The 55737-nt window shown below is 45.5% G+C and carries 73 protein-coding genes (1 of these 73 cut by a window edge); 63 read left to right on the top strand and 10 right to left on the bottom strand.

Annotated elements, in window-relative coordinates:
- Window positions 1-59: 59 nt before the first annotated feature.
- Window positions 60-1361: a dihydrolipoamide acetyltransferase family protein gene (locus tag MHI37_RS18565; RefSeq protein ID WP_076336523.1), complete on the top strand. Its 1302-nt coding sequence runs from the start codon at window positions 60-62 to the stop codon at window positions 1359-1361.
- 17 nt (window positions 1362-1378) lie between these two features.
- The gene (gene lipB / locus MHI37_RS18560; RefSeq protein ID WP_076336522.1) at window positions 1379-2086 is read left to right on the top strand and encodes a lipoyl(octanoyl) transferase LipB; all 708 of its coding nucleotides are present in this window, start codon (window positions 1379-1381) and stop codon (window positions 2084-2086) included.
- On the opposite strand, the gene prli42 is transcribed toward lipB, so the two are convergent.
- Window positions 2072-2173, bottom strand: coding sequence for a stressosome-associated protein Prli42 (prli42, locus tag MHI37_RS18555; protein WP_179090193.1), 102 nt, complete (start codon window positions 2171-2173; stop codon window positions 2072-2074). The genes lipB and prli42 overlap by 15 nt on opposite strands.
- A 96-nt stretch (window positions 2174-2269) precedes the next feature.
- On the opposite strand from prli42, the gene MHI37_RS18550 reads away from it, so the two are divergent.
- Complete coding sequence (locus MHI37_RS18550) at window positions 2270-3403, top strand: M20/M25/M40 family metallo-hydrolase (protein ID WP_076336521.1); 1134 nt, start codon at window positions 2270-2272, stop codon at window positions 3401-3403.
- 117 nt (window positions 3404-3520) lie between these two features.
- On the opposite strand, the gene mciZ is transcribed toward MHI37_RS18550, so the two are convergent.
- Window positions 3521-3685 carry a Z-ring formation inhibitor MciZ gene (mciZ, locus tag MHI37_RS18545; RefSeq protein WP_144023660.1) on the bottom strand — a complete coding sequence of 55 codons (165 nt, stop codon included), beginning with the start codon at window positions 3683-3685 and terminating at the stop codon, window positions 3521-3523.
- A gap of 56 nt (window positions 3686-3741) precedes the next feature.
- On the opposite strand from mciZ, the gene MHI37_RS18540 reads away from it, so the two are divergent.
- The 3 genes from MHI37_RS18540 (at window position 3742) to MHI37_RS18530 (ending at window position 6850) form a co-directional block, all read left to right on the top strand.
- A complete protein-coding gene (locus MHI37_RS18540; RefSeq protein ID WP_076336520.1) occupies window positions 3742-4338 on the top strand; it encodes an NUDIX hydrolase in 597 nt (198 codons plus the stop codon).
- Between the two features lie 1324 nt (window positions 4339-5662).
- On the top strand, window positions 5663-6283 hold the full coding sequence (gene spoIIM / locus MHI37_RS18535; RefSeq protein ID WP_256710490.1) for a stage II sporulation protein M: 621 nt from the start codon (window positions 5663-5665) through the stop codon (window positions 6281-6283).
- 93 nt (window positions 6284-6376) lie between these two features.
- Window positions 6377-6850 carry a Fur family transcriptional regulator gene (locus MHI37_RS18530; protein ID WP_076336518.1) on the top strand — a complete coding sequence of 158 codons (474 nt, stop codon included), beginning with the start codon at window positions 6377-6379 and terminating at the stop codon, window positions 6848-6850.
- Between the two features lie 51 nt (window positions 6851-6901).
- On the opposite strand, the gene MHI37_RS18525 is transcribed toward MHI37_RS18530, so the two are convergent.
- Window positions 6902-8059 carry a S8 family peptidase gene (locus MHI37_RS18525; RefSeq protein WP_076336517.1) on the bottom strand — a complete coding sequence of 386 codons (1158 nt, stop codon included), beginning with the start codon at window positions 8057-8059 and terminating at the stop codon, window positions 6902-6904.
- 258 nt (window positions 8060-8317) lie between these two features.
- Here MHI37_RS18525 and ald point away from each other — a divergent pair, with 258 nt between their 5' ends.
- The 16 genes from ald to MHI37_RS18445 all read left to right on the top strand — a co-directional run bounded on the left by ald (window position 8318) and on the right by MHI37_RS18445 (window position 22627).
- Entirely contained in the window at window positions 8318-9460 is a 1143-nt protein-coding gene (gene ald, locus MHI37_RS18520) for an alanine dehydrogenase (RefSeq protein ID WP_076336516.1), read from the top strand.
- A gap of 77 nt (window positions 9461-9537) precedes the next feature.
- Complete coding sequence (locus MHI37_RS18515) at window positions 9538-9771, top strand: YqzK family protein (RefSeq protein WP_076336515.1); 234 nt, start codon at window positions 9538-9540, stop codon at window positions 9769-9771.
- A 53-nt stretch (window positions 9772-9824) separates the two neighbouring features.
- A complete protein-coding gene (gene xerD / locus MHI37_RS18510; RefSeq protein ID WP_342556495.1) occupies window positions 9825-10778 on the top strand; it encodes a site-specific tyrosine recombinase XerD in 954 nt (317 codons plus the stop codon).
- Between the two features lie 47 nt (window positions 10779-10825).
- Window positions 10826-12013, top strand: coding sequence for a phosphopentomutase (gene deoB, locus MHI37_RS18505; protein WP_076336514.1), 1188 nt, complete (start codon window positions 10826-10828; stop codon window positions 12011-12013).
- 54 nt (window positions 12014-12067) lie between these two features.
- Window positions 12068-12907, top strand: coding sequence for a purine-nucleoside phosphorylase (locus MHI37_RS18500; RefSeq protein ID WP_076336513.1), 840 nt, complete (start codon window positions 12068-12070; stop codon window positions 12905-12907).
- 110 nt (window positions 12908-13017) lie between these two features.
- On the top strand, window positions 13018-13173 hold the full coding sequence (locus MHI37_RS18495) for an aspartyl-phosphate phosphatase Spo0E family protein (protein WP_144023659.1): 156 nt from the start codon (window positions 13018-13020) through the stop codon (window positions 13171-13173).
- 40 nt (window positions 13174-13213) lie between these two features.
- On the top strand, window positions 13214-14545 hold the full coding sequence (locus tag MHI37_RS18490) for a pyrimidine-nucleoside phosphorylase (RefSeq protein WP_076336547.1): 1332 nt from the start codon (window positions 13214-13216) through the stop codon (window positions 14543-14545).
- 257 nt (window positions 14546-14802) lie between these two features.
- On the top strand, window positions 14803-15993 hold the full coding sequence (locus MHI37_RS18485; protein ID WP_256710489.1) for a D-alanyl-D-alanine carboxypeptidase family protein: 1191 nt from the start codon (window positions 14803-14805) through the stop codon (window positions 15991-15993).
- A 254-nt stretch (window positions 15994-16247) separates the two neighbouring features.
- The gene (spoIIAA, locus tag MHI37_RS18480; protein ID WP_076336511.1) at window positions 16248-16601 is read left to right on the top strand and encodes an anti-sigma F factor antagonist; all 354 of its coding nucleotides are present in this window, start codon (window positions 16248-16250) and stop codon (window positions 16599-16601) included.
- Window positions 16598-17044, top strand: a complete 447-nt coding sequence (gene spoIIAB / locus MHI37_RS18475; RefSeq protein WP_076336510.1) for an anti-sigma F factor — start codon at window positions 16598-16600, stop codon at window positions 17042-17044. Before spoIIAA ends, spoIIAB begins: the two co-directional genes overlap by 4 nt.
- Window positions 17045-17063: 19 nt before the next feature.
- Window positions 17064-17819 carry an RNA polymerase sporulation sigma factor SigF gene (gene sigF / locus MHI37_RS18470; protein WP_076336509.1) on the top strand — a complete coding sequence of 252 codons (756 nt, stop codon included), beginning with the start codon at window positions 17064-17066 and terminating at the stop codon, window positions 17817-17819.
- A 115-nt stretch (window positions 17820-17934) separates the two neighbouring features.
- On the top strand, window positions 17935-18585 hold the full coding sequence (locus tag MHI37_RS18465; RefSeq protein ID WP_076336508.1) for a stage V sporulation protein AA: 651 nt from the start codon (window positions 17935-17937) through the stop codon (window positions 18583-18585).
- A complete protein-coding gene (locus MHI37_RS18460) occupies window positions 18578-19006 on the top strand; it encodes a stage V sporulation protein AB (RefSeq protein ID WP_076336507.1) in 429 nt (142 codons plus the stop codon). Before MHI37_RS18465 ends, MHI37_RS18460 begins: the two co-directional genes overlap by 8 nt.
- A 26-nt stretch (window positions 19007-19032) precedes the next feature.
- Window positions 19033-20679, top strand: coding sequence for a spore germination protein (locus MHI37_RS18455; RefSeq protein WP_083676205.1), 1647 nt, complete (start codon window positions 19033-19035; stop codon window positions 20677-20679).
- A 131-nt stretch (window positions 20680-20810) separates the two neighbouring features.
- A complete protein-coding gene (gene lysA / locus MHI37_RS18450) occupies window positions 20811-22142 on the top strand; it encodes a diaminopimelate decarboxylase (protein WP_076336506.1) in 1332 nt (443 codons plus the stop codon).
- Window positions 22143-22195: 53 nt separating this feature from the next.
- On the top strand, window positions 22196-22627 hold the full coding sequence (locus tag MHI37_RS18445) for a peptidylprolyl isomerase (RefSeq protein WP_076336505.1): 432 nt from the start codon (window positions 22196-22198) through the stop codon (window positions 22625-22627).
- 195 nt (window positions 22628-22822) lie between these two features.
- On the opposite strand, the gene MHI37_RS18440 is transcribed toward MHI37_RS18445, so the two are convergent.
- The 3 genes from MHI37_RS18440 to MHI37_RS18430 all read right to left on the bottom strand — a co-directional run bounded on the left by MHI37_RS18440 (window position 22823) and on the right by MHI37_RS18430 (window position 24883).
- A complete protein-coding gene (locus MHI37_RS18440) occupies window positions 22823-23986 on the bottom strand; it encodes a site-specific integrase (protein ID WP_076336504.1) in 1164 nt (387 codons plus the stop codon).
- Between the two features lie 204 nt (window positions 23987-24190).
- Window positions 24191-24406 (bottom strand): helix-turn-helix transcriptional regulator, encoded by a 216-nt coding sequence (locus tag MHI37_RS18435; RefSeq protein WP_076336503.1) that lies wholly within the window; start codon window positions 24404-24406, stop codon window positions 24191-24193.
- 45 nt (window positions 24407-24451) lie between these two features.
- The gene (locus tag MHI37_RS18430) at window positions 24452-24883 is read right to left on the bottom strand and encodes a hypothetical protein (RefSeq protein ID WP_076336502.1); all 432 of its coding nucleotides are present in this window, start codon (window positions 24881-24883) and stop codon (window positions 24452-24454) included.
- Here MHI37_RS18430 and MHI37_RS18425 point away from each other — a divergent pair.
- From MHI37_RS18425 to MHI37_RS18235, 39 genes are all read left to right on the top strand, one after another.
- Window positions 24874-25185 carry a hypothetical protein gene (locus MHI37_RS18425; protein WP_144023658.1) on the top strand — a complete coding sequence of 104 codons (312 nt, stop codon included), beginning with the start codon at window positions 24874-24876 and terminating at the stop codon, window positions 25183-25185. The genes MHI37_RS18430 and MHI37_RS18425 overlap by 10 nt on opposite strands.
- A 626-nt stretch (window positions 25186-25811) precedes the next feature.
- Window positions 25812-26018 carry a hypothetical protein gene (locus MHI37_RS18420; protein WP_076336545.1) on the top strand — a complete coding sequence of 69 codons (207 nt, stop codon included), beginning with the start codon at window positions 25812-25814 and terminating at the stop codon, window positions 26016-26018.
- A 568-nt stretch (window positions 26019-26586) separates the two neighbouring features.
- Entirely contained in the window at window positions 26587-26793 is a 207-nt protein-coding gene (locus MHI37_RS18415) for a hypothetical protein (RefSeq protein WP_076336500.1), read from the top strand.
- Window positions 26783-26974 (top strand): hypothetical protein, encoded by a 192-nt coding sequence (locus MHI37_RS18410; RefSeq protein ID WP_076336499.1) that lies wholly within the window; start codon window positions 26783-26785, stop codon window positions 26972-26974. The genes MHI37_RS18415 and MHI37_RS18410 overlap by 11 nt, the downstream gene beginning before the upstream one ends.
- Before the next feature lie 53 nt (window positions 26975-27027).
- A complete protein-coding gene (locus MHI37_RS18405) occupies window positions 27028-27447 on the top strand; it encodes a hypothetical protein (protein ID WP_076336498.1) in 420 nt (139 codons plus the stop codon).
- Between the two features lie 44 nt (window positions 27448-27491).
- On the top strand, window positions 27492-27881 hold the full coding sequence (locus MHI37_RS18400; RefSeq protein WP_076336497.1) for a hypothetical protein: 390 nt from the start codon (window positions 27492-27494) through the stop codon (window positions 27879-27881).
- Between the two features lies 1 nt (window position 27882).
- The gene (locus MHI37_RS18395) at window positions 27883-28179 is read left to right on the top strand and encodes a hypothetical protein (protein ID WP_076336496.1); all 297 of its coding nucleotides are present in this window, start codon (window positions 27883-27885) and stop codon (window positions 28177-28179) included.
- A 3-nt stretch (window positions 28180-28182) separates the two neighbouring features.
- Complete coding sequence (locus MHI37_RS18390; protein ID WP_076336495.1) at window positions 28183-29220, top strand: hypothetical protein; 1038 nt, start codon at window positions 28183-28185, stop codon at window positions 29218-29220.
- Window positions 29217-29543, top strand: a complete 327-nt coding sequence (locus MHI37_RS18385) for a hypothetical protein (RefSeq protein ID WP_076336494.1) — start codon at window positions 29217-29219, stop codon at window positions 29541-29543. The genes MHI37_RS18390 and MHI37_RS18385 overlap by 4 nt, the downstream gene beginning before the upstream one ends.
- Before the next feature lie 260 nt (window positions 29544-29803).
- Window positions 29804-29962: a hypothetical protein gene (locus tag MHI37_RS18380; protein ID WP_179090192.1), complete on the top strand. Its 159-nt coding sequence runs from the start codon at window positions 29804-29806 to the stop codon at window positions 29960-29962.
- Between the two features lie 50 nt (window positions 29963-30012).
- Window positions 30013-30189: a hypothetical protein gene (locus MHI37_RS18375; protein WP_179090191.1), complete on the top strand. Its 177-nt coding sequence runs from the start codon at window positions 30013-30015 to the stop codon at window positions 30187-30189.
- Between the two features lie 297 nt (window positions 30190-30486).
- Window positions 30487-30717 carry a hypothetical protein gene (locus tag MHI37_RS18370; protein ID WP_076336492.1) on the top strand — a complete coding sequence of 77 codons (231 nt, stop codon included), beginning with the start codon at window positions 30487-30489 and terminating at the stop codon, window positions 30715-30717.
- A 99-nt stretch (window positions 30718-30816) separates the two neighbouring features.
- On the top strand, window positions 30817-30993 hold the full coding sequence (locus MHI37_RS18365) for a hypothetical protein (RefSeq protein ID WP_179090190.1): 177 nt from the start codon (window positions 30817-30819) through the stop codon (window positions 30991-30993).
- 297 nt (window positions 30994-31290) lie between these two features.
- Window positions 31291-31557, top strand: a complete 267-nt coding sequence (locus tag MHI37_RS18360) for a hypothetical protein (RefSeq protein WP_144023656.1) — start codon at window positions 31291-31293, stop codon at window positions 31555-31557.
- 15 nt (window positions 31558-31572) lie between these two features.
- A complete protein-coding gene (locus MHI37_RS18355) occupies window positions 31573-32097 on the top strand; it encodes a hypothetical protein (protein ID WP_076336490.1) in 525 nt (174 codons plus the stop codon).
- A gap of 375 nt (window positions 32098-32472) precedes the next feature.
- A complete protein-coding gene (locus tag MHI37_RS18350; RefSeq protein WP_256710488.1) occupies window positions 32473-32883 on the top strand; it encodes a hypothetical protein in 411 nt (136 codons plus the stop codon).
- Window positions 32884-32901: 18 nt separating this feature from the next.
- Complete coding sequence (locus MHI37_RS18345) at window positions 32902-34605, top strand: terminase TerL endonuclease subunit (protein ID WP_076336489.1); 1704 nt, start codon at window positions 32902-32904, stop codon at window positions 34603-34605.
- A gap of 55 nt (window positions 34606-34660) precedes the next feature.
- Complete coding sequence (locus tag MHI37_RS18340) at window positions 34661-35917, top strand: phage portal protein (RefSeq protein ID WP_083676202.1); 1257 nt, start codon at window positions 34661-34663, stop codon at window positions 35915-35917.
- A complete protein-coding gene (locus MHI37_RS18335; protein ID WP_076336488.1) occupies window positions 35895-36473 on the top strand; it encodes an HK97 family phage prohead protease in 579 nt (192 codons plus the stop codon). The genes MHI37_RS18340 and MHI37_RS18335 overlap by 23 nt, the downstream gene beginning before the upstream one ends.
- 19 nt (window positions 36474-36492) lie before the next feature.
- Window positions 36493-37680, top strand: a complete 1188-nt coding sequence (locus MHI37_RS18330; RefSeq protein ID WP_076336487.1) for a phage major capsid protein — start codon at window positions 36493-36495, stop codon at window positions 37678-37680.
- Between the two features lie 56 nt (window positions 37681-37736).
- Entirely contained in the window at window positions 37737-38342 is a 606-nt protein-coding gene (locus MHI37_RS18325) for a hypothetical protein (RefSeq protein WP_076336486.1), read from the top strand.
- A gap of 4 nt (window positions 38343-38346) precedes the next feature.
- Window positions 38347-38652 (top strand): head-tail connector protein, encoded by a 306-nt coding sequence (locus MHI37_RS18320; RefSeq protein WP_076336485.1) that lies wholly within the window; start codon window positions 38347-38349, stop codon window positions 38650-38652.
- Entirely contained in the window at window positions 38649-38957 is a 309-nt protein-coding gene (locus tag MHI37_RS18315) for a phage head closure protein (protein WP_076336484.1), read from the top strand. The genes MHI37_RS18320 and MHI37_RS18315 overlap by 4 nt, the downstream gene beginning before the upstream one ends.
- Before the next feature lie 2 nt (window positions 38958-38959).
- Window positions 38960-39415, top strand: coding sequence for an HK97 gp10 family phage protein (locus MHI37_RS18310; protein ID WP_076336483.1), 456 nt, complete (start codon window positions 38960-38962; stop codon window positions 39413-39415).
- Between the two features lie 4 nt (window positions 39416-39419).
- Window positions 39420-39818 carry a hypothetical protein gene (locus MHI37_RS18305; RefSeq protein ID WP_076336482.1) on the top strand — a complete coding sequence of 133 codons (399 nt, stop codon included), beginning with the start codon at window positions 39420-39422 and terminating at the stop codon, window positions 39816-39818.
- Between the two features lie 12 nt (window positions 39819-39830).
- A complete protein-coding gene (locus MHI37_RS18300; RefSeq protein WP_076336481.1) occupies window positions 39831-40535 on the top strand; it encodes a phage tail tube protein in 705 nt (234 codons plus the stop codon).
- Between the two features lie 59 nt (window positions 40536-40594).
- A complete protein-coding gene (locus tag MHI37_RS18295) occupies window positions 40595-40963 on the top strand; it encodes a hypothetical protein (RefSeq protein WP_076336480.1) in 369 nt (122 codons plus the stop codon).
- Between the two features lie 116 nt (window positions 40964-41079).
- Window positions 41080-41277 carry a hypothetical protein gene (locus tag MHI37_RS18290; RefSeq protein ID WP_076336479.1) on the top strand — a complete coding sequence of 66 codons (198 nt, stop codon included), beginning with the start codon at window positions 41080-41082 and terminating at the stop codon, window positions 41275-41277.
- Between the two features lie 15 nt (window positions 41278-41292).
- Window positions 41293-43767 carry a hypothetical protein gene (locus MHI37_RS18285; RefSeq protein ID WP_076336478.1) on the top strand — a complete coding sequence of 825 codons (2475 nt, stop codon included), beginning with the start codon at window positions 41293-41295 and terminating at the stop codon, window positions 43765-43767.
- Between the two features lie 12 nt (window positions 43768-43779).
- On the top strand, window positions 43780-44130 hold the full coding sequence (locus tag MHI37_RS18280) for a DUF6711 family protein (RefSeq protein WP_256710487.1): 351 nt from the start codon (window positions 43780-43782) through the stop codon (window positions 44128-44130).
- A gap of 8 nt (window positions 44131-44138) precedes the next feature.
- Window positions 44139-45710, top strand: a complete 1572-nt coding sequence (locus MHI37_RS18275) for a hypothetical protein (RefSeq protein ID WP_076336477.1) — start codon at window positions 44139-44141, stop codon at window positions 45708-45710.
- Window positions 45710-46117, top strand: coding sequence for a hypothetical protein (locus tag MHI37_RS18270; RefSeq protein ID WP_076336476.1), 408 nt, complete (start codon window positions 45710-45712; stop codon window positions 46115-46117). Before MHI37_RS18275 ends, MHI37_RS18270 begins: the two co-directional genes overlap by 1 nt.
- Window positions 46117-48183 (top strand): pyocin knob domain-containing protein, encoded by a 2067-nt coding sequence (locus tag MHI37_RS18265; RefSeq protein ID WP_076336475.1) that lies wholly within the window; start codon window positions 46117-46119, stop codon window positions 48181-48183. Before MHI37_RS18270 ends, MHI37_RS18265 begins: the two co-directional genes overlap by 1 nt.
- Before the next feature lie 11 nt (window positions 48184-48194).
- Window positions 48195-48587 carry a hypothetical protein gene (locus MHI37_RS18260; protein ID WP_076336474.1) on the top strand — a complete coding sequence of 131 codons (393 nt, stop codon included), beginning with the start codon at window positions 48195-48197 and terminating at the stop codon, window positions 48585-48587.
- Window positions 48584-48724: an XkdX family protein gene (locus MHI37_RS18255; protein WP_076336473.1), complete on the top strand. Its 141-nt coding sequence runs from the start codon at window positions 48584-48586 to the stop codon at window positions 48722-48724. The genes MHI37_RS18260 and MHI37_RS18255 overlap by 4 nt, the downstream gene beginning before the upstream one ends.
- Window positions 48721-49740, top strand: a complete 1020-nt coding sequence (locus MHI37_RS18250; protein WP_076336472.1) for a S8 family serine peptidase — start codon at window positions 48721-48723, stop codon at window positions 49738-49740. The genes MHI37_RS18255 and MHI37_RS18250 overlap by 4 nt, the downstream gene beginning before the upstream one ends.
- A complete protein-coding gene (locus MHI37_RS18245) occupies window positions 49737-50027 on the top strand; it encodes a hemolysin XhlA family protein (protein ID WP_083676201.1) in 291 nt (96 codons plus the stop codon). Before MHI37_RS18250 ends, MHI37_RS18245 begins: the two co-directional genes overlap by 4 nt.
- Before the next feature lie 19 nt (window positions 50028-50046).
- Window positions 50047-50397, top strand: coding sequence for a phage holin, LLH family (locus MHI37_RS18240; RefSeq protein ID WP_076336471.1), 351 nt, complete (start codon window positions 50047-50049; stop codon window positions 50395-50397).
- Window positions 50390-51052 (top strand): M23 family metallopeptidase, encoded by a 663-nt coding sequence (locus MHI37_RS18235; protein ID WP_076336470.1) that lies wholly within the window; start codon window positions 50390-50392, stop codon window positions 51050-51052. The genes MHI37_RS18240 and MHI37_RS18235 overlap by 8 nt, the downstream gene beginning before the upstream one ends.
- A gap of 743 nt (window positions 51053-51795) precedes the next feature.
- Here the strand turns inward: MHI37_RS18235 and MHI37_RS18230 are convergent.
- The 4 genes from MHI37_RS18230 to MHI37_RS18215 all read right to left on the bottom strand — a co-directional run bounded on the left by MHI37_RS18230 (window position 51796) and on the right by MHI37_RS18215 (window position 54268).
- A complete protein-coding gene (locus MHI37_RS18230) occupies window positions 51796-52047 on the bottom strand; it encodes a hypothetical protein (RefSeq protein WP_076336469.1) in 252 nt (83 codons plus the stop codon).
- A 139-nt stretch (window positions 52048-52186) separates the two neighbouring features.
- Window positions 52187-53188, bottom strand: coding sequence for a hypothetical protein (locus MHI37_RS18225; RefSeq protein WP_076336468.1), 1002 nt, complete (start codon window positions 53186-53188; stop codon window positions 52187-52189).
- Between the two features lie 152 nt (window positions 53189-53340).
- Window positions 53341-53649 carry a DUF3862 domain-containing protein gene (locus MHI37_RS18220; protein WP_083676199.1) on the bottom strand — a complete coding sequence of 103 codons (309 nt, stop codon included), beginning with the start codon at window positions 53647-53649 and terminating at the stop codon, window positions 53341-53343.
- A 4-nt stretch (window positions 53650-53653) separates the two neighbouring features.
- A complete protein-coding gene (locus MHI37_RS18215) occupies window positions 53654-54268 on the bottom strand; it encodes a stalk domain-containing protein (RefSeq protein ID WP_076336467.1) in 615 nt (204 codons plus the stop codon).
- Between the two features lie 453 nt (window positions 54269-54721).
- Here MHI37_RS18215 and MHI37_RS18210 point away from each other — a divergent pair, with 453 nt between their 5' ends.
- Entirely contained in the window at window positions 54722-54925 is a 204-nt protein-coding gene (locus MHI37_RS18210) for a hypothetical protein (RefSeq protein WP_076336466.1), read from the top strand.
- A gap of 277 nt (window positions 54926-55202) precedes the next feature.
- A protein-coding gene (locus tag MHI37_RS18205) for an FtsK/SpoIIIE domain-containing protein (RefSeq protein WP_083676197.1) crosses the window boundary here: on the top strand, window positions 55203-55737 show its beginning. 686 nt of this gene lie beyond the right edge of the window; 535 of the gene's 1221 nt are visible here — the first part of the coding sequence; it begins with the start codon at window positions 55203-55205; its stop codon lies off the right edge, out of view.

Here is a 55737-nt window from a genome sequence, read left to right as displayed (position 1 = left end):
TGCGCCGCCAGAGGACGGCGGAAGCCGTTTATGCTTGGTCCAGTTGGGAGATGTGAATTATGAAAACAATGACAGAAATCGTCGTGCCGCAGCTTGCGGAATCGCTCGTATCGGCCACGATTGATAAATGGCTGAAGCAACCAGGTGATTGGATTGATATTTATGAGCCTGTCTGTGAAATTATTACGGATAAAGTAAATGCGGAGTTGCCATCCACTGTTGCTGGTAAGCTTGTTCAAATTTTAGTTGGCAAGGGTGAGACGGTTCCAGTCGGGACAGCGATCTGCATCATCGAAACCGAAGGAGCAGCAGATCAGGCGGGTACTGCAAGTACCGCTCCATCAAGCTCATCACAGAGTGGTGCAGTGGAGGAAGCTGTAGTTGAGATGGTGGATGCGCCTATGCGCAATCGCTTCTCTCCAGCTGTACAGCAATTAGCAGCCGAGCATTCGATACGTTTGACCGATGTTCCAGGAACGGGACTAGGAGGTAGAATTACGCGTAAGGACGTACTCGTATACGTAGCCTCTGGTGCAGGTAATTCATCTGAACAAGCACCAAAAACGATTGATGTATCTGCGCAGGTACGCTCCTCTGGTATGCATTTGACAGAAACGCCTAGATTTCCAAAAATCGAGGTAGAAGGTGCAGCGGGAATGGGTCGTGGAGATAACTTTATTGATGTGACGCCAATACGTAATACCATTGCTCGCAATATGCGGCAAAGCGTGAGTGAAATTCCCCATGCTTGGACGATGATTGAAGTGGATGTAACGAATCTAGTTCTTCTTCGCAATAAGCTGAAAGAGGATTTCATGAAGCGTGAAGGTATTAACCTGACTTATTTGGCCTTCCTTCTTAAGGCGGTAGTTAATGCGATCAAAGACGTGCCGATCATGAATTCGATGTGGGCGGTAGACAAAATTATTGTGAAGCGGGATATCAACATCGCTCTTGCAGTCGGGACGGAGGACTCGGTGCTTACACCGGTCATCAAAAACGCCGATCACAAAAACGTTGCAGGTCTAGCCAAAGAAATTGAAGATCTTGCGCGCAGGACGAGGGAAGGTAAGCTGACGCTCTCGGATATGCAGGGTGGAACGTTCACTGTCAATAATACAGGGTCCTTTGGTTCTATCTTGTCATACCCAATCATTAACTATCCGCAGGCTGCTATTTTAACGTTCGAATCGATCGTGAAGCGTCCAGTAGTCATTAACGATATGATCGCTGTGCGCTCAATGGCGAACTTATGCCTATCACTCGATCATCGCATATTGGACGGCGTCATTTGTGGACGCTTCTTGCAGCGTGTTAAGGATAATTTGGAGAGCTTTAATCTTGAAAGTAAATTGTATTAGAAAAGGGGAACACCATCATGGCTGAAGCGGATAACGCAAATGGCTTAAGACGGCTGGATGCCCATTATATTGACATGCTCGAATACGCTGAAGCGTGGGAGCTGCAAAAAGAATACGTAAAGCAAATTGACAAGGAGGAGCGCGAGCAGACGCTGCTCCTTCTTCAGCATCCACCTACCTATACGATGGGCTCTGACAAGCACCCTGAGCATCTGCTATTAGATGAAGCAGAGCTGCAGAAGCGAGGCATCTCATTGTTCCAAATTGATCGTGGCGGTGACATCACTTACCATGGTCCAGGACAGCTTGTTGGTTATCCTTTGCTGTATTTGGATGCGGTAGGTCTTGATTTGCATGCGTACTTGCGCAGTATGGAGCAGGTTATTATTAATTGGCTTGCTGAGTATGGTATAGAAGCGGGTAGAAAGCCAGAATATACAGGAGTATGGGTTGGAGATGCTAAAATAGCGGCAATCGGAGTGAAATTTAATAAAGCCCGGCATAGCCGAGGCTTTATTACAAGTCATGGATTTGCTCTCAATATCAAATCCGGAATTGCGGCGGAAGGATTCAACGGAATTGTGCCTTGCGGCATTCAGCAATTCGGTGTTGCTTCCTTTAATGATTTAACAGGGCTGGAGCTATCTGTGGAGAAAGCTGCCGAGGAGCTGCTGCCTCACTTTGTGAAGGAATTCAAATGTATTTTGGGACTAGTAAAGAAATAAAGATCCAAGGCCTGCTACCAAGGATGACAACAGTAGTGCGGATACGAGTACAATGGCAATAATTCGAATCATTCGCTGTCTGCGCATAAGGAAAACCTCCTTCGTGATGTGAAACATCATAGCATGCTATGAGCTTGTCATTTACTCTATTGTATACGAAAGTAAGGGACGGAGGAAACGTTAATGATTGCAAAGGATCGATTAGTGGACGAATTTATGCAGCTGGTAAAGGTTGATAGTGAAACGAAGCATGAACAGGAAATAAGCAAACTGCTTAAACAAAAATTCGAAGCACTCGGTTTGCAAACAAGTGAGGATGACGCTGCGCAGAAGACGGGCCATGGTGCAGGCAATTTGTTTGTGATTTGGGAAGCAACGGATGCGAAGGCTGCTGTACCTACGATATTTTTTACTTGTCATATGGATACAGTTTCTCCAGGCGTAGGGATCAAGCCGCAGTTGGATGATGATGGCTACATAAGGAGCGATGGGACGACTATTCTTGGCGCGGATGATAAGGCAGGAATTTCTGCTATTTTTGAAGCTATTCGGGTTATTCAAGAGCAGTCCATCCCTCATGGACGCATTCAATTTGTCATTACTGTCGGTGAGGAGTCTGGTCTACTCGGAGCGCGTTCGCTAGATGCTTCAAGGCTGGAAGCAAAATTTGGTTACGCCCTTGATTCTAATGGGGCGATTGGTGATATTGCTGTTGCTGCGCCAACGCAAGCCAAAGTGACGATTAAAATGTTCGGACGCTCCGCTCATGCAGGAGTTAACCCGGAGGATGGCATTAGCGCTATTCAGATTGCTGCAAAGGCAATCGCTAGAATGCCGCTAGGTCGCCTTGATGAAGAAACGACTGCTAATATTGGACGTTTTGAGGGCGGCGGTGCAACGAATATCGTATGTGATTATGTGAAGCTGGATGCGGAAGCAAGAAGTATTGTGCAGCATAAGCTGGACAATCAAGTCGAAGCGATGCGCAAGGCTGTTGAGAGCGCTGCAGAGGAGTTTGGCGGACGCGGAGAGCTGGATAGTCAGGTGATATATCCTGCTTATCAACATGAAGATGACGCTCCAGTCGTACAGCTTGCAATGAAAGCTATACATGTAATTGGACGCACGCCGCGTACTTTTCATTCAGGCGGCGGCAGCGACGCGAATATTTTTAACGGATTTGGGATTCCTACAGTTAATCTGGCAGTTGGCTATGAGCATATTCATACGACAAAGGAACAGATCAAGGTTGAGAATTTGGTCAAAACAGCAGAGCTGGTTGTAGAAATTATTAAACAAGCAGCAGCATCGGAATAGTTCAGTTAACATGATCGATGAACAAGACAGAAAGCCCTTCAATCCTAGAGCTCAGCACAGGCTGAACACGGATGGAGGGTTTTTGTCTGAATATAATAACTACGATTAGAAAGTGAATTAATTGGTGTTTTCCAAAGGTAGACGCTTTATGCTAATGACATTGGTGTACTCGGACATCGGCGTACGTGATAGTGTTGAAGCAGACAGCTTGCGCAGCTGATGACGGATCTCCCAGCCTTTTCCTACTAAACGCAAATGGTTTAAAGCAACATATTGTTTCATATGATTCGCCCCCGTCAATTTGATATAATGATAGTTATGCAGGGTTTGGACAAGATATGCGAAATAAAACATATGAAGGAGCGATACGCTTGAAAGAACAACAGCCAGCAGAAATATGGCGTGAAGAAACGATTAAGACCGAATCCATATTTGAAGGTAAAATGATTACCTTGCAGGTGGATACGGTTACGCTGGCAGATGGCAAAACGGCCACAAGAGAAATTGTGAAGCATCCCGGCGCTGCTGCGGTTATGGCTTTATTAGACGGCAAGCTGCTAGTCGTGGAGCAATTCCGCAAGCCGCTTGAAAAATATCAAATTGAAATACCTGCGGGCAAGCTTGACCCTGGAGAAGACCCATTAACTGCCGCCGCTCGTGAGCTGGAGGAAGAAACGGGTTACCGCTCAGATGATCTCAAGCTCTTAAGCGCCTTCTATACCTCGCCAGGCTTTGCAGATGAGAAGCTGTACGTTTATTTCACTGACAAAGTTGAGCAAGGCGTTCAAAATCCAGACGATGATGAGGATTTAAGAGTCGAGGCGATTACTCTTGAGCAAGCCGAGGCTTACATACAAGAAGGTCGCATTAGCGATGCCAAAACGATTTTAGCTGTATATGCGTGGAAGCTCTACATACTCACAGGTCGGCTCTAGCCGACCCTTTCTTTCCTCTAAAACCCGTCATACCACCGATAACATCCTCATACAATACAAAGACAACCCTTAAACATGTATTTTTTTGAAAACTCGCTTTGACTAACTCTCTACTATTAACTTACAACTTTTTGAAATATATGAAACAGTAAAAGCAGACTTTTTATTCGTCATATTCAATGCTAAGCAACCTATATAAGTTGAACTAGAAATTTACGTTTTGAGCGCTGTGCGAGAAGATCATTCTGAAGGGTCGCGGTTGCAGCCAGATTCTTTGATTTTGTTAGACATTTAAAGGTAAGAATCCGGCTGCAAAGGCGAACACTTCGTTTCTCCAGAACGATCTACTCGCTTCGCTGTAACTTCATTTTTCAAGTTCAACTTATATATATTCACATTGTGAATTAACAGGAATAACTCCAGCTATTCATCGAAGCAGGGAGACTAATGGTGAATTAACAGGAATTTCTGATGTTAATTTTTCATAACTAGTTATATAGCTGACTCCCTAAGAATTACAGGTAGAAATTCCAGCTAAAGCATAATTACGGGCATGTTCCAAGGAATTAACTGGAGATTTTCCTGTTATCACTCATTGATTATATGCAATGACTAGTTGAGATAGGGATGTGGTAAGTGGTTAGTTAAGAGATTAAAGGATTGGACTATTCTGATCAAACTCATGCGTCGATGGTTGGTATAGTGGCTACTGAGCGGCGGGCGTTGCATAAAGTGCAATGGAAACCTAACATGGAAGCTTAATTCAGGTGCTACATTGTAAAAAAGCAGCAGAAACAGCCCTAAAACATGGAAAAGGGCATAAATTAGGCCATTCCATTGCACAAAGTACATTGTAGCAGAGCTCGAAGGAGTAAAAAGCCGATTACATTGTACAAAGTGCAGTGTAGCTGTAGTTCTCTCGCTTTTGGGTGGGGATGAGATGGTTAGTAAGTAAGTAAATAAGTAGGTAGGCATACATGCATGTAAGGTGTCTCGTCGAGCGCAAACTATTCTTAAAACTAATCATATTTGATTCAACTGAAAGCGTGTCCCGCAGGGACGGAAGCGTTCGAGCGAAAACGTAGCATTAAAGCATCTTACGCTCAACGTCGTTAGTTCAGTTGCAGGAGTCCAGAGGGTGCAACCCTTGGGGCCCTCCCTTGGAAGGGAGGGTTTGGGAGGGCTCGAAACGCCTTTGAAGGTTGGTAGAAGCCTTTGAAGGTTTGGCAGAAGCCTTTAAAGGTTGGGTAGAGAAGCCTTTAAAGGTTGGTACAAGCCCTTCTAAAGGGCTGCAGGGTTGCACATTAAGGAGGGTTTGATGACCATGGTGAAAAATCAACTATCCCTATATGTATTTGTATCGGTCTTGTTTGTTGTGGGTGTTATTTTCGGGGCGCTCATGGTCAATGCGCTTACTCTCGAGCAGCAGCAGGAGATGGCACAGGATGTAAGCCAATATGTTAGGCTTATGGATCAAGGCTTAGGCACAGGAGGCGTGGATTCATTTTGGGAACGGTTTTTTTTCCATAGTAAATGGCTGCTTGTAGTGTGGGTGCTTGGCATCACTGTAGTTGGAATGCCAGGGGTGCTGGCGCTGAATTTTTTGAAGGGTGCGTTAGTTGGCTTTTCAATCGGCACGCTCATTAATCAGTACGGCTGGAAGGGCGTGCTTTTCTCGCTCGTGTCCGTTGCCCCGCAAAACATTATTGTCGTTCCGGCAATGATTATCGTCAGTGCAGCTGCAATCTCGTTCTCCATATTTGTGATCAAAAACAGATTGCTGCAGCAAAAGGGGGAGCTTGCTCCTGAGCTTGGCTCCTTCACATCGACAGCTATGCTGATGTTATTTGTTTTCGCAGGTGCAGCGTTGTTCGAAGCCTATATCTCTCCTTACCTAATCAGCTTGATTTCACCTCTGCTTTCGTCCGTTAACGCCACAATCTGACACCAAAATGTTTGACTTTTGATCAGGTTAGCACATATAATGAGAGGAAACGTTTCCTGAAAAAGGCGCAGACATGTGGTAGGGGGGGAAATCATGGAAGCCCGGATTGAAAAGATTAAACAACAGCTGCAGTCGCAGGGCTACAAGTTAACCCCGCAGCGCGAAGCTACGGTACGCGTGTTACTTGAGAATGAAGATGACCATCTAAGTGCCGAAGATGTATTTATGCTTGTAAAAGATAAAGCCCCAGAAATCGGACTTGCGACGGTTTATCGGACATTGGAGTTACTAAGCGAAATGCATGTTGTCGAAAAACTGAATTTCGGCGATGGGGTAGCACGGTACGATTTGCGTACAGACAGCAACAAGCATCATCATCACCATTTAATATGTGTGCAATGTGGAACTATGGATGAAATAAAGGATGACTGGCTTTTGCCATTGGAAGAACGGCTTGAGCAGGAATACGGTTTTTTTGTAATCGATCATCGTCTTGATTTTCAAGGTGTATGCCATCGCTGCAAAGAAAAAAATGATAGTGCAACCCCAACTGAAAATCAATTATAAACGGCTAAGCTGCCCAGCATTTCTGGACGGCGAAGCCGTTTTGGCATTTTCTTAGACATCAAAAATATGATTAAGCTGCAGCAGTCCAGCACCTTGTGCATGAGAACTGTAACCTTTCAGCTTAATTGCATTTTTGAGAAGTCGTCTTTTAACCTCTGTGACTGATAGGCATGGCCTTCCAGCTAGCAGCAATGCAGCGCCGCCAGTTACATGGGGGGAGGACATGCTTGTTCCAGAGACCTTGGCATAAGTTCCGTTCAACCAGGTGGAGTTTATATTTTCACCAGGCGCTGTAAGACCGATTCCGCTGCCCCGACTGCTGAAGGTTGCGATCTTGTTCGTAATTGTAGATGCTGCTACTGCAATGGTTTCACTAAAAGAAGCGGGTTCATCAATTTTACCGTAAGTGATACCAGAGTTGCCGGCAGAGGCTACCATAATAATCCCTTGCTTCGCTGCTCTTTTTATAGCTTCGTGCAGCGTCTTGCTGCTCTCGGAATTTAAAATGCCAAAGCTCATATTGATGACGTTCATACGATTTTTTATACACCAGTTAATACCCTCGATAATATTTGAAACGTATCCATCACCATTCTTATCCAGCGCTTTTACCGCATACAAATTCACTGCTGGAGCAACTCCAGTTAATTTTCCGGATTTCCCAGTAGCGGCGACGATACCAGCGACGTGAGTGCCATGTCCGTTGTCATCAGCAAACGATCCTCCATCAATGACATTGATGCCGCCCGTTATTCGAAGATCAGGATGGTTAGCAATTCCTGTATCGAGTATCGCAACTTTTATCGTTTTTCCTTTCGTGGTAGACCAAGCAGCTGGCGCTTGAACTCGGCAAATATTCCAAGGCACAGAAGCAGGAAATGTAGCAGGCGTTAGCAGTGGTCCCGCAGGTACCCGATATTTGATTGGCTTGTTTTGCAATAATCCATGCGCTCGAATTTGAAAATCCTTTTCAACTTTCTTAATGTATGGATGTCTGACCAAAATATCGGAGGATACATTTGTATTAAAATAACAACCGATCATATGATTGCTGGAAACGGTTTTGAACGGAGAAATACCTAAATCCTTTAAATGTTTAAGACAGCGCTTATAGGATTCGGAAGAACGTAGAGTAATAAGCTGGCGGCTCGTTTTTTTAGAAGGGATACAGGTAGTACAGCTTTTTAGTATCTTTTTCAGCTTAGACAATGGACTTAGAACCTCCTAATTATGATTGCCTTGTTCTTCTTCAGTCTATGAAACTGCATACGGTTTCGTATGGGTAGTTATCACAAGCCCAAATAATTTACGGAATACTACACAGCATAATAAGGGAGAATATACGCTGAATGGTATTCATAAGAAATCGTCTCATTAAGCAAGAGCAATCTTGCCGTGATTATCATACAACATAGGAAGAGCAGTTTTTGAGGTATGAAATAAGCAGGATTAAGAGGAGGGAAAAGGATGATTATCGGTGTTCCTAAAGAAATCAAACAAAGTGAATATCGTGTTGCTTTAACGCCTGCTGGTGTTACGGTACTCGCTGCTGCTGGCCATCAAATATTGGTTGAGGCAGGCGCAGGGAGCGGGAGCGGCTTTGAAGATAGTGATTATGAGCGAGAAGGGGCTAAGCTCCTTAGCACTGCTGCAGAGGTATGGTCAAGTTCAGAGATGATTATGAAGGTAAAGGAGCCTTTAGCAGAAGAATATGGATATTTCCGCGAGGGGCTCTTGCTGTTTACTTATTTGCATTTGGCGGCTGCGCCTGATTTGACAAAGGCATTGATGGACTATGGCGTGACGAGCATCGCGTATGAGACGATTCAATTGACAAACGGCAGTTTGCCTTTGCTTTCTCCAATGAGTGAGGTTGCCGGCAGAATGTCGGTGCAGGTAGGCGCGCAGTTCCTTGAAGCGTTTAATGGCGGAAGGGGTGTGCTGCTCGGAGGTGTACCAGGTGTTCCTCCTGCGGAGGTCGTTATTATTGGCGGTGGGATCGTAGGCATGAATGCTGCAAAAATTGCGGTCGGCATGGGTGCTAGTGTGACTATATTAGAAAAAAGCGCTGAACGCATGCGTTATTTGGATGAAATATTTGGTGGAAGAGTGAAAACTGTGATGTCTAGTCCTTACCATATTGCTGAAGCAGCAGCGAAAGCGGATTTGCTAATTGGTGCGGTTCTTATTCCGGGAGCGCGTGCTCCACATTTGGTGACGGAGCAGATGGTACAGGGCATGAAGAAAGGTTCCGTTATTGTAGATGTGGCAGTCGACCAGGGAGGCTCTATTGCAACGGTTGATCGACCTACGACCCATAAGGATCCCATTTATGTGAAGCATGGCGTTATTCATTATGCAGTTGCCAACATTCCAGGTGCCGTACCTCATACTTCTACCTTTGCATTAACAAATGTAACGATCCCATTTGCGCTGGAGTTGGCGAATCACGGTATGGACGCCGTTCGCAGGAGCATTCCGTTGCAAAAAGGAGTTAATACTCACGCTGGGAAACTAACCTGTGAACCGGTAGCTCTAGCAACCGGATTGCCTTTCACACCGCTTGAGAAGTGGTTGGAAAGCATTCCTTTCGATCACTTGCAGAATTGAAGGTCTACTTGAAGCAGTCTCCTCATATGGTGGTACTGATGGACAACAGTATCGGCACTATAAGGAGGCTGGTTTATATGGTTTTTTCAATTCGTAGATGGACAAGCCGAGTTTTTTTTATTCTCATTTTCTCAGTATTGCTCTTAATTGTTACTGGCGGCTATCGCTGGCTTGCCGATGCTGTATCGCCTATACATCCTTATCGCGAGCCTAAAGGGGATGCACTTAAAGTTTTTGTCACAGATCCTGATTCTCCAGACAGCAAGCATGCAGCAGATCGACTTCGATGGTTTTATTGGTATGGCGAGTAGCTAGGTGCTCATCCTGCATTGATTATGTGTAAAAGCAGGATTTACGGTGTCGAATGTTGAATGTTTTTGGAGAAAAGACTTCTTATAGTCATGCGTTTTTTGCGAAAGGAAATCCGATGAAAGCTTACTTAGAACGTTATATTCAATATTTGAAGGTAGAGCGTGGCTTGTCAGCTAATACTCTTTCCTCTTATGAGCGGGATTTGAATCAATTTATATCGTATTTGGAAAAGGAAGCTATCACTGCGCTGACCCTCGTTCAAAGACATCATATTTCAAGGTATATGCTCCATTTAAAGGAGCAGGGGAGGAAGGCAGCGACTTTATCACGTCATATCGTGTCCGTTCGTGCCTTTTTTCATTATTTGGTCATTGAGTCTGTCATTGTTAGTAATCCTTCTATTTATATGGAGGCTCCAAAACAAGAGAAGAAGCCGCCTAGTATTTTGAGTGTCTCGGTTACTAACATGCTCCTTGAAGCGCCAAATAGCGTGAGTGCAAGCGGTAAACGGGATAAGGCGATGCTAGAGCTCATTTATGCTACAGGCATAAGAGTTTCGGAGCTCGCAGCTCTAAATATTGAAGATGTTAATCTTCAGCTCGGTTTTGTTCAGTGTGTGGGCACTGGGCAGAAGGAACGTATTGTTCCTTTTGGCAAAATGGCAGCGGTGGCCCTTAATGATTATTTACAATTAGGAAGAGATGCCTTATTGACTGCAAGAGAGTCGGAATCAGCGCTTTTCTTAAATCATTTGGGCACGCGTTTGACAAGGCAAGGGTTTTGGAAGACGATAAAGAAGTACACGAAGGAGGCAGGCATTGCAGAGGACATCACGCCTCATATGCTTCGTCACTCTGTCGCTGCACATTTGCTGGAAAATGGGGCTGATATTCGAGCTGTGCAGGAGCTGCTTGGGCATGCGGATGTTTCGACCACACTCAAATACACGCAGGTTTCCAAAGCTCGGATCAAAGAGACCTATAATCGTGCGCATCCACGCGCTTAATTGAATTCCCGACGATGTTTGACATGACAGAGGAGGAAAACATACATATGAAATTTGAACGAATAGCGGTCATTGTTCTCGATAGTGTAGGTATTGGCGAGCTTCCTGATGCGGAGGATTTCGGAGATCTTGGTTCACATACGCTTGGACATATCGTTGAGAAAGTCCCGCAAACAAAGCTTCCACATCTAAGAAGCTGGGGACTTGATCGTATTGCTCCTATTCATAATTGGAGTGCTGAATCAGCTGCGCCTGCTGCTTATTATGGCAAAATGGCAGAAGTATCGGTAGGCAAGGATACGATGACGGGGCATTGGGAGCTAATGGGGTTGAAAATGACCGTTCCGTTCCAAACTTTCCCTGAGGGATTTCCTCCAGAGCTGCTGGAACCGTTTGAGCAGCGGACTGGTCGTAAAGTGATTGGCAACAAGCCAGCCAGCGGCACTGAGATTTTGGATGAGCTTGGCGCTGAGCAAATGGAGACTGGAGCTTGGATCGTCTATACCTCTGCTGACAGTGTCTTTCAAATTGCTGCACACGAGGATGTGATTCCACTTGAGGAGCTTTATAGGGCATGTGAAATTGCACGAGAGCTGACGATGGATGATCGCTTCACCGTCGGTCGAGTCATAGCACGGCCTTATGTAGGCGAGCCAGGCGCTTTTCAACGAACGCCGAATCGGCATGATTATGCTGTGAAGCCCCCGCAGCCAACCGTTCTGAATGCTTTGAAGGACGCAGGCTTTGATACGATTGCTATTGGGAAGATCAACGATATATTTGATGGTGAAGGCATTACATCGTCTACATCTACAAAAAGCAACGCAGATGGCATTCAAAAAACGATAGATCAGCTAAAGAAGCCATTTAACGGCTTGTTATTTACGAATCTGGTTGATTTTGATTCATTATTTGGTCATAGACGTGATCCCATTGGCTATTCAGCTGCATTGGAGGAGTTCGACCTTGCTGTGCCTGAATTGGTGAAACAACTGGACAAGAAGGATCTGCTCATCGTTACGGCCGATCATGGTAACGATCCAACGCACCCTGGCACAGACCATACACGTGAATATGTGCCAATATTGCTGTATAGTCCCTCATTTTCACAGCCAGCGCAGCTAAGCACTCGGTCAACGTTTTCGGATCTTGGTGCAACGATAGCCGAAAATTTTGGCATTGAGGCTCCGCCGAACGGATCCAGCTTTTTGTCGGAACTTAACGTTTCAGAATGATCAACTCTATTTTAAAAGTTTAGTTTACTAAATATAAAATTTGGAGGTACTAGAATGACTACAATTACTGCAGCAGGACTAACAGCAGCTCATATTAAGGAAGCTGCAAGGTTCATCGAAGCGCAAACGGAGCAAAGGCCTGAAATCGGGCTGATTATGGGTTCAGGTCTCGGTGTGCTTGGAGACCATCTTAAGGATGCGGTAACCATTCAATATCATGATATTCCACATTTCCCGATCTCTACGGTTGAAGGGCATGCTGGCGAGCTGCTAATTGGAGAGTTATCAGGAAAATCCGTCTTGCTCATGCGCGGTCGGTTTCACATGTATGAGGGCTATGGACCTGAGCTTACAGCATTCCCGGTTCGGGTAATGAAGGAGCTGGGTGTGAAAACACTGCTTGTAACCAATGCAGCTGGCGGTGTGAATATGGATTATGAAGCAGGTAATCTAATGCTAATCTCCGATCATATTAATTTGACAGGCAAAAATCCGCTAATTGGTCCCAATGATGATTCCCTTGGCGTACGTTTTCCAGATATGTCAGAGGCCTACAGCAAGCGTCTTCGTACGATTACACGCGATATTGCGAGGCAACAAGGCTTCACGCTGCGCGAAGGCGTATATGCTGGACTTCTCGGACCCACCTATGAAACGCCGGCAGAAATAAAAATGTTGCGAGTTATTGGCGCCGATGCTGTCGGAATGTCGACTGTTGCGGAAGTTATTGCTGCACGTCATTCTGGAATCGAAGTTGTTGGAATTTCATGTATTAGCAATATGGCAGCGGGTATTTTGGATCAACCGTTGTCACATGCTGAAGTAATGGAAACGACGGAGCGAGTAAAGTCCCAGTTTTTAGGACTTGTTACGGCACTAATTTCTGCTATTTAATGTTTTTTGTAACACAAATGTAATAATTGCGTCGACTCAATGTGACAGTGTTTTTTTTCGCGTTCGTCGTATAATGTCCATGATTAATGAAAGATGGAGTGGACGATGACATGGACAAGCAAGTACTCACGCAGATGGAGCAGTTGCGTAAAAAAATGGTTGATGCGGCTCTGTTGAATGAAAGCCTTCAGCATCTGGACGTACTCGTGTTAAGCCAATCGCTTGACGAGATTATTGTTCAGGTGCAGAGGGAGCGACGTGCATAATGAACAATTAAGAAATGAACTTGCGAATGGAGAGGGCAATATGCGGTCGGTAGATCTTATACAGAAGAAAAGAGATGGCGGCGAGCTGACCGCTTCGGAGTTAGTTTTTTTGATTGATGGTTATTCAAGAGGCGATATTCCTGATTATCAGCTGTCAGCTTGGGCAATGGCTGTTTATTTTCGGGGAATGACTCCAAAGGAGACGGCGGCGCTGACACTCGCTATGGCTAATTCAGGCGATCAGGTTGATTTAGGCCCAATTAGCGGCATTAAAGTGGATAAGCATAGCACAGGCGGCGTAGGCGATAAGACAACGTTGATTCTAGCGCCGCTAGTTGCATCTGTAGGCATTCCGGTTGCGAAAATGTCTGGTAGAGGCCTCGGTCATACCGGAGGCACCATCGATAAGCTTGAATCTATTGAGGGCTTTCGAACGGAGCTCTCGCGTGAGAAGTTTATGAATCAGGTTAATGAAATTGGATTGTCTGTTATTGGTCAAAGCGGTAATCTTGCCCCAGCAGACAAGAAGCTATATGCGCTGCGTGACGTGACGGCTACTGTAGAGTCGATTCCGTTAATCGCGAGCTCGGTTATGAGCAAGAAAATTGCTGCCGGCGCAGATGCCATTGTGCTCGATGTGAAAACCGGCAGCGGTGCGTTCATGAAAACGCTAGAGGCTTCTGAGCAGCTTGCGTTAGCGATGGTAAACATTGGAACTGAGGTCGGTCGAAATACGGCAGCGGTTATAAGCGACATGGATCAGCCTCTAGGCTTTGCGATCGGCAATGCTTTGGAGGTTCAGGAATCCATTGAAACGCTCAAAGGGAACGGCCCTGAGGACCTTACAGAGCTTTGTTTGACTTTAGGCGCGCATATGGTGGTGCTTGGAGGGAAAGCTGAATCCGTGGAGGAGGCTAAGCAGTTATTGAAAGTTCAAATTTCGAGTGGAGCAGCTTTAGCGAAGTTTAAGGCTTTTATTTCTGCACAAGGCGGCGACGCTTCAATTGTGGACAATCCCGCTCTGCTTCCTAAGGCGCCAATCGTTCTTGAAGTGCAGGCAAAGACCGCTGGTTTTGTAAATGCTATAGAAGCAGAGCAGCTTGGTATAGCTGCGATGCTATTGGGAGCGGGAAGAGCTACCAAGGATTCAATTATTGATTATGCGGTCGGGGTCGTATTGCGCAAAAAGGTTGGGGATGCAGTGGAGGCTGGCGATACACTCGCTTTGCTGCATGTACGCGAAGCTGACGAGTCCGTAAAGGAGGTGTCAGAGCGTGTGCTGAATGCCTTTGACATCCAAGCCGAGAAGGCTGAGCCGCGTGCTCTATTGTTATCGGTTATTACAGCAGAAGGCATCAAGCGCTATAGTTAAATAATGATTGTTTTAAGAAATCCGTCTCTTTTTATAAGAGGCGGATTTTTTTGTTGTGCAATCATCTTTCTTTTGGAATAATTTTCAATCTAAAAGTCAACACTAAAAAGAGAAATATAAGCGAATTGCGTCGCAATCGACTTTTGCTTCACAAAACTTTAAGCGAATGCTTACGAAGCTAGTTTTGCTTCACAAAACTAAGCGAATGCTTACGAAGTTAAGTTTTGCTTCACAAAACTTTTTAGGAGGAGATCAAGTTGAAAAACCGTTCTATCAAACTATGTTTATTAATACTCGTATTTACGATTGCAATGCCTGCAGCTGTTTTTGCAGCTGTGGAACCAACACCGCCTCCGACCAATCAGGCCCCAGCGGTTAATTTGGCTGCGTCAGCTCGGTCTGCAATTCTAATGGATGCTGACAGCGGGACGGTTATTTTCGAGAAAAATAGCCATGATAAGCTTCCCCCAGCAAGCATTACTAAAATTATGACGCTTCTTCTCATTATGGAGGCGCTCGATGATGGCAAAATCAAGCTGACGGACAAGGTTCAGACGAGTGAATATGCTGCTTCAATGGGAGGCTCTCAAATCTTTTTGGAGCCAGGCGAAGAAATGTCCGTAGAGGATATGATCAAAGGCATTGCGCTTGCTTCTGGCAATGATGCGTCAGTGGCTATGGCCGAGAAGTTGGCTGGCACAGAGCAGCAGTTCGTAGCGATGATGAACGAGCGGGCCCAGCAGCTTGGCATGAACGATACACTATTTTCCAATCCGAATGGTTTGCCTGTAGCAAATCACGTATCATCAGCGCATGATATCGCAGTTATGTCCAGGGAATTGCTTAAGCATTCCGAAGTTACGAAGTATACGGGGCTTTATCAGGATTACTTGCGCAAAACGTCTGCCAAGCCGTTTTGGCTCGTGAATACGAATAAGCTGGTTCGTTTCTATAATGGCGCTGACGGCTTGAAAACAGGCTTTACAAGCGAAGCCAAGTACTGCTTGTCGGCTACTGCACAGCGGGACAATATGAGGGTCATTGCAGTCGTAATGGGTGAGCCTGATACAAAAACAAGAAACGCTGAAGTATCGCAAATGTTCGATTATACCTTCGCACAATATATGAACCACTCCATTATTAAAGAAGGTGACTCAATGGGTACACTGCAGATTGAGAAGGGCACAGCACCAGAGCTTCCGCTTGTCGCCAAGCATGCTTATAGTGTGCTGCTCAAGAAAGGCAGTCAAACGAAGGATATTCGTTATGAGCTGAAAATCGATGGTCCGCTCAAGGCTCCTATCCAGATCGGCCAACCTATCGGCAAGCTTGTTGTTTATCAAGGAGAACAGGTTATAAAGGAATTTGATGTTGATGCTCCGCTTTCTATCGAGCGTGCAGGCTGGTGGAAATTGATGAAGCGATCGGTGTCCGGATTATTCAAATAGTGTGACAAACCCAATGCTCCAGCGGAATAGCACTGCGTATTTTGTCAGCTCATAGCTGTATGCTTCTAGTTTTGTCGACATGCAGGAATCCGTCAATCATTTAGAGAATTGCTAGTTCTATCTCGGCAAGTGTAAACGTCTAAGCTGTTCTTAAGCTGAGCAGTCAACGTTTCACGGTGAAATGTAAGGAAGGAATACAGCTTGCTTCTATTCTTACTTATATTTGAAATAACCTAGAGGAGATGAACAGCATAATGAGTCTGCAAGCAGAGTTGGAGCAATACCGCAATGTGCTGATCGTGAGGCTTCGGGGTGAGCTGGATCACCATACAGCCGACGTCGTTCGTTTCAAAATGGAGGAGGCCATCCTCCGTGGCAACAGTGAGCATGTGATTCTCAGCTTGAAGGAATTGCAATTTATGGACAGCTCCGGGCTAGGCGTTATTCTCGGAAGGTATAAGCAAATCAAGAGCAAGGGCGGAAAGATGGTCGTTTGTGACGTAAATCCGAATGTTCATCGCTTATTTGAAATGTCTGGCCTGTTCAAAATATTGACGATTCACGATAACGAACGAAACGCAATTTCCAGTTTGGAGGTGGTGTCATGAACGGGTCCAATGAAATGACGCTTTCCTTCAGCGCTCGCTCGGAGAACGAAGCCTTTGCACGAATCGCAGTTGCTGCATTTGTGTCACAGCTTGATCCGACGCTTGAGGAGCTGAACGATTTGAAGACAGCAGTATCAGAAGCTGTGACGAATGCGATTATCCATGGCTACGAGAGTGATTCTTCCTGCTTAGTAACGATAGAAGCAAGAATCGAAGGGGATTTTGTGTCTATTGCAGTGTCGGACAACGGTCTGGGCATTGAAGATTTAGAGCTGGCTCGTCAGCCGCTGTATACATCGAAACCTGAGCTGGAGCGTTCTGGAATGGGATTTACGATTATGGAAAACTTCATGGATCGCTTTGAGGTTACAAGTAGGGTTGATGGCGGGACTCGCGTAGCTATGCAGAAACGAATCGAATCGAAAAAAGCGCTCTACAATTAGCGTATAGGGGTTGAACGTCATGGATGTCAATCTAAAGCAGTCAGCCCAGCCATACTTGGATGACGCGGAAGTTAAGCGGCTCATTGCATTAAGTCAATCCGGCGATACGCTTGCAAGGGATACGCTTGTGCAGTGCAATATAAGGCTGGTTTGGTCAGTTGTGCAGCGCTTCATCAATCGAGGCTATGAGCCAGAGGATTTATTCCAAATTGGCTGTATCGGATTGCTGAAGTCGGTAGATAAGTTCGATTTGTCCTATGATGTGAAGTTTTCAACGTATGCGGTTCCGATGATCATAGGTGAGATTCAACGGTTTTTGCGTGATGATGGCACTTTAAAAGTGAGCAGATCTCTGAAGGAAACCGCCAATAAGGTACGCAAAATGAAGGATGAGCTTTCCAAAACGTTAGGTCGTTTGCCTACGATAAGCGAGGTTGCAGAGCGTCTCGGCATTACACCAGAGGATGTGGTTTTTGCCCAAGAGGCTAATAAGCCGCCGACATCAATACACGAAACTGTGTTTGAAAACGACGGCGATCCAATTACGCTGATGGATCAAATAGCCGATGAATCTCAGGATCGCTGGTTTGACAAGCTTGCGCTCGTTGAAGCCATTGAAGGCTTAAATGAGCGGGAGCGGCTAATTGTGTACTTGCGATATTATCGTGACAAAACACAATCAGAAGTAGCGAGCAGGCTGGGAATTTCGCAGGTGCAGGTGTCGCGGCTGGAGAAAAAAATATTGCAATTGATCAGAGACCAAATCGCCCTTTGAGGCGATTTGGTTTTTTTCTATTTATTACCTCTATTTGCATGAGTATCCGAATCGTCCTTTTCTCATACTAAAAGGGAAACAAACACCAAAGCATAAGCAGAAGGGAAGCTGACAGATGGCAACATCCAGGCAATCGATCCTTTATCTGCGCCTAAAAAAACGTATTTACATGAAACCGAATCAAAGCGTCAATCTGGGGCAAGCTGCAAGGCTGCTGGCTAAGGATGATGAGCTTGAAATGAGATTGAAGGGGCTCATCCTATACAAGCATAAAAAGGCGGATGGCAATCGGGTCGTCATCGACCTGCTGCAAATCGTCAAGGGCATACGAGAGATGGAGCCGGGGCTTACTGTTGAGGCTTACGGAGATCCTCAGGTGCTGGTCATGGTTGCAGAAAAGCCAGTTAAGCCACGTATTCCGGTGCTCATCCTTGCATGGCTCCTTTTGTTTTTTGGGGCAGGACTTGCGATCATGAATTTTCATACGGACGTTAGCATGAAAGAGGTGCATATTCGAATCGTTGAGCTGATCACTGGCAAACGAGAGGAGCATCCTTTATGGTTCCAGATCCCGTATTCGCTCGGTATAGGGCTTGGAATGGTATTGTTTTTTAACCACTTGTTCCGCAAAAGGTTCAACGAGGAGCCGAATCCGCTTGAGGTCGAGCTATATATGTACCAAGAGAATGTAAATGCCTACGTGATTGCTGACGAAATGCGTAAAAAATCAGATTATGACCAAACGAGTGGTAATCAGCATGATTAGTGCGATCAGTAATGTTTTTGTAGCTTTGCTAGGCTTGGCTGGAGGTCTTGCAGTAGGCAGCGGGCTCGTTGCACTTTTGGTCGTGCTGGATCTCGTTCCGCGATTAGCTCAAGTAGCTAATGCCTACCGAATGTCGGCTTGGTTTGAATCAGCGGTCATTTCCGGTTCGCTATACTGGACGTTTGCAGATTTTATGAATTGGAAATTGTTTTTGCCCGGGGGCGCGCTTTTAAGTGCAACGGGTCTTATTGATGGGATGTTTATTGGGATGCTGGCTGCTGCTTTAACAGAGGTATTGAATGTACTGCCGATTTTGGCGAAAAGAATGAATTTATCTGACTATATGGTAGCTCTTGTTATGGCAATGGTGCTTGGAAAGACACTTGGCTCTTTATTTGATTGGCTAGTGTTCCAATGGTAATTGACTAAATATGAGGTGAGTGTGTAATGAAGGATAATCAATCAGGCTATGGTCACGATGGAGCGGAAAATGAAATTCCTTCGTTTGCAGGTATTTTGAAGGATCAGCAGCTGGAGGAATCAGGCGAAGCGGACAATAGCAGCTCGTTTGCAAGCTCTAAAGAGAAGCCCAGCAACGAAAGTTCGGGCTCGAAGAAGGTAGGAGAGCAGGAGAAAGCACCGATACCAAGTGCGATAGATGATATATTATTGCGATTGGAAAATGAAATAGGTTATAAAATGAGCTTTGATGTTGTCGTCAGGGAGATGACCTTTGGCGAGCGTCGAACAGCTATGCTTTGCATGAACGGTTTGGTTAAAGATTCGCTTCTAACTGACGTGCTTACGAGGCTTTCCTATTTGCAGCCAGAGGAGCTCTCAGTTGATGCGTTTCACTCCTTCATAGATCTCTATGTGCCTGCTGCACAGGTTACGAAAGAAGAGAATTGGAACAGCATGCTGACGGGCGTATTGTCTGGCGGAACAGCATTATTTATTGATGGTGAAACAAGTGCGATTATGATCGATGCCAAAAATTTTCCTGCGCGTGGATTAGAGGAGCCGTCACTTGAAAAAGTCGTCCGCGGCAGCAGGGACGGCTTTGTTGAAACGTTAATGGTTAATATTTCACTCGTCCGTAGACGGCTGCGGGATCCGCAGCTTCGCTACGAAATCGTTAGAGTAGGCGAACGGACACAGACGGATGTTTGCATCGCTTATATCGATGATATTGTAGATAAAGAACTACTGAAATCAGTTAAAGATAAAATTTCCATGGTCAAAATAGATGGATTGCCGCTTGCGGACAAGCAGCTTGAGGAAGCAACGGTGAAGCGGGGCTGGAATCCGTTCCCGCTCGTTCGCTATTCTGAGCGACCGGATACGGTAGCTTCACATTTGCTTGAGGGCTATGTCGCCGTGTTCGTGGATACCTCACCTAGCGTTATGACGCTGCCTACGACCTATGCTGATTTAATGCAGCATGCCGAGGAAAATCGCCAAACGCCATTTATTGGAACTTATTTGCGCTGGGTAAGATTCATCGGTATTTTTGCCTCGTTATTTATGCTGCCGCTGTGGCTGCTATTTGTGATGCATCCCGAGTTCAAACCGCCGGCCCTTGAGTTTTTAGGCCCTAACAAGACAGCTAAGCTGCCTTTAGTTGTTCAGTTTCTTCTTGCGGAAATAGGGGTCGATTTGCTGCGCATGGCATCGGTACATACGCCAACCTCACTTGCGACAGCCATGTCTTTAGTTGCTGCGATTTTGATCGGTGACATAGCTGTGCAGACTGGCATTTTCGTAAATGAGGTTATTTTGTATATGGCTGTCGCGGCTATCGGAATGTTTGCAACACCGAGCTATGAGCTTGGACTTGCTAATCGTATTGTAAGGCTTGTACTGATTGTTGCGGTGGCAGCCTTCAGTGCTCCAGGTTTTGTAATTGCAACGACCGCTATTATGCTGCTGCTGACGATGGAGCGTTCGTTCAACCGGCCTTATATGTGGCCAATCATCCCGTTTGATCTAAAAGCGCTTTGGAGCATTTTCATTCGGCAGCCTGTTCTGTACAATCGAACAAGGCCAAATAATTTGAGGGTACAGCAGCGGGATAAAATGCCTGAAACGGAGTAAAATCATAAAATGCAAATGAAATGTGGATTTATCCATTTCGCAAGGCGGGTAGATTGCGTTATACTGTTGCTATTAATGCAAATTCTATCCGTTCTATCTGTTTACAGGTAGAAGAAAGCTGAGGGGAAATTATGTACCTGCATGGAACTAGTGAAATTAACACAAAAGGACATTTAGAGATTGGTGGCTGTGATGTAGCTGATTTGGCTGCACAGTTCGGTACGCCACTTTATATTGTTGACGAGGCTCTAGTACGTCAACGCGCAAGCGAGTATATCGAAGCATTTAAAGCTTCAGGACTTCGTTTTCAAGTCGCTTATGCGAGCAAAGCATTCAGCGTAATGGCTATGTGTGCGATTGCTGAGCAAGAAGGACTGTCGCTTGATGTTGTTTCTGACGGAGAGCTATATACAGCAATGCAAGCGGGATTCCCTGCGGAGCGCATCCATTTCCACGGCAACAACAAAACGCCGGAAGAAATTAATATGGCTCTTGATGCAGGCATTGGCTGTTTTGTAGTAGACAATTTCTTAGAGCTTCAACTACTGAACGCACTTGCTGGCGACAAAGGTAAAAAAGTGAATATTTTGCTTCGTATTACACCAGGTGTAGAAGCTCATACACATGATTACATCTCAACAGGCCAACAAGATTCCAAGTTTGGCTTTGATCTTGGCAATGGTGCAGCAAAGCAAGCTATTCAAGAGGCATTAACTTTGCCTAACCTCATTGTTTTGGGCGTTCATTCTCATATCGGTTCACAAATCTTTGAGGTTGAAGGCTTCCGCATGGCAGTAGACAAGGTTGCTGATTTTGCAGTGGAAATTCGCAGTGAGCTCGGTCTCACTTTTAAAGTGATCAACCTTGGCGGAGGCTTCGGCATTCGTTATGTTGATGGAGATACTCCGTTGCCAATCAGCGAATACGTAGCCGCTATTACTGGTGCAATTATAACGAATTTCAACAATGCGGAGTTCCCGCTGCCTGAAATTTGGGTTGAGCCAGGTCGCAGCATGGTCGGAGATGCAGGAACAACCTTGTATACGGTCGGCACGAGCAAAGACATCCCAGGCGTACGTAAATACATTGCTGTTGATGGCGGTATGACGGACAACCCTCGTCCTGCTCTTTATCAGTCGCAATATGAAGCAGTGCTTGCAAATCGTGCGAATGAGCCCGCTCAAGAAACGGTATCTATTGCAGGGAAATGTTGTGAAAGCGGCGATATGCTTATTTGGGACTTGGAATTGCCTAAAGCTGAAAATGGCGATCTGCTTGCTGTTTTCTGCACAGGTGCTTATAATTATGCTATGGCTAGCAATTATAACCGTATTCGTCGTCCTGCTGTCGTATTCGTCAAAGACGGTCAGGCAGACCTTGCGGTTAAACGCGAATCTTTGGAAAATATTGTATGCAATGATGTCATTCCGGCAAGACTTCAAAAATCATCGCTTGCGAAATAAGGGCGAAATTGGTAACGTAGTCTTATCTGGATAAAAGAAAGGTAGATGCAGCAATGGCAAAACAAGCAAAAATCACACTAGCAAACGGCGGAGAGGTTCTAATCGATCTTTTTGATCAAGATGCTCCGAACACAGTAGCCAACTTCGAGAAGCTTGCTTCCGAAGGATTCTACAACGGTCTTACTTTCCACCGCGTTATTCCAGGCTTCGTCGCACAAGGCGGTTGCCCTAATGGTACTGGAGCTGGCGGCCCTGGCTACACAATTAATTGTGAAATCAACCCAAACAAGCATGAACGCGGTTCACTAGCAATGGCACATGCAGGCCGTAATACAGGAGGAAGCCAGTTCTATATCGGTTATGCACCACAGCCGCATTTGGATGGTGGACATACTGTTTTCGGTAAGGTTTCTAAAGGTATGGAGTTTGTTGATGCTTTTAAAGGCGGAGACAAAATGGAAAAGGTTGAAGTCGAAACCATTTAATGATAAGATACTAACTATAATTATGTAAGTGCAGCTTCCTTCGGGGTCAGAACATCATCCCTGAAAATAAAAAAACCGCCAGTCCCTTGATACATAAAGGACTAGGCGGTTTTTATTTGGTTGTAAAATTGATTTGGTAGGGTGTTTGGTAGGGAATTGGTAATAATAATTAGCCGTGAACGGTCACGACTGGAATCAATTCAATAGTTTGTCCAACGAATTAACAGCTTCTTCTTGCATATTGGGTAGCATGTGTGAGTACGTATCCATCGTTATTGCTATTGATGAATGTCCCAGCAGTTCTTGCACTACTTTAGGATGCGTGCCATTGCTGAGTAGGAGGGAGGCACACGTATGTCTCAAATCATGGAACTTGATGTAACGCATTTCAGTTTTCTTTACGATTAGCCTCCACATTCGGTTGAAATTACCGAGGCCGATAGGCTCACCATTGGTCTGACAAAAAATCAAGTCCAACTCTTTGTAATTGTTTTGTGCAAATTCTAATTCTTCGTTTGTTCGGTACCTTTCCGTCGCGCCCCAACGTTCCTTAATCATGAACCCACGATGCTTCTTTAATTCCGCTGATACAACCGCCGATATTTTAATTGAACGACTAGAAGATAAGTTCTTCCCGCCATCTTTAATTCTTCTTTTAGGCTTGAGCGTTTGGCGTATGGAAATGAGCCCGTTTTCGAAATCGATGTCTTTCCACCTTAAACCAAGTATTTCTCCTCTTCTCATACCAGTGTAAATAGCGAGCACATACATTGCGTGGAATCTGTTTTCGATTGGTGCTAAGCGTTCAAAAAAATTCTTCACTTCGTCTTTCGTCCAGTAATCATGATTGACTTTATTAACCTTAGGAATTGAACCCTTATCCATTTTGTCGAATGGATCAGTCCCAATCAAGTCCTCGATTTTCGCTGAGGTGAAAGCTGTTTGTATGAGATTGTAAATCTTCTTGATTGTACCCTCTGCGAGCTCCGTATCTTCCTTTTGCATATACTTAATGAAATCCTTGATGTCTTGGACAGTAAACTTTTGAAGCATGATGTGACCTATCTGTGGGATGATGTGCACTTTCAAATGACTTTGGTTTGTGAGTCGTGTTTCAGGGGAAATATCTTGTTTGTCTTTTAACCATTGAGTCATGAACGTGCCTACAGTAAGCTTGGTTGGGTCGATATAAGTACCCTTGTCCCATTCTACTCGTGCCAGGCGCTCAGCATCCCTCGCAGCCGTCTTCCCCGTAAACCCTCTTTCTTTAATCGTCTTCCGCTTGCCCTTACGATCCTTAACTTCGAAAGCGTAATAATAATGAGTTTTGCCGCGTTTTAAATATTCGTATACAGGCATCAAATAACACCGTCCTTTAGATGCCATTATAATTATAGTTCTATAGATAAGACAAGTTTAATATGCGCCTATCGTGTCAATAAGAACTATTTCGTTGTAAATTAGCATCAAAACATTTCTTGTTTCATCCGAAAAAGCTATAAATCGCTAGGTCATATATGCGTTATAGTTATAACGCAGGAAAAAATAAAAAAGCAGCGAGGGTTAAACCTCCTGCTCTTTTACATATTCAATTAGCTCGCCAACCTCTTCGACACCTAGAGCGATAGCAATCTTCTCCAAGTTTTCAGGAGACCACGCTTTCGACTTATTATCAGCCATATCTAATATCGTTGGGTACCTTACTCCTGCAAGCTTAGAAAGCTGATTAGCATTTAAATGACGAGCGTGCATCAGCTCATTAATTCTTAATCTAAACATTTCATCATCTCCTCGAATTCATTTTATACGATTACCGTAAATAAATCAACGAATAACGTAAATAATATTACGAATATCGTTGACAAAGTAACGATATTCGTATATAATTAAGATAGAAAGCGAGGGAGAAGCTTTCGGAAAGGGTGAGAAGATGAAGGATTGGGTAGGGCTCCTAACCGCAATCATCCAACTGGTGACAGCGACAATGCTGGTTGGATTAGCGGCAAAGGACAAAAAGAAAGGAACCCCACGCAAGCGCCGCAAACGCAAGTAAGGTTCCTCGGAGAGATCGCTACCACGATCTCTCCACCCAATCTTAACATATAGCATGATTAAAATAAATGGAGGGATCGCGATGAACGTAATCACATGGATCGTAATAGGCGCTGCATTGGCTCTCAGCATCATTGCATTGGTGAAGGTAGTAAGGAATCGAAAATAGCCCAGTGAGGCATTGGAGGCGTTAGATGATGTCAAAGGTTATCGAGTTTCCTGCAGATCGTATCACGAAAGGCGTACACACTTACTTCCCTGAGATGAAGGAGCGCAAGGTTAATGCTCAGATCGAAGCCATCCTGAGTCATTATGGCAATCACTACTTCATCGACACACAGCTTGAGCTCAAAGGAAGAGGGATATCATTCCTCAAGATTTATGTGCCGGATGATTTTATCCGTCCTAGCCACAAAGCAGGGTGGCACTCTTACAAGGTCACGTCAGCAGCTTTCGAAAAACTCAAGGAACAATACTCGATTAGCATGGAACGAATACTCGATTAACCGCCTGATGAGTCCGCAACGGAAGCGGACGAAACCATATCGTTGATGCTAACGGTATGGTCGCGGATCTCCGCCACGAGCTGGCCGTGCATGGCTGGCCTTAACATATATTGTTCTTTGATAATTTCAATCATTTGTTAACTCTGGTACATAAATGGTAATTATATGTTAAAAGTACAAATATTTGTCTATCAGTCGCCACCAATAGATAAGAAGACAAACAAGTGTAGCACCCAACACAAACAAGTACCCATCCCAGCACTAGGCAGGCTTTGAGCCGTAAGGACTCCTACAAATCTGCGAGGGTATCACAGCGGGCATGCTGCTCTTTTTGTTTCCTACCGTAGACAATATGTAGTCGATACGATTGTCGGGGGTGATCTATTATCTACGCTAGGCGCTCACATTTGACGTAAGAACGTATGTTTGGTGTCTGATCTTGTAATTGGACGTCGAAACGTATAAGCTCTTAAAACGGCATTGCAGAGCGTCTAGTGATGTGCAACATAAAATTGGATTGTTCAATCCAGTTGGATTAAGCGACGTCTCAGCTAGCCCCGTAAGTTCGGTTGGCTACCCATTTCAGTGGCTGCGGGGCATTTAATTTAATGATCGAGGTGAAAGTGTTGAATCAGCAAATTGAAAATAACTTTTCTTACCATCCTCCAAAAGAGGGTCAACCAGCAAAGTGTGAGGCAATTCGTTCGCTGGGTAAGGGAATGGCGATTGCTGTTGATGAACTGACTCCCGATTCAAGGGAGAAGTCTCTGGCGATAACCAAACTCGAAGAAGCGATATTTTGGGCTAACGCAGCAATCGCAAGAAACGAATAATAAATCGTGGTGGCGGAAGAGAACGCTGAGACTATAAAGCAGATACGCATTGGTGAGCCCCGGCGCAATCTACAGGCGCGGAGAGAGAAAGTTGTGCTCCCACTGACTGATTGTAGAGGCGGATTGAGGCCAGAAAGTAGTAAACTACTGCCCGTTATAAAATGCTGCTATTCATGGGAGAATGGCCCATGACCACGAGTGAACGCTAATTAGGGATAGGCTTATGAGGATAATAGTCCGAGGCCGTTTAAACTTCATTCCGAAGCTGGCGCATTGGCGGTAGGCGCATGTAATAAATTACCGCTCTTTTATATGTCAGGTTTACTCTTTGGAAGAGGATAGACACGGAAAAGAGGGTTCGATTCCCTCCACGTTTTAAGCGACTTGATAAGCGCACTGGTGGTTTGTTAACATTCGAGATAGGTATCCAGTGTAAAACGTTTTGGTATGCGACACGGTTCAAATCCGTGACCTGGCAACAATATTGCTATTCCCAATGGAGCCAATCTTGAAGGAAATTAGAGTTTTACGTCGAATCCTTGTTTAAGTGAAAAGGAGGAGATTTGTTATGATAGTCAGAGATGAGATTATTGACGATCACCGCGTTGTGGGTATAATTACTGAGGACAATACATGGTTTTTAGCAAAGTTATCTTTGACTGCGCCTAACGGAGAAACATTTCACTACGAACGAACTACTGCGGATCGCAACACTGCGCTATGGTATATTGACGACACGATCAAGGCTCTTTCAGAGGTGAAAGATGCACATTGATGATTATATCGGGCTTGTGGTTGTGTTGGAGCTCGACACAATGATGACCCACGAAGGATTTTTGGAAGATGCTGAGGGTACGCATGTAAAGATTTCAAATGGTGAAGATGTTTGGGTTATACCGAGGAATGAGATTTTAAAGATTACGCCGATTAGAGCGAAAAAATTTATGTTAAAGTGAGTCGTCCGTGTGGCGGCTTTTTCTTTAGTTCCGCACTTAGGAGGTCGGAGTAAATGCTTGTTACGATCAAAAAAACGGGAAATGATTTATACAATATCAGCACAAACGATATAGCCATAAATGACGTGAAGGTTAAATTAGAGTTTCACGGACGTTATATTGAGCGAGTCTTGGTACTTCGCGCGACATTTCCGGAAGGGACATCAAGCGTAGAGTTCGCTAAAATGTTTCAAGGTAAAAACGCTCTTTTCGAAGTAGTTGGGCTGCATGAACGATTCAACGGGGCATTTTATGTGGGAGATGCAGTTGACCACGAATTGATGTTGATTAAGAAAGAAACCGTGCACTCAGAAGGGTTTATTGAAGCTCGTGATTCTTTTCATGATTTACGAGACGAAATTGTGAAATTGTTTAGACTTAAAGAAATAGCGAGTTGGTTGGAACTGAAAATATTGAAGGTTAAAGGTCGCTGAGCAAGCGGCTTTTTCTTTTGCCCAAAAACGAGGAGGTGTGAGTAATGGCATTGAAGATATCGAAAAACGTAGGTTTGACGGATATTGTTTCGGACGTAAATCCAATCACAACGGAGCATCCGATTACCGGTTCTGCGGTCGCTGTCCAGCTTTGGTTATTCAACGATGCTGCAGATAAGCGCTACGAGGATGTTTTAATCGACCCAACAGACGCAGTGAGCACCGACGAGTCGACATGGGTGCAACTCGCGCCTGACAATGACGGAGTTGCTGGAACATACCTAGCAGGCGGCGCGGCGCTAACGATGGCTAATATCTCAGACAGTGACGTAGCTAATCCGTTTTGGATGAAAGTAACAACTCCCGCGGTTGGCGACACTCAGAATAAAACGGACATCAAGCTTACTGTGACAGCAAAAGAATTCGCGGTGTAGTATGAAGCATTCCATTCGCGGGGCGATCAATACAGTTGACGGTGCGCTAATAATCATCGCAGAGATCAATAAATATCAGTTGTGGCGTTTGGTGACTGCTGATTCTATGGACAACGATGGAAACGATGCATTCACATTCGAAGCTTGGGTAAACGTCGAAGCTGACAAGGTTGCTTTATTTGACGGTTTAAAGCCTTTTGTCGATACGTGGGGTGGCTGGATAGATTGGCACGAATGCAGCCATGACGAGGCGACCACGCATCCGTGCGTCATATCCGAAACGTATACAGGGGGCTAGGGTATGGCCTATTATCTCCAAATGGACGGCGTGGATGATAGATTAGTTCTCCCGTCTATGACGTTCACGGAAATAATTATAGATTTCAAGGTAAATAGCAAAGATAATTTCGAACGGTATTGGTCACTCCCACTGGGCGCTGAGTTTTTCCAAGTAGCGAGCGGTGCGGTAAACGATCAGTGGTCAGCGGGCGTCAGCGCTGTTTATCGTGACGGTGTATCGCAAACCAACTTGACACCTGTAATGACGATAGGTGTAAGAAGTGTTGTGAGATCAGTTATAGGTTCAGCCAAGACCGCCATTCTATCAATTTTCGCTAATGGGACGGGCAATATCGCCCATGGTGACATATATGACGTTAAAATTTATAACGGGGCCGTGCTTCAAGCGCACTATGATATAGCGCAAGGCAATGTCCAAGATCAATCAGGTAACGGGAGACACGCAACGTTAGTCGGCGGTACGTGGGTTGATGATGGTCCAAGTGAGCCTATAGGCGTTGATGTGTCGTATGTTTATGCGACTAGACAAACCATTAATGCAAGTCGGACGTTAGTGACTTCGACCAAGCAAGTGATGCATGCCAGCAGGACAACTGCAGCCGCTACCAAACAAAGCGTTTACGAGAATCGTTCAACCGCTTATGCTACGATGCAGAGCCTTTATAGTGACTATATCGCGTTTGCAGCCAGTTACCCTATACGAGTGCGTACGAGCGCTCAGCGATCGTATCAGCACGCAGTTAAAGTAGTTGTGAGTAAACAGGGACAATCTTCATTCGCGATGCTTCAGCAGCAATACGCAGACCATTCCAGTGTGCTAAGTACAAGGCAAACGATTAGCAAAGATACAACAACGGACGTTGCTCTTAAGCAAGTCGTAAGCGGTCAGCGGTCTTATTCGTATGCTGTGCACATCAAAATTTACGATGCAGACAAAACGATTATCAAGAGGGTTCGGCTATCTGCATCTAGGGTGCTCAGAGTGCAATTACAGGCATCGAAGGTAACGAGTGTACAATTGCGAGGTGAATTAAAATGACGGCACGTAATCAAAACTTTGTGATGTACGCAGGCGATACGGTGGAGATCGAGGTACCAGTTGCAAATACAGATTTAACGGGTGTGACGATCAAATGGGCGATGAAGCGATCAGTAAAGGGCGATAACACATTGTATCGTGAAACGCCTTCTGGCATAGAGATAACTGATGCAGCTGCCGGCATATTCATGATCAAGCTTGAGAGTATCGACACCAAAGATTTGATAGGATCGTTTTATCACGAGGCTGAGCTAATGGATGCTATTGGTAACGTATCGACGATCATGACTGGTACAATCACCATTAAGCCAAGCGGCGTATGATAAAAGGTATAAACGAGAGCAATACAGAGTACGAACGTATGTTAGGTGCTTTTAGTGGTCTAAATCGTCAACGGATGGTTTGACTCCAAAATGTACCAATCATATAATGATCTTGTTCTTACTCCAAAGTTGCAAAGTACGTATATCTTTAAACCTAATCGCCGTACTACGGCGTACCTTGCCTTTAGTGAGGAGCGGAGCAACCTCATGATTTATGTAGCTCCCACAGCCAAATTGACGTTAATGGAGGACTGGTTTTTGTGATTGAAGCAAAACTCGAAGAAATCAGACAGATACGCAAAGGTATGAGCTGGGGTTCGCAAGAGCAAGGTATTCCTCAGCTAACAGATAACGAAGTGTTTCTGCTAGAGATGGTGGAGACGCTGCTCCTAGAAAACGAAGAACTTAAAAAACGCTAAGTCGCCCATATGAGCGGCTTTTTTTATTGCCTTGAAAGGGGTTGGGGACGGTGGAAATAATCAGCGATACGACGGAACGCATCCGATTGATTCAGTTCGATGGGAGTCGCGAAGAACGGCTAGAAGTAACCGCGACGATGGAAGCAGATGGTTGGCAAGTAACGCGTTCTAGGCTCAATGACGTTGGCATTTGTGTCGAGTATAGGAAGCAAGTGGATGGCTCGTAAGAAGGCGGAGCCAAAGGAAAAGAAGCCAACAACCAGCAGGCCGGAAGTGCAGACGCTCACCGTCACATATAAGTGCGGGCATGAGGGCCAGCGACGCGAGATCGTTTATCCTCATGCTGGCATTTCGCACACGCTCAGTTGGATTAGAGGAAACGTCAAATGTAAGGAGTGTTACGCGCATGCTTAAAGAGTTTCGTTGTAGCAATTGTAATAAGCTTCTTGGTAAGATAGAAGGCAAAGCAGAGATCGTTTGTACACGTTGTAAAACCATGAACAAATACGAAGGAGAGACGCCAGATGTCCTTGTACCAAGAAATCATTCAAGCAGTAATTCAAGCTGAGAGCGAGCGCGAACCTAGTGATATCTTCGCGATTCGAATGGCTCCAAGCGTTTTTCACGAACTCAACTCAGACAAAGAAAATGCCCATCACATAACGTTGGATTTAGAAAAAGGATTTAATATGCTAGACGGCAGAACAATTGTCATTGACCGAAAGATTCAAGGATGGGAAATTATAATCACATGAACCAGAGACCCTAGAGGCCCAGTGTTCGGTACGCTATTACAGGTGCTGAGTGCTGGGCCTTTTTTGTTTTCTACGGTAATCAGGAATGTGGGAGGTGTTATGGTGAAAGTCGCTGAATTGATCGAACGGTTGCAAAAGCATGACCCTGAGTTACCTGTTTATCTTGAAGATACGGAAGGGACTTTCAAACTCGAAAAGGTTGTTTTTTTTGAGCCTCAAAAATGGGGTTGTGCGGACGATGTTAAAGAGTGGCACGTTTCGCTATCAACATCATGAAACCATGGGCTAAGAAGTTTTACAATTCGAAAGCCTGGAAGGACTGCCGCAAAGTCAAGATAGCCGAGGTTCATGGGCTCTGCGAACGTTGCCCGAACCCTGGCTACATTGTCCACCATACAACCTATTTGACACCAAAGAACATCAACGATCCTTGGGTATCGCTTAATACAGCGCTTCTAGAGTACGTCTGCAGAGATTGCCACAACGAGGAACACATGGGCACAGCAGAGCCTATAACGGCTCAGGGAACGGCGTTTGATGAGTACGGCAATCTGATAAAGGTAGGTGAGGGGTTTGAAAGAGATACTGTTTAACTTGAATCAAATGGTTAAGGTGAAGCTTGATCCTACAGGCGTCGAGATAATGCGCAAACGTCATGATGACCTTCACAATAGAGTTATGGCTCGGAATGGGAAAGGCATTGATCCTTTCAAGCTTAAGCTGGATGACGAAGGGTTTACGCCTTTTGTGGCATGGGAGTTCATTCAGATATTTGGTGAGCATGTAAGCATTGGTTTCCAACCGCCTTTTGATATAAACATCAAACTTATTTGTGACTAAGGGAGAGTGGCAAGCTTGAATAAACATTTTTATGAATGTGCAAGGGCTGGTTGTTTCTACACGACTATTGATAATAGGGATGGGTTGGCTTGCCCTGAGTGCAGTGCGGCTTTAATCGCGGTTCGCGAAGCTGCGCGCGGAGAAATGATCAGGAACGGCAAACAACCATTAAAGCAACCGATACCACTCAATACAAAGGCTTCGATTGACGATAAGCTGCAATACTTGGATAGGCTCACAACACTATACGGAACAGTGAAGATCAACGGCATTCATTTGGACATCGCTAACCGCATGGAGAAAGTTTGCGACAGCATCGAGAAGGACTTAGCATTATATGATTTCGATAGCAAAGAGCGGCTTGCAAGAGGCGGTTTCGTATCTACGGCAATAGATATTAATAGCGAGAAGGTAGCTAAGCTGATTGCTGATGCAGTAGCACATGCTCTACAACCTAAATTAGCTAGAGGTGGTTATGTGAAGGGCTTACCCTGTGGTCACAGATCAACGGATGTTGTCATTGGCGAGCCTGATGAATAGGGGTGAGTGAATGATGGGTGGCAGTAAAGATGATTGGTTCCTGTTAATACCTATCCTGTTTGCAGTCGGTGCTTTCGTGGTAGGCGCATGCTTCCTTGCGATAGTAATAGCAATCACATGGGCGCTTATGGGCGTCCTTTTTTAATGCAAAGAAATCGACTAATGCAATCATTTACGCGAAAAATAATTATATTTATTTTTGAAAAACGCTTGACTTTTCGATTTTCCATCAAGGGGGATTAAGGAAATTTTCATCAAAATACCCCCCCCTTTCGACTTTTGGGGCAGGGCTAGGCTAAGACCGCCGCTTCCCATTCAAAAAACGCGCAGGGCGCGCACATGACCCCCCCTACCTAATCACAGGAGGTGAAAAATTTGTCCAAGCCAAAATTGACAGCGGAGCAGCGCGTAAAGAACAAGGCAGCCGGCTTGAAGAAAGCGAGAGTTACAAGGGAAGTAAACCGACTTAGCGCGATATTCGCGAAGTTGAGCAAAGATACTCGATCGGTAGCTGAGGGGCTTATCAGGCGAGCTGCCTATATGCGTGTGACGCTGGAAGATTACGAGAAGGACATTGACTCCGGTGGTTCTGTAGAAATGTTCAAGCAGACGGAGAACGCGCCTACGTATGAACGCGTTCGTCCTGTGGCTCAGTTGTACAATACGCTATCGAAGAACTATCAAACAATATGCAAGCAACTCACAGACCTGTTACCTAAGGACGATCCTTTGATTAATCTTGAGGCAGACGATGGGTTTGATGCGTTCGTCGCTAAAAAGTCTTGATGGAAGGAGGCGGCAGCGATGGGTGCGCTTAGAAAGGAATATCCTTTAGCTCATAACCCAATTCTTGATTACTGGGCACAAATTGAAAACGGGACCGTGACTGTAGGTGACAAAGTTCGCCGAATGTACCGCAAGCTCGCTGCCGACGTCTACGATCAAGATTCCGTTTATGAGTACAGTCCGTCACACGCCAACCACGCCATCGAGTTTATCGAAAACTTTTGTAAGCACTCGAAAGGTAAGTGGGGCGGCAAGCCGATAGACCTTGAACCATGGCAGCAAGCTTTCATAGCTGCGACGTTTGGATTCATCCATAAAATTGACGGGACCCGCAAATACCGCGAGGTCCTTTTAGTTGTCGCCAGAAAAAACGGAAAATCCACCATTGCGTCCGGTATAGGACTGTATCTCCAAATAGCAGACGGCGAGGCAGGCGCAGAGGTTTATGCCTGCGCGACCAAGAAGGATCAAGCAAAGCTTGTATGGATGGAAGCTAAGCGAATGGTTAACAAGTCGCCAGCGCTCAGGAAACGCATAAAGCCGCTAGTGAGCGAATTGGTAGGATTGACCAACGATAGTACCTTCAAACCGCTAGGAGCTGATAGTGAGACGCTGGATGGCTTGAATGTCAGCGGTGCGCTAATGGATGAGATTCACGCTTGGAAGGATAAGAACCTATACGACGTTATTGTCGATGGTACGAGCTCGCGGGAGAATCCATTAATCGTCATGATCACGACGGCGGGTACGGTGCGTGAGGCCGTCTACGATCAGAAGTATAACGAGGCAGAGGACAAGATAAAGCGACTTGATCATGCTTATCCCGACGATGAAGAGGACCCGTACGAACGTTTCCTGCCAATCATCTATGAGCTGGACGACCGTAAAGAATGGGTTGATCCTGCATGCTGGCCTAAAGCTAACCCAGGACTTGGAACGATCAAGAAGGCTGACCAGCTCGCTACAAAGGTAGCCAAGGCCAAGGCAAATCCGAACCTTGTTAAAAACTTGCTGACGAAGGATTTCAACATTAGAGAGACTAGTGCTGAATCGTGGCTCACATTTGATGAAGCGAAAAATGATACAGTTTACGACATTGAGCAGCTGCGCGGTACTTATGCAATCGGTGGCTCTGACTTATCCAGTACAACGGACTTGAGCTGTGCAACATTGCTGGTCATGAAGCCGGATGACCCAACAATATACGCGATACAACAATACTTCATTCCTGCCGACTTGCTTGAAAAGCGAGTGACTGAGGATAAGATCCCTTATGACCTATGGGCTGATAGAGGTCTTGTGACGCTCTGTGATGGCAATAAGATCGACTATAAGGACATCACTGCATGGTTCAATAAAATGCACCGTGAATACGACATAACGCCTATGATTATCGGATATGACCCGTACGATTCGAAGTATTGGACGGATGAAATGACCGAAGAAGGTTTCAAGATGGAAGTTGTCCGGCAGGGTGCTTTAACCTTGAGTCAGCCTATGAAAGAGATGCACGCGGACCTGTCCGGCAAACGAATTAATTATAACAACAATCCGTGCACATTCTGGAATCTGACGAACACGGCGGTTAAATATGACGACAACGACAACATACGCCCGATTAAGGGCAAAAACCAGCGGGCTCGGATTGACGGGGCCGTTTCTTTGTTGATTGCCTACACCGTCCTTTACAACAACATGAACGATTTCAAAGCAATGATCTAGACCATTACGAGCGGGTTCTCGTTATGGTTATTTGTCATGGGGAGGGGGTGAAATTTTGAAAGAGAAACGTTCTTTCTTCCAGATGATATTCGGCGTGAACAGGCAGCCGCCGCGAAATAGCACGCAAATGCAAATGCTCAACAGCTCGCCTATCTTTCATGACTTTTCTGGCGAATCGTACGACAGCGATACTGTGAGAGCTACCGTTGACGCTTTCGCTAGAAATGTCGGCAAGCTTAAACCGAAGCACATAAGGAGAATGGGCGGAAAGATCAAGGAGACTTCCTCAGAAATCGAATGGATGCTGCAAACGCGGCCCAATCGTTTTATGAACGCTTATATCTTCTACTACCGCCTGGCGACTCAATTCTTAATGGCAAATAACGTGTTTGTTTGGATAAGACGCGACGAGAACAACAAGATTGAGGGGTTTTATCCACTCACGTCATCGAACGTCGATTTGGTGAATACAAGCGTAGGAATGGCTGTTAGATTCCGTTTTTACGATGGCAAAGAGTACGTTGCGCCATACGAGGATGTCGTTCATCTGCGGAGATTTTACTTTAATAATGACATGTTTGGCGAGCCTAACCGTACCGCGCTTACTCCGATTCTCAATCTTATCTCGGTGACGAATCAAGGTATAGCTAATGCCGTTAAAACGTCCGCTATGCTGCGAGGAATCTTGAAATTCACTGGGATGATTAAAGATACGGACATGGAAAAGCAGCGGCAAGACTTTCAAGACAAGTATTTATCTGCTTCCAACAACGGCGGTATAGCTGCTACGGACTCGAAAGCGGAATACGTCGAGTTAAAGTCAGATCCTAAAATGATCGACGAAAAACAAATGTCAGCTATGGAAAACAAGGTCCATAGCTATTTTGGCACAAATTCTAAAATTGTTCAGTCCAATTATTCGGAGTCAGAATGGAATGCTTTCTATGAATCCATGATTGAGTCATTCGCGCTACAAATGGGATTAGAGTTTACGTACAAAATTTTCAGTGATCGAGCTCAGGGTCACGGGAATGAAATCTTATTTGAAGCCAACCGGCTGCAGTATGCCAGTAACGATACCAAGGTCAAGATCATTGAAACATTGGTTGACCGTGGCATGATGTCAATCAATCAAGGGCTTGAGGTATTTAACCTTCCGCCTGTCGAAAACGGCGAGAAGCGGATTATGAGCTTGAATTTTATAGATGCAGACAAAGCCAGCGAGTACCAGTTGGGCAAGGTAAAGGGCTCAGCAGAGCCACCAAAAGTGAAAGGGGGTGAGAAGAAGAATGACGATAACGGAGAAACGTGAATTGCCTGACTACAAAGTTGAGATCCGAGAGTCGGAGGAAGGCGTTAGAACCGTTGAAGGTTATGCCGTTAAATGGGACACACTTTCTCAAAAACTCGGATACTGGCGCAGATTCCAAGAACAGTTTAACAAAGGGGCGTTCACTAACTCCCTTGCTAACTTTGACCAGCGCGCGTTGTGGAGTCATGACACGAACCAAGTGCTAGGCAGGACGAAAAATGGAACTCTGCGACTCACTGAGGATGAAGTGGGGCTGCGCTTTGAAATAGATTTGCCTAATAGTCCAATGGGTGACAATGCCTATGAATCTATCAAGCGCGGAGATGTAGATGGCGTAAGCTTCGGCTTCCGGCAAAAGGTAGAGGAATGGGACGAGAAGGACCCTGACAACATCGTCCGCACTGTCAAGGAAGCTGACTTGTTTGAAATCAGTCCTACGGGCTTCCCGGCATACCAGGATAGTGAAGTGGATGTCCGCAGTGAGAAGGACCCGTACAAAACGTACAGCGACGACAAGTTACGCCGTAAGAAATTGCAACTAAAAACTTTGTGTTAATCCGAGGAGGATATTATATATGAACCGTATCCAAGAAATCTTAAATCGTTTGACAGAAATCCGCTCCGCAGTTGATTCTGCTACCGAAGCAGAAATTACAGCATTCGAAACAGAAATTCGCGATTTGAACGCTGAAAAGACTTTGCTCGAAAAACGTGCCGCATTAAAGGGTGGTATCCCTGCAGCTACGCCTCCTGCAGTTGAAAATCCAACTATTGAAGAAAGAGATAAACTGGAAGTAGCAGACAAGTATTCCACGATTGATTACCGTACTGCGTTCATGAATTTCTGCAAAACGGGCGCTCCGTTGGCTGCTGAATACCGTGCCGATGCATTCACGAGCACTACTGATTCCGCGGCTGTAATCCCGACGACCATCGTAGACGAAATCATCCGCAAGCTTAAAACATACGGTCAGATCTTTGATCGCGTACGTAAGCTTAACATCAAAGGCGGCGTGAACATTCCGATCTCGTCGCTTAGCCCTACTGCGACATGGATCAATGAGACAACACCTTCTGACCGCCTTAAAGTACCGGCTAACACTTCGGTATCGTTTAGCTACTATGGCTTAGAGTGCAAGGTTGCTGAGTCGCTACTTTCCGAAACGGTTACACTGGCGAGCTTCGAATCTACTATCATCACTTTGATTGTTGAAGCGATGACCAAAGCGCTTGATGTCGCCATCTTGAATGGCAGTGGCGCAGGACAACCGCTCGGGATTACTTTGGACACACGCGTCCCAGCTGCTCAGATCATCACACTTACATCTGCGGACTTCGTGGCATGGGATTCTTGGAAGAAAAAAGTATTTGGGAAAATCCCATTGACTTACCGTGCAGGCGGTTCATTTATTATGGCTGCCGGTACGTTTGAAGGTTATATCGACGGTATGGTAGACGCTAACGGTCAACCAATCGGTCGTGTTAACTACGGCATCGTCGACGGACCGCAAGAACGTTTCGGTGGTCGTGAAGTCATCTTGGTCGAAGATGATGTTGTTAAACCGTACGATACTGCTGCGACCGGTGATGTTGTTGCTGTGTATGTTAAACTCTCGGACTACGGAATTAACAGCAACATGCAAATGCAAATGTACCGTTGGTTGGATCACGACAAAAACCAATGGGTGGATAAAGCAATCTTAATCGCTGACGGCAAACTGATCGATCCAAACGGCGTTATCATCGTTAAAAAAGGAGCTTAACAACAACGCGCTTCAGCCCATTGGTTGAAGCGCGTATTTTGATTGGAGGTATTTAGATGGCATATCCAGTGGATTTGAAGAAAGTTAAAAGCATTAGGTCGGACGCAGGGACAATCGTTTCAGCTGCAAATCTTGTTGTTCTAGAGATTCCAGCAATTGCAGCGGTGGTTGCTGATACCGCTGGTGTCAAAACTGCGGTAACGAGCACAGCTTCAACGTCTGTCGTTACTACAGGAATTGTTAATCCTGCATGGCCTCGCGCTCTTACTGCTACGGCAGGCGGCACAGCGGGCGACATTAAAGCGATTCAGGTAATTGTAGAAGGGACTAACGCAGCGGGTGACGTGATAACCGAAACGTTACCAGCTTTTACAGTAGATACTGCCGGAACTGTTCAAGGCAATAAAGCTTTCGCGACAATCACTAAAATAACGATCCCAGCTCATGATGGTACTGGAGCAACGACAGCGATCGGATTTAACGAAAAGCTTGGTATTCCCTTCAAGCTTTCGCGCAACTCTGTAATTGCAGCCTATCGTTCCAGTGCTAAAGAAGGAACGGCTCCTGCTGTTGTGATCAATGCGTCGGCGCTTGAAAGTAATACGATCGATCTCAGTAGCGCTTTGAATGGCACAGTCGTACATGTAGAACTGTTGGTGTAAGCCTATGGCGATATTGAGCGATGTAAAAGCAGCCTTGCGAATCAGTGTATCAACAACGTCGTTTGATTCCGAGGTTGTGGATCTCATAGATGCAGCGCGGGACGATCTGCGGCTTGCTGGCACAATTGAATCCAAGGTTAATGATGACGGAGACCCACTGATCAAGCGAGCTATTACAACGTACTGCAAGGCTAATTTCGGGTACGACAATGGCGACGCAGAACGTTTTCAGAAGTCTTATGACATGCTCAAGATGCACCTCACGCTCTCGCAAGAATATACAGCCGAACCTCCGGCGGTGTCGCCATGATGTGGCGGTCGGTCGTCGGATTGATTCCCGTTACTATAGAAAAAAACGAATATAAGGAAAACGTCCCAGTTGACGGTACACCGCGTGAAGTTATGTGCGATGTGAAGTCTGTCGGCGCTAGAGAGTTTTACCAAGCTGCAGCAGTAGGCATGAAACCTGAAATCATTATCGCGGTCCGTAAAGTAGAGTATCAAGACGAGCCCAAATTGCGATACGAAGGCACTGTATATCATGTCGTCCGGACGTATTCTAAAAACGGCGAGGTGCTTGAGCTTACTTGTTCTCGCTTCCCAATGGGGGGCTGACGATGGCTCGTAGACGCGGGTTTGATATTGAAGGCATGGACGAGTTGGTACGAGCAGTTAAAGAGCTCGAAAAAGTCCCTACAAAGGTAGCTGGTAAGGCGGCAAGGGCTGGCGCAAAGATCGCTTTTAAATCCGCTAAAGCCAATGCTCCTGTAGATACCGGAAACCTTAAGGGCGGTCTTGTCATGCGCGCTGAGAAGACAACGAAAAAAGGCAAGAAGGTTTTCGATATTAAGATGGACCCCGCCAAGAATGACGTTTTCGTTAAGGAAACCGCAACGGGCATCCGTTACTATTATCCGTCCTCTCAGGAGTACGGTTATTTTACTGTCAGCGGTCGTTATATTCCTGGCTTCCGATATCTGCGAAAAGCGATCACCGAGAATGAGCGAGCAATTGAAACAGCGATCGTCAAAGTTGGCGTTGAAGAAATAACAAAGGCATTGAGGGCGAGGTGAAACTATGAGTTTCGAAGCGGCTTTGTCGGACGAATTGGAGACTATACCCGACTTGCTCGGCAAAGTGTTTCCGCTATTCGCGCCGGAGCAGGACGATAACAAACAGCCGCTTAAGGCTCCATACGTGCTGTACGAATCAAGTGAAGGGGTTAACGGTAAGACGTTGGGCGGTTTCAGCGCTGACAAAACGGTTAACTGCGAGCTTTACATTCTTGCGACTACGTACCGAGAACTTAAGCAGCTCACTTCCGCAGTCATAAATCTTTTACAAAGCTTCGAGCGTCGGGCCATTGGCTCAGGCGCTCTTTTTATTACCGAGCTAACATATGAGCCGCCAGTGGAGTTGTATGAGCCATTGCCGCGACTCAACAGGTGCAACATCGTTTTCAAAGTACATTTTTAGGGAGGTTTTACCTTGATACAACGGGCATTAGGAACAACTATTCAAATCGGCGCTAATATTATCGCAGGCTTGACGTCCATCGCGGGCTTGGAACTTTCGGCCGAAACAATCGACATTACGACACTTTCTTCATCTGGCGGCTACCGTGAATTTACGGGCGGCTTTAAGGATGGTGGCGAAGTAGGTATTAGCGGTCACTTTGACGCTCAAGATACAAACGGTCAAATTGCCTTGTATGACGCTTTTCAATTGGGCAGCACTAACCCCTACACAATTATTTTTCCTGGGGGTGGCTCATGGACATTCAGCGGCGTAGTAACTGGCTTTACTACAGGTGCGGAGCTTGAGGATACCATTTCCTTCGAAGCTACGATTAAGGTTTCTGGCGCTCCATCGTTTGGCCTTACACAATCCGGCGGTTTGACTGCTCTTGCTGTAACAGGCACAGGCGGCACACTAGCGCCAGCTTTCGCGGCTGGCAACCGTGTGTATAGCTTTAGTGGTGTAACGGCTGTATCGGCAACTGTGACGGCTACAGCGGCAGCACACACACTCAAGCTATATATTGACGGCGTGTACTCGCAAGACCTTGTTACTGGCAGTCCGTCGGCAGCCATTCCGTTGACAATCAACGTCGGTAAACGGTTGACGATCATTGCTTATGAGGCCAGCAAAGCGCCTAAAATTTACGATGTTTCACTAATCAAAACAGCATAATTCACAAGGTCGGAGCGCTCGCGTTCTGACCTTATTTTATTTCGAGAGGAAGATTATAGATGCCAAATAACAATGATGTAGTTTGGATTGAATTGGATAGAAAGCGCGAGCTTCGCTTTGGTCATAAGGCTCTTAAACGAATGCTGGCACTCGGTGAAGCGAGTGTGGAGGAACTGGAAGACGGCACGGAGATGAGCCAAGTTGAGCAGCTAGAGCAAATCGAAGAAATTCTATTCTTTGGCCTTCAAAAAGATGCCAAAGATAATGACGAAACCTTGACGTTGGACATGATGGAGGACCTAATCGACGCGGCAGACTATGACCACATCTTGGAGAAAATCGAAGAAGCTTTCGCAAAAGGGATGGGCAAAAGAACGGGAAACGCACAAGTCCCGAAGAACCGAGCAACACGCCGAGCACAGAAGTAACACCGTTCGACTGGGACGAATCTTTGAAGTCGGCATTCAGGATCGGCATCAAACCAAGTGAGTATTACGAAATGACTCCACATGAATTAAACCTTTGCGTAGAAGTTTTTCTCGGAGTGGAAGAAGCAGCAGCAAAAGAACGGTCGTTCCTGGCTTATATGAATGCAAAGCTTCCTCTTTACAAAAAGTTCCCAACCTTTGAAAAAGCGTTTGGCTATAAAGAAGAAGAGCCGCAGAAGAAAGAACAAACGCCTGACGACATGCTCGCGGTTGCCATGAAATTAAACGCTGCTTTTGGCGGCACAGTCTACTAGGAAGGAGGAAGAATCATGTCACTAGTTAAACAGTTAATGATCCGTGCAGGAGCTGACTTTTCAGCCATGCGCCGTGAGATGGGAAAAGCAAAAAGCGACCTGAACGGGTTTAAGGGCAGCGTGAGCAAGATCGTCGCAGGAATCGGCGTGGCGCTCGCTTCCATCGGTGCAGGGTTTGGGATAAAGTCAGCTCTCGACGATGCGATGAAGTATGAAGCATCTCTGCAGCAAATAAACAGGATGATGCAAACCAGTGCTGGCGAGTTTAAGCAATGGGCCGAGCAAAGCGCTATCGCTTTCGGCATCTCGCGAAAAGAAGCTGTTGAGTATGGCGCGGTATTCTCGAACCTTATCGGCACATTTGCGAACACATCCAAAGAGATCAAGGATTTAACCACGAACATACTCAAAACGTCTGCGGTTATCTCAGGTGCTACAGGCCGCGATATGGATGATGTTATGTTTCGGATACGCTCCGGTTTGCTGGGTAATACAGAGGCCATCGAGGATTTAGGTGTAAACGTCAACGTTGCTATGTTGGAATCAACGGAAGCGTTCAAAAACTTTGCAAACGGCAGGAGCTGGGCGCAGCTATCATTTCAAACGCAACAACAGATCCGGCTATTTGGGATCATGGAGCAATCAGCAAAGAAGTACGGTGAAGAGGTCGCAGTTAATACAGCGTCCAACCTCGGTACGTTTATAGCTGTAATGCGTAACGTCAAACTAGGCGTTGGACAGGCCTTTATGCCGCTACTAAACATCGCCATCCCAATCCTAACTAAGTTTGCGTTAGCTCTAGATCGCGCTATGCAGCTTGTGGCTCAGTTTTCGCAGGCTTTATTCGGCAAAGCGTCAAACGTTAACGCTCAAGCCAAAGCCGCAGCTAAACAAGCAGCAGCAGTTACAGGTGTGGGTGACGCATATAAAGCAGCGGGTAAAAAGGCTAAAGCGGCGGCTGATAATCTACAAGGATTTGACCAGGTGAATAACTTGAGCAAAGAATCTGATAGTGCTTCAGGCGCTGATGCAGACGATGCAACGGCGGCGGGCGGCGGTATGATATTAGATGACTTGTCTATGGGGGGGCTCGCTGAAACAACGTTAGAAGTTACTGCTAAAGTGCAGGAGATGGCAAACAGAGTCAAAGCTGCTTACGGAGAGATGAGGGATTTCATTAAACGGAACTCCGACTTAATCATCTCCTCACTTGCAGGTGTTGGCACAGCTATGGTCTTGGCTTTTGGAGCGGCTAAGTGGACGTCAATTGTCGCAGGCGTAAAGAGCGCCGTAACGATAATCGCTGGTTTGCTAGGCGGTCCTATACTGGTTATCGCCGCCATCATTGCAGCTGTCGCAGCTGCTGTTGCTGCTTTCGTATATTTCTACCGCACCAATGAGAAATTCAAAGGTGTGGTAGACGGCATCTTACAAAAGATTGGTAACACTGCTAAATGGCTTTGGGATAGTGTTCTGGTACCGTTTGGTAAATTCATCGCAGATTCCTTTATTAAAGCTTGGGAAAAGTTAACTAGCACAATAAAGTGGCTGTGGGATAACGTTCTCGTTCCACTAGGATCGTTCATGAAAAAGTTCCACGCCGAAGTAATCGCGCCGCTAGCCGCAATCCTTAAAGATGTGCTGGGTGTGGCGTTTGGATTCGTTAGCGATGCAGCTAAGATACTATGGCAAAACGTTCTTGTACCGATCGCCAATTTCTTCAAGGATGTATTTGGACCAGCGGTTGAGGCGTTGTCAGCCATTTTTAATTTCTTTTGGAAGTATGCAATTAAGCCGTTGGCTGAATATTTCGGCGGCGTGTTCCTATCAAATTGGAAAAAGATCGTGGATATCGCTCAGTATTTATGGGATTTAATGAAGCCTTTTGCTACTTATGTCGGCGGAAGGTTCATGGAGGTATTCCGAATCGCATTTGAAAATATGGGTGATAACATCAACCGCTTCAAAAACTTTGTTGTCAACCTTCTTAATTATGTAACTGATGTATTTACAGGTGATTGGGAGAATAGCTGGGAAGCTGTCAAGGGTGTGTTTACACGGGTGTTCAATTCACTTGCTAACGCTGCTAAGGCTCCGCTTAACGCTGTTTTAGACATGATAAATAAAGCTATCGACGGGATGAACAAACTGACATCTGTTGATATTGGTGGTAAAACAATCGGCATTACAATCCCTAAAATTCCTAAGCTCGCTCGAGGTGGGATCACCAAAGGTACAACCAACATGGGCAACTATGTTGCGGGTGAAGCTGGTGCCGAAATGATCGTGCCACTTGAAAATACATCATTTACGGATAAGATCGCAGCAGCTCTTGGTTCTGCTGTCATGACTGCTATGAGTTTGGCACAAGGACAAGACAAAGGCGACACAGTAATTCAACTTGATGGGGTATCGGTAGCGAGAGCACTTCACCAATATACAGCAGCGGAAAATAAACGTATTGGCGGTTCTATGATAACTACGTCATAAGGAGGGGTAAGGTTGGCACTTTTGAAAATAAACGGAGTAGACATGCCTACTCCCTCCAAATACACACCAGGATTAAAAGACGTTGGGGAATCGAAGCGTAACGCTCGTGCTTCCATGTTAAGGCAGATCATTGCTAAGAAAATTACATTTGATTTATCGTGGACCTATTTAAACGCAGAGGACACAGCCAAGGTTTTAACCGCTGTTGATGCTGCTTCTTTTGTAGTCACTTTTCTTGACCCAAAAACAAACACATTTAAAACATTATCTTTTTATGCATCCGACAGATCGTTAGAGATATTGGATTTTATCAACGGGGTTGCGCGGTACAAAGAATTGAAATTTACAATAATTGAAATGTAGGTGAGCGCATGTATCCAGTATCACAAGATTTTAAAGATGCGATTTATGCGCCAACCATGCAAACGACAGGCCGCGTGACTTTTAATATATCTGACGTTACAGCAGCGGGGGACGTTAACGGCATCACTACAACAACGGAGCAGGCGTCAATCAGCTCCAAAGCTCAGATCAATAACGATATAAGGACCAGCAGCCACAACCTCGCTACGCTCGAACAGGACCGTTTCAAATTGGACGGTTCTTTTTCTTTTCCTGATGCAGCAGTTGCTAACAATGGCGAGGTTGGTTTTGTGTCGAGCGCTCTTTGTGGAGCTGATGGCGTATTCTCGGTACCGCAAGTAATCACAATTACATTCGGCAGTCCGCACACTAGCGCGGGGCTAACAGTAGCTTTTGACCAGCGCAATGACGAGTGTGCTACAGACTTTACAGCCAGCGCCTACGACGCTTCAAACGCCCTGATACAGACCGTTAATGTAACAGGAAACACACTGGCTTTATGCGCCTTATTCGGTCGGTTAGAGGGCTACAAAAAGATTGTGCTCACTATCACCAAGTGGAGCGCGGGCAACCGCAGGGCGCGAGTTCTTGAGGTTGACTTCGGGTTTCTTGCTACTTATGACGACGAAAAACTTATCAGTTTTAACATAATGGAAGATATGGATATGACAAGTGGTTCACTTCCGTCACCCGAATTCCGTTTTACCGTCGATAACTTCAACAGGGCGTTTAATATCCTTAACCCTGATGGCTATGTTAAATACTTGCAGCAGCGGCAAGAAGTCATTGCGGAAATTGGCCTAGTGCTACCGAATGGCGCGGTTGAATACGTCCCACTAGGTAAGTATCTGCTGTGGGATTGGACGAGCGATGAAGGATCGTTTACCGCTTCTTTTTCAGCTCGAACAAACCTTGATTTGATGGCAAACTTTTTCACGGAGAATACATCACCTTCACCTCAAACGCTTGCTCAGGTTGCGACTACGATATTCAACTATTGCGGCATTAGCAATTACCACTTGGACTCTGCACTTAGTGGCATTGTTACAAATACACTTGTCAAGAATACAGACTGCCGAACAATCATCCAAATGATCGCCATTGCTGGGTGCTGTAATCTGTACGTTACCCGCGACAACGTAATCACGCTTAAGCAAGTCTCGTTAGGAACGCCAGTTGATAGAGTCGACTTCGACAACATCTACAGCGAGCCCAAGATTGAGCTAGAGCGCGTTGTGAAGCAAGTTGATGTAACGTACTGGACTGACCTTGAAACGTCTGTCGTAGCGACTGTGACAGCATCAGGCGTCGACATTGGCGATGTGCTGAAGCTCGAAGGCAACACGCTTATCAACACATCAGCACAAGCTTCTTCCGTTGCCGCTTGGATCATGGATCAGAAGCAATACAGAGCTAAATATTCTATAAATTGGCGTGGTAATCCTGCGATGGAATTAGCAGATGTAATAGCCATCGAGAACACCTACGGCGGCGATATGACGGCTATGATTACCAAAACCGAACTGACATACCGTGGCTATCTTGAAGGCAGAACAGAATCCCGCGGGGGTGTTAACTAATGCCATGGATTGCTCCCAAACTGGATTGGCTGCCGACTGACTCAATTAATGCTGCTGACTGGAATCGCATCGAGAACAACATTATAGAGCTTGTCGCTTACCTGAACAGCATCCAGTACACAACGCCCACAATGACAACAGTCACGAACCGGACGCAGACGTATGTCGATGTGCTATCCAGCATCAACCGCATCGAGAATAATCTTGATTCAGTACGAGTTGCATTCCTAACACCGCCTGATTACGGACCCAAGGAAACATGGGTTGTCGGAAAGGGCTTTTCTTATTTAGACGCCGTACGCCTAGAACAAAACATCAAACTACTAATGGACTACGGTCTACTAGTCTTTCAGAGCTTTAGATATTGCGGAGCAACAGTTTGCGGGGATCAAGGGGTGATAATCTAATGGCTTTTACGCCTATGACATGGCTAGACAGAGCAGTACAACACGCAAAAAGATACATGATTAAAAGCAACGGCGGGAGCGCTAAGAACCTCATACCGCCATTTAACGAGGGTTGGACGCTCCACGAAAACACTCGGATGCGGCAGGCTAATTTTGTTGGGAAGGTGAGTGGTAGTACTGCGGTAAACCCGCATATTACAAAAGCGTCGTCCACATCATCAGTCTTACTTGCGCCATCAGTTTTTAGTTACGAGCTAGCAACTGCCGAAACTAACAGGCTGTCAACACTGGATGGAAACCTGTACACGACTACGAGTTTAATTAACGGATCAATCGTGCAAAATCTATTTTCCTTTAATCTCATAGAACACGTAATCCGCAATTATGGAGTCGGCGTCTTTGGCTCTGCTATTACAACTGCGGAGCGTGTGGCTTGGCTTAAAGCGAACATTTCGAAACTTACGTATAACTGGTACGGCTTTGGCTCAGGACCCGCTGGAAACAAAGCATATTTTTCTCGCTGGTTACACACGTCTGCGAGTTGGCAAGCAATGTCCAATCACGCTAGCGGAACCGTTAGTAAATTGACTCATACTGAAACGTCTTCTGCATCAATTAGCGGAAACCAATTGATCGGAAATGACGGCTTCTTCCATTTCTTAGCCTACGCCGACGCATCAAACGGCACGATAGCATCAACGATCAACACAGATTTCGTCGAGTTGGAAATCTACATGAAAGAGGGCAGCGTACCGCAGGATGACTATACGCTGACGCTTAATGCTACGGCGGCTACTCAAGCGTCCATCCTAGATGTGTCGTGTTTACCGAATCAACAGTATGCGTTCAATAATTCTGTGAACACAGGCGTAACGAATATACGAACTTTAGATTCTAACAAATCCATAATTTCATCAAAATTCAGTTATACAGGCGTTTCCGCGAAGACCTTTACTACAGAAAGTAACGCTGCGTATATACGAATTGAAGTTTCAAATGTGGCGGCAGGCAATTTCAACTTTGCTAATCTTCAACTCGAACTAGGCTCAGTAGCAACACCGTGGGCTCCAATGGAGCGATACGAGATAACCCAATCGCCAGGCATCGTGACGCAGGCAGGGACGCCGATCAATGCGGCAAATATGAATAGGTTGGAGACAGGCTTGCAGGCTGCTGCAGGGATAGCTGATATAGCTTTCGACAAGGTAAATACAAAGATTCTAGCTGCTAACACAAACCCTAATACCGTTACAGCAAACGGCAAATATGACTTGACGAGCAATAGCGCAAACATGCCGCCAGCAATAGGTAATCGCATTTATCTAGAAGTTACAGGGTATTTTGACGGACAATATACAAGACAAATAGCTTATGAGTTCTTTGCTAATCGCGTATGGACTCGAACTCAAGACGGCGGTTTAGGATGGACTACTTGGACTCAAATAAGTAATGAAACAATAACTCTTCCCCAAAATACTAATCTTAATACAATAACTGAGGACGGCAAGTACTTTACGTATAATTCTGTAAACGCCCCTATGACTGGCGTTTCGGGGTACTTAACAGTAAGTCGTTACAATGATGTAACCGGATACTGCGCGCAACAGTTTACTGAATGGGGCACTCCCATGGTTTGGTCGCGCGTTTGTGTTAATGGTTATTGGTCAACTTGGACGCCTCTCCACAAAACATACATCACTCCAAGCGATACGGTGATACTATCAGCACCTACAGAGAGAGCTTCTACGGGTACGATAAAATCTTTCAGAGTTAAACACCCTGGTATCTACCGCCTAAAAGGAGAAATGCGCGTCAGCAGCGGCAGTTCGGGTTTTGATCTTAGATTTGGGGCTAACAACGCAGGTAATCTTACAGCCGACCAAGTTCCTGGGGCTTCTACATCTTCAACGAGCTACGTGGCGTTCTCTTTAGACTTTGTTGCGATTGAGAATGGGATGTTCATCGTTTATGTATCGGGCGCCTCGTCTTTATACGTCAGAAATGTCACTTTATGCGGAACAGAAGTATTTGATAATCCTAACGCTGCTAGCGTTTTAACGAACTAGGAGGGATGTAAATGTTATTAGTAGAGTATTCAATAGAAACAGGAGTGCTAATTAGTGCTTCTATGGGCGGGGTCTCCATCCCTGAGCTTCCCGAAACATCTGCCAGTTGCATCATAAAGGATGAGGATAAAGCTAGAGTAATTTGGTACTCACACGTAAATGGCGGCACAGTCATAATCACAGTTAACGCAAAAGGCGAGTTTTTGTCTGCTGAGATCGAGGTTGTTACACCGCCAGCGCCCGAGCCACCGAAGTCACCGGAGCAGGAACGCATTGAACAGCTGGAAGCGGAGTCTGCTGATCTGTGGTATGACACAATGCTTAAAGATGCAAGGATATCTGAGCACGACACAGATATAGCGGATATTTGGTACACAATCATGACTGGAGGTGTTGGAGCATGAGTGCATGGTTTGATCGGATTAAAAAGTTTTATGACCGCAACCTTTGGACATTGGAGCAGGTTAAGGATGGCGTACGGACAAACACGATCACGGCAGAAGAATATTTACTAATAGTCGGAGAGGCGTTTGAAGCATGAACGAACGCGAGCTGACTTATTGCCGCGTCGATCAATGGCATGCTGCGGGATATACAGGCAAGGGGATTAAGATAGCGGTGCATGAGGTTGCAGCCAGCACCTGTAAAAACCTCGCGCGTTGGGGTGGTAAGGTGTTGGACCCGTTCGAAGCGCGCTTTACTGGCAATGTGGACGGTCATTGTCAAAACGTTGTCGACACGCTGCTACTCGCCTCTCCTGACGTTGAGGTCCATCTTATGGGGCGTGATTGGCTAGCGAATCTACAGTACTGCATCGACAATGGCATCGACCTGTACAATTATTCCGGTACCGGCAGCTATAGCACAGCAGAATTTAATGTACTTGAGCAAAAGGCACTCGACGCGGGTGTCTTTTTTGTTTGTTCTGCTGGTAACGATGGAGCTCAGGCAGACAGCTTAACAGGATTTTCCCGAAAGAAAACGTGGCTGTCGGTTGGCGCTGTTCGGTGGGGCACTTATAACGGATTTACTGGACCGCTTTCTAATGGTTATTCCTCTTGGGATCGTTACGGCGATGACCTCGACGTGTGCGGCTTTGCGGACGGTCTGCAGATACCATCTGAGCTCTTTGCTGACAAGCTAATGGGTGTATCGGGTACAAGCTTTTCGTGTCCGTGGGTTGTTGGTTTGATCGCGTTGTGGAAGCAGAAGTTTATTAAAGACAACAAACGGAAGCCGGCATTCTCCGAGACATTCAAATTTGCAATAACTCATGCAGAAGACATCGAAGCTCCTGGTTACGATCAAAAGACAGGTCACGGCGTACTGCGGCTGCCTGAGATCGTCAAAGAGCCCGTATATGACATCATTGAGATGTGGGCAGGCAATACGATGGCAAAGGTCAACGGTCAGTCTCATGTGCTGTATGCTGCACCACAGCTCATAGCAGGGCGTAATCTTGTCGGTCTGCGGGACGTAGCCGAGCTTACGGGCTGGCAAGTGGATTGGGACAACACAGCTAAAAAAGTGACCCTTACGAGGGAGGTGAGCCAGTGAGCCAAGAGCAGCAATTAACTGATATAGCAGCAAAAGTTGGAAGGGTACAGGTGCTGCAAGAGGTGGGGGCGAAAAACATAAATGATTTGACCACGACTGTACAAAGGCTAGTCGATAAGTTAGAGGTCAATAATGACATCTCCCGCGAAGCACTAGACAAAGCCAAGTCAGCACACCATAGATTGGATGGCATCGACAAGATCATTTTTTGGGGCGGCACCACGATCATCGGTGCCATTGTATTATCCGCTATTACAATCATAGCAAATGGCGGCCTAGTAAATTAATTTGAGAGGGTGATCATTCATGGATATTTTACAACCTTACGTAGATACAGTTGTACAGGCTCTTATTGGCTTGCTAGTGACGTTTATTATCGGTGTCATCGCTATGTTGCAAGGTAAGGTTAAGACGTGGCTAGAGACTCGTACCACGGCTCAGCAACGCGAAGTCCTGCATCGCATCGCCGGTGAGGCTGTTGCTTTGTTTGAGGCAACGATAGGCAGCGGCAGTGGACGAGCTAAACTTAAGGCAGCTGAAGGCTACGTTATTAATCATTTAGCTAAGATTGGTTCAAGCCTGACTGCAACGGAGATTAAAGCGGCCATCGAGAAAGCGGTCGCTGATTACAATGCAGGAGTTGGTAAAAGTGGCTAATTGGGATTACGACAGCAACTACCGCCTAACCAGTCCGTTTGGGATGCGAGATCATCCTATCAAGATGATTCCAATATTTCATCGTGGTGTCGACTTGGTTGTTACGCCCGGCAATGGTCCTTTATATGCCTTTGTAGCCGGTACAGTCATCTATGCAAAGCAGGGTATTCCTGGTATCGGTATACCCGCCGAGATGGGGATCGTCGTAGCAATTAAAGATGACAAAGGCTACCTGCACTTATACGCACATCTCAGCGCGGCTGTCGTTAAAGTGGGTCAGCAGGTGTTACGCGGACAGAAAATCGGCAATCAGGGTACTACAGGTGCAAGTACGGGCAATCATTTGCATTATGAGATCCGGAAAACAGCTTCTCCGAGCTTCGGGTGGACCGTTACAGAGGCGGGAGTTGTCGAGCCTACCAAATACCTGCAAGACTATTACAAAGTAGCAGCGCCAGTCGTGGAGCCGCAGAAGGAGGATGAGGATAAATTGGAATTGACAAACAATCAATGGGGTCAACTCGACGTTGCGGTGCAAAGCCTGCTCGATAAAGGGATTATCACTGATAAGGCATGGGCTGAAAAGGTTAAAAGCAAGAAGCTCACTCTGTCGGAAATATCTTGGCTCAATACGATCGTGCTGTCTCGCAAATAAAACGAAAGCCCCTGACCTTAATTGGTTGGGGGCTTTTTTTGTTCTGATAATTGTTTATTTTCTTTCGCCCTCTCGTAGAATGCTTTGTAAATATTCCTCTTATTTACTTTCTTGCATTCGCTGCTACAAGTCGTGCTACCGTTAACTGGTTCAAACTCATTCCCGCATATGACGCAGTGATTATCCCTAATACGCCTTTTTAGGTTGCGAGTTGGGTTTATTTGATCTTTATTAGCGTGATAAACAGGTAAAGCTGTTTGTCGGTCATACTCTGCGTTATGGATAGGTTGGCACTTAGGGCAAAAACGTTGCAATCCACCCTCGACGGTATAGGGTTCGGAGCAACGCTCACAGGTGTCGATGCTTCCGATCGGGCGAGTTAACCCTCTTCGTTTGCGTCTCCTGTACTCTGCATTTGTTAACTTGGCGCGTTCCGTCCTACAAGGGACACAATAGTAAGCGCGAGGGCCGCCCTTGAAAGAGCAACTGCACTCGCGACATGTTCTATCTTGTAGCAAATATATTGACCTCCTCAAATCAGGCATTTTATTATGTTTGTTCCTCAAACCTATTTTTTAACCAAAGTGGCCGCCCCTCGAACATTGCATCTGGACGCGTGAATCGCTTTTCTTTACCACGGTAACGCGATTCCAACATCGCTAGAGCTGTTTTAGTTACGTTTTGCCGCGTAGTGCCAATTCGTTCAGCGATCCACGCAGCTCCAACGTATTCAAGGGGCGATATTACTCCCCCAAGTCGTCACTCCAAGTTTGGTAAAAACCGCCGCCTATGATTTCTAGGACTTCATCCTCTTCCGATGGACGGACACCACACCAGCGCGCTGTTGTGATTTCTTCGCCATTCAAAGATTCAATAGTGATATTTTGTTGAGTGTAATTAATGCCAGCCTTTGCAATTTCTTTAGCTTCCTGTAAGTCAGCAACGCTAACTTCTTCCGTGATTCCAGTGTTGTAGTTGATGATGTAATTTTCCATGTTAATGATCTCCTTTGTCCTCATCCGGTGTCCGGCTTATTGGTTTTTCGCGTCTCTTGCTGTTGATATAAATATATCACGATAGGTTACCTAATGCAACCGAACACATACGAACATGGAGTGAACAATAAAAAGACCGCTAAGTGTCCATCTTAGCAGTCGTAGAGTTTTTATATCGTTTGTGGAAATAGGCATAACACTCTGAACAATGGTCCGATTCAGGACGGTCTTTTTCTCCGCCGCATTGTAAGCAAACTCCTAGTGCTATTCTACGTTCGCGACGTCTACGTCCCGACTCTCTATGTCTGCATGTATGGGAGCAGTAGGATTTTCGTGGACTGCATTTATTAGTACAATCAGAAGCTTTGCAAATATTTAATTGCTCCTCAAGTTCTTTTGCTATTTCCCACAAATGCTTTATTCCATCTGCTTTTAACCTAATAAATAATGTTCGAGCAGAGGGCAAACCTTCGGTTTTCAAGACTTCGATTAATTCCATGTATTCTATTTCGCCATACTTCTTCCTTACAAAAATGAGCGCGTTTTGGATTTCTTCATCTTTTATCATTGGGCGTGACTCATTATGTGGGAGACCAGCCAGTCTCCTGAGATTGTTGATACCATCAAAACGCGTGTTGAATATGCTGTAATTAGGGATTTCATCGGATTCATTTAAATCACTAATTTTTGCAGGATATCCGAGCTTATCTGAAAGACGCCTGTACATTGCTATTAACTCTTCATCAGTTTCAGTTGTGGTGGAAATTGGAATTTTTGCTTTTAATAAAAAATTGTTCCAACCACCCATGCGGACAGCTAAATAAGCTCCGGAAGGGAAGTTGAACTCTTTTCTAATTTTCTCGTATTCCTTCTGTTTTATTAAGGGATACAACTGCGGACGGACTAGATCAATTAGCTCCTGTTCTGATAAGTTGGCGTAATCAGGAGCCCTTCGTGGGTTAGGTTTAAATCCAGCAGCGATTAAAGCATTGTTCCAGCTCCCAAATCCATTTGTATATAAAGTAAGGTTTTCTATATCCTTTATCCTAGGCGTTCGCCCAAGATCTTTTGCCTTCTGTTTTAATTCATGTTTGAGTTCTTCTTTGGTTTTGTTGTAGTAAACCGTTTCTTTTCTCCTCATTCACAACTACCCCGAATCTAATTATTGTTAAATAAAATATAGCATGACAGGCTTGAGCAGTAAGCAAGAACAGAATGGGAACGAATTGTTAGATTATAAAAAAAGCCCTCACTGACCTCGCGGTTGGTGGGGGCTTTCGTGTGATTAGCAGGTTATTTTAATCCAGCCTGAGCTTTAGTTATTAATTTGCCGCCCTGAAACATGAGTTGTACGTTAGCTCCCAAACTGCCTTTACCATCATAAGTATAAGCCGCTGTGTGAAGTTCCTCGCCCACAGTTCCGGATTCGACTGAGAGTTCGCCTTCTCCTATAAGTGCAAATACATCCTCGATGGTCATTCCAACCTCAAGTGATTCGAAATCAGCTTTTGTAATCTTTCCGCTTGATGAAGCAGGAGATGAGTTACTGCATCCAACTAAGAGAGCTAGTCCTATGACTAATATTAATATGAGTTTTTTCATTTCTCTATTTTCCGACCACGATGTCATTAAAACGGAATTCTTCATAATTAGGTTGTACTAGGATATTGATTTTTGTTGGATTGGCAACAGGCGGAAAAAACAATACCGATTTAGCTGTAACGCCTGGTTCTAAGCTGCCAGAAGCATTATCGACGCCAGTATCATAGTATCTGTCGAAGTTAAACATGGTGTCGTAGTCGTATTGTTTACCGTTAGATACTATTTTCGAAAGGCTTTCTGCAGGAGAGACAGCCTTGTCTGACTTGTTTATATAGGTAACATAAACCTTAAGCGAGTCCGCATCCTGAGTAACCTTATTAATCGTGACAGTCACCTTACCAATGGTTTTCGAGTTATTGCTAGCTGGCGTTACTGTAGTTCCTTTTGACGTCACCGTTACTGTGTTCGTCTTTGAATCCAGGTTAACAGTCGCTCCAAGCAATTCAGCGGCTGCGCGAAGCGGCACATACGTTACTCCGTTTTGTAAGATTGGATCAACCTTTGCAACTGTGCCGTCAACGACTAAAGTCATCTTCTTGGCAGCGGCATAAGCTCCAACTCCTGCGGACGCTAACATTAATGATACGACTAATAATGACAACAATAATTTCTTTTTCAATGAAACCCCTCCTAGTAAAATATAGTTAGATGATACTATATACTTCCAACTATTACTATTGGTTTCGGAAATCATTCCCAAAAATCATCAGCCCGAACGTCGTGACCTTTCCTGCGTAATGCGCTTATAACCTTTTGTTTCGTCTCAGGATAAGGATTCCTATACGTTTTCCCGTCGCATAACTTTATCACCTCGTTCCGGCTCAAGTTCGCAGCTTCCTCTAAGTCCCGCTGTTTCAACCCGATCTTATCAATAAACTTCCCCAACAGACTTCTCGGTTTACCTAGTCCCATTATGTTCACACTCCTTTATATTAGAAGTGTGGACAACTCTATGAAAATTTATTCCAAAACCGTAGACATTTTTGACAAGCTATGCGCCATAGGATAGCTCATAACCGATTACTGCACTACTTAATTTGCAGTTTTCGACACGAGGGAGAGTGGGTGCTCAATGGTCATTTTGGTGCCAGCGATGAAAATATTAGGAATTGCGATTGCGTCTGATATGGCAAGTCGGTTTATGGAGGAGCGTGGGCATGGTGGGAAAGTGGTTTTCGTCAAGGTCGTCGCTCATGTGGCATGTGCTTACATTGTTTTGGATTTGTTGCGGGGTGTGCTGCGTCATGCTGCTCATATATTCGGTGTAGTGCTATGACTCGCACGGGTAAATTATCAGATGTCATCGGTTGGGGATTGGTAATAATTTCTTTTTTAGGCGGCGCGTATATTTGTTGGATTTTTGGGCACACTGTCGTCCGCCCGCTTTCTCACTTCATCCTTTTCCCCTTCTCCTAATTTTCCGTGCTTCGAAACAAAAACAAACTTTCGCGTTATTTCGGCATTATCGCTTGTATTAATGCGGTTATGCTAATGCACTAATTACTAGAGTATCAACCGCATTAATTACAGCAGTAGATTAGGGGGATTGGTATATGATGTTCATTGGCACTAGTGCAGTAGTTGCGGCCAAGGTAGCAGGGATTGTGGCAAGCACTTACGTAGCTTGGACGACATACGCAACCATGCCCACAACGGAGCTGAGGCGAAACATCATGAAAGCTTTTCGAGCTGGGGAGCTGGGCAAAAAGGTTAAGCGTGGTTGGGGCAAGAATGCTAAGGACGTCATTCTGCACCCGACAATACAGCGGGTGAGTGTGTCACTGGATCATAAACAAGTGGTGTTCACCGTTCCAACAGGGATGAATCCGAAAGAGGTTTATGAGCATGATTGGTTGTTCCAGCAAGTTTTCGGTGAGCACATCGAGCTCAGCGGAACCGTTAAAACATTTGCACTAAATGTATACAATGAAGGCATATCGATATTTGCTTACAACGACGAGGAAGCAGCTGCAGCATGCAAAGGAATGGTACTACCGATCTATGTGGGACGCAGCCGCACTGGTCCGATTGCTTATGACATGACCGAGCACCCGCATCTACTCATAGCCGGCGAAACGGGTTCGGGCA

The sequence above is a fragment of the Paenibacillus sp. FSL H8-0548 genome (assembly GCF_038630985.1).
Taxonomy (GTDB): Bacteria; Bacillota; Bacilli; order Paenibacillales; family Paenibacillaceae; genus Pristimantibacillus.
Note: the sequence above shows the minus strand (reverse complement) of the source record. Positions and strands in the feature narration are given on the sequence as shown.

Bases quoted from the DNA above. Each gene is read 5' to 3' on its own strand.
- MHI37_RS18435 (WP_076336503.1), bottom strand. From the start codon at position 24,406: ATGTTTAGATTAAGAATTAATGAGCTGATGCACGCTCGTCATTTAAAT.
- MHI37_RS18445 (WP_076336505.1), top strand. From the start codon at position 22,196: ATGGCAAAACAAGCAAAAATCACACTAGCAAACGGCGGAGAGGTTCTA.
- lipB (WP_076336522.1), top strand. From the start codon at position 1,379: ATGGCTGAAGCGGATAACGCAAATGGCTTAAGACGGCTGGATGCCCAT.
- MHI37_RS18540 (WP_076336520.1), top strand. From the start codon at position 3,742: ATGCGAAATAAAACATATGAAGGAGCGATACGCTTGAAAGAACAACAG.
- MHI37_RS18220 (WP_083676199.1), bottom strand. From the start codon at position 53,649: ATGAAAAAACTCATATTAATATTAGTCATAGGACTAGCTCTCTTAGTT.
- MHI37_RS18490 (WP_076336547.1), top strand. From the start codon at position 13,214: ATGCGGTCGGTAGATCTTATACAGAAGAAAAGAGATGGCGGCGAGCTG.
- xerD (WP_342556495.1), top strand. From the start codon at position 9,825: ATGTTGAATGTTTTTGGAGAAAAGACTTCTTATAGTCATGCGTTTTTT.
- MHI37_RS18275 (WP_076336477.1), top strand. From the start codon at position 44,139: ATGTATCCAGTATCACAAGATTTTAAAGATGCGATTTATGCGCCAACC.
- MHI37_RS18415 (WP_076336500.1), top strand. From the start codon at position 26,587: ATGATAGTCAGAGATGAGATTATTGACGATCACCGCGTTGTGGGTATA.
- sigF (WP_076336509.1), top strand. From the start codon at position 17,064: ATGGATGTCAATCTAAAGCAGTCAGCCCAGCCATACTTGGATGACGCG.
- MHI37_RS18410 (WP_076336499.1), top strand. From the start codon at position 26,783: ATGCACATTGATGATTATATCGGGCTTGTGGTTGTGTTGGAGCTCGAC.
- MHI37_RS18405 (WP_076336498.1), top strand. From the start codon at position 27,028: ATGCTTGTTACGATCAAAAAAACGGGAAATGATTTATACAATATCAGC.
- MHI37_RS18440 (WP_076336504.1), bottom strand. From the start codon at position 23,986: ATGCCTGTATACGAATATTTAAAACGCGGCAAAACTCATTATTATTAC.
- spoIIM (WP_256710490.1), top strand. From the start codon at position 5,663: ATGGTGAAAAATCAACTATCCCTATATGTATTTGTATCGGTCTTGTTT.
- MHI37_RS18230 (WP_076336469.1), bottom strand. From the start codon at position 52,047: ATGGAAAATTACATCATCAACTACAACACTGGAATCACGGAAGAAGTT.
- deoB (WP_076336514.1), top strand. From the start codon at position 10,826: ATGAAATTTGAACGAATAGCGGTCATTGTTCTCGATAGTGTAGGTATT.
- MHI37_RS18365 (WP_179090190.1), top strand. From the start codon at position 30,817: ATGGTGAAAGTCGCTGAATTGATCGAACGGTTGCAAAAGCATGACCCT.
- MHI37_RS18425 (WP_144023658.1), top strand. From the start codon at position 24,874: ATGATGTCAAAGGTTATCGAGTTTCCTGCAGATCGTATCACGAAAGGC.
- MHI37_RS18250 (WP_076336472.1), top strand. From the start codon at position 48,721: ATGAACGAACGCGAGCTGACTTATTGCCGCGTCGATCAATGGCATGCT.
- MHI37_RS18320 (WP_076336485.1), top strand. From the start codon at position 38,347: ATGGCGATATTGAGCGATGTAAAAGCAGCCTTGCGAATCAGTGTATCA.
- MHI37_RS18285 (WP_076336478.1), top strand. From the start codon at position 41,293: ATGTCACTAGTTAAACAGTTAATGATCCGTGCAGGAGCTGACTTTTCA.
- MHI37_RS18265 (WP_076336475.1), top strand. From the start codon at position 46,117: ATGGCTTTTACGCCTATGACATGGCTAGACAGAGCAGTACAACACGCA.
- MHI37_RS18565 (WP_076336523.1), top strand. From the start codon at position 60: ATGAAAACAATGACAGAAATCGTCGTGCCGCAGCTTGCGGAATCGCTC.
- MHI37_RS18345 (WP_076336489.1), top strand. From the start codon at position 32,902: ATGGGTGCGCTTAGAAAGGAATATCCTTTAGCTCATAACCCAATTCTT.
- MHI37_RS18385 (WP_076336494.1), top strand. From the start codon at position 29,217: ATGACGGCACGTAATCAAAACTTTGTGATGTACGCAGGCGATACGGTG.
- MHI37_RS18495 (WP_144023659.1), top strand. From the start codon at position 13,018: ATGGACAAGCAAGTACTCACGCAGATGGAGCAGTTGCGTAAAAAAATG.
- spoIIAB (WP_076336510.1), top strand. From the start codon at position 16,598: ATGAACGGGTCCAATGAAATGACGCTTTCCTTCAGCGCTCGCTCGGAG.
- MHI37_RS18225 (WP_076336468.1), bottom strand. From the start codon at position 53,188: ATGAGGAGAAAAGAAACGGTTTACTACAACAAAACCAAAGAAGAACTC.
- MHI37_RS18395 (WP_076336496.1), top strand. From the start codon at position 27,883: ATGAAGCATTCCATTCGCGGGGCGATCAATACAGTTGACGGTGCGCTA.
- prli42 (WP_179090193.1), bottom strand. From the start codon at position 2,173: ATGCGCAGACAGCGAATGATTCGAATTATTGCCATTGTACTCGTATCC.
- MHI37_RS18260 (WP_076336474.1), top strand. From the start codon at position 48,195: ATGTTATTAGTAGAGTATTCAATAGAAACAGGAGTGCTAATTAGTGCT.
- ald (WP_076336516.1), top strand. From the start codon at position 8,318: ATGATTATCGGTGTTCCTAAAGAAATCAAACAAAGTGAATATCGTGTT.
- MHI37_RS18400 (WP_076336497.1), top strand. From the start codon at position 27,492: ATGGCATTGAAGATATCGAAAAACGTAGGTTTGACGGATATTGTTTCG.
- MHI37_RS18295 (WP_076336480.1), top strand. From the start codon at position 40,595: ATGCCAAATAACAATGATGTAGTTTGGATTGAATTGGATAGAAAGCGC.
- MHI37_RS18255 (WP_076336473.1), top strand. From the start codon at position 48,584: ATGAGTGCATGGTTTGATCGGATTAAAAAGTTTTATGACCGCAACCTT.
- MHI37_RS18305 (WP_076336482.1), top strand. From the start codon at position 39,420: ATGAGTTTCGAAGCGGCTTTGTCGGACGAATTGGAGACTATACCCGAC.
- mciZ (WP_144023660.1), bottom strand. From the start codon at position 3,685: ATGAAACAATATGTTGCTTTAAACCATTTGCGTTTAGTAGGAAAAGGC.
- MHI37_RS18240 (WP_076336471.1), top strand. From the start codon at position 50,047: ATGGATATTTTACAACCTTACGTAGATACAGTTGTACAGGCTCTTATT.
- lysA (WP_076336506.1), top strand. From the start codon at position 20,811: ATGTACCTGCATGGAACTAGTGAAATTAACACAAAAGGACATTTAGAG.
- MHI37_RS18310 (WP_076336483.1), top strand. From the start codon at position 38,960: ATGGCTCGTAGACGCGGGTTTGATATTGAAGGCATGGACGAGTTGGTA.
- MHI37_RS18270 (WP_076336476.1), top strand. From the start codon at position 45,710: ATGCCATGGATTGCTCCCAAACTGGATTGGCTGCCGACTGACTCAATT.
- MHI37_RS18515 (WP_076336515.1), top strand. From the start codon at position 9,538: ATGGTTTTTTCAATTCGTAGATGGACAAGCCGAGTTTTTTTTATTCTC.
- MHI37_RS18325 (WP_076336486.1), top strand. From the start codon at position 37,737: ATGGCATATCCAGTGGATTTGAAGAAAGTTAAAAGCATTAGGTCGGAC.
- MHI37_RS18315 (WP_076336484.1), top strand. From the start codon at position 38,649: ATGATGTGGCGGTCGGTCGTCGGATTGATTCCCGTTACTATAGAAAAA.
- spoIIAA (WP_076336511.1), top strand. From the start codon at position 16,248: ATGAGTCTGCAAGCAGAGTTGGAGCAATACCGCAATGTGCTGATCGTG.
- MHI37_RS18500 (WP_076336513.1), top strand. From the start codon at position 12,068: ATGACTACAATTACTGCAGCAGGACTAACAGCAGCTCATATTAAGGAA.
- MHI37_RS18530 (WP_076336518.1), top strand. From the start codon at position 6,377: ATGGAAGCCCGGATTGAAAAGATTAAACAACAGCTGCAGTCGCAGGGC.
- MHI37_RS18460 (WP_076336507.1), top strand. From the start codon at position 18,578: ATGATTAGTGCGATCAGTAATGTTTTTGTAGCTTTGCTAGGCTTGGCT.
- MHI37_RS18550 (WP_076336521.1), top strand. From the start codon at position 2,270: ATGATTGCAAAGGATCGATTAGTGGACGAATTTATGCAGCTGGTAAAG.
- MHI37_RS18370 (WP_076336492.1), top strand. From the start codon at position 30,487: ATGTCCTTGTACCAAGAAATCATTCAAGCAGTAATTCAAGCTGAGAGC.
- MHI37_RS18330 (WP_076336487.1), top strand. From the start codon at position 36,493: ATGAACCGTATCCAAGAAATCTTAAATCGTTTGACAGAAATCCGCTCC.
- MHI37_RS18335 (WP_076336488.1), top strand. From the start codon at position 35,895: ATGACGATAACGGAGAAACGTGAATTGCCTGACTACAAAGTTGAGATC.
- MHI37_RS18465 (WP_076336508.1), top strand. From the start codon at position 17,935: ATGGCAACATCCAGGCAATCGATCCTTTATCTGCGCCTAAAAAAACGT.
- MHI37_RS18210 (WP_076336466.1), top strand. From the start codon at position 54,722: ATGGTCATTTTGGTGCCAGCGATGAAAATATTAGGAATTGCGATTGCG.
- MHI37_RS18455 (WP_083676205.1), top strand. From the start codon at position 19,033: ATGAAGGATAATCAATCAGGCTATGGTCACGATGGAGCGGAAAATGAA.
- MHI37_RS18390 (WP_076336495.1), top strand. From the start codon at position 28,183: ATGGCCTATTATCTCCAAATGGACGGCGTGGATGATAGATTAGTTCTC.